The sequence below is a fragment of the Magnetovibrio sp. genome, assembly GCF_036568125.1.
Classification (GTDB): Bacteria; Pseudomonadota; Alphaproteobacteria; order Rhodospirillales; family Magnetovibrionaceae; genus Magnetovibrio.
In genome coordinates, this window is sequence record NZ_DATCTF010000014.1 from 56,554 (window position 1) to 111,384 (window position 54,831).

The following is a 54,831-nucleotide window of genomic DNA, read 5'->3' on the forward strand; positions in this document are numbered from 1 at the left end:
ACCGCCACCCGGAAAAGCGCAACCTTCCGGACAATCCCAGTCCGCGCAAACCCAAGTGGATCCGCGTCAAAGCGCCGACGTCGAAAGAATACGGCGAAACCCGCCGTCTGATGCGCGACAAGAATTTGCACACCGTGTGTGAAGAGGCCGCGTGCCCCAACATCGGCGAATGCTGGTCGGCCAAACATGCCACCGTGATGATCTTGGGCGAGATCTGCACCCGCGCGTGCGCGTTTTGCAACGTCACCACCGGCAAGCCGAACGCCGTCGACCCGATGGAGCCGGAAAACACCGGCATCGCGGCGCGCGAATTGGGCCTGCGCCACATGGTCATCACCTCGGTCGATCGCGACGATTTGGCCGATGGCGGGGCCAAGCAGTTCGCGCTGTCGATCGAAAAGGTTCACGAACTGTCGCCGGACACCACGGTCGAGGTTCTGACCCCGGATTTCCGCCACAAGGACGGCGCCCTGGAAGTGGTAATCGCAGCACGCCCCGACGTGTTCAACCACAACTTGGAAACGGTGCCGGGCCTGTACCCGCACATCCGCCCCGGTGCGCGCTATTATCACTCGCTGCGCTTGTTGGACCGCGCCAAGGAGATCGATCCATTGGTGTTCACCAAATCCGGTCTGATGGTGGGGTTGGGCGAAACCCGCGAGCAGGTGTTGCAGGTGATGGACGACATGCGTTCGGCCAACATCGACTTTCTGACCATCGGCCAGTACCTGCAACCGACCCCCAAGCACGCCGGCATCGACCGGTTCGTCACGCCCGAAGAGTTCGACGAGTACAAGCGCATCGCCTTGAGCAAGGGCTTCCTGCACGTCGCCGCGACGCCGATGACGCGCTCGAGCTATCATGCCGACAAGGACTTCGCGGCGCTGAAGTCCGCGCGCGAAGCTGCCCTCGCTAAATCGAAGAGGGATTGATGCCGTCCCATTGTGAGCAGCAAATTCTTGGCTTCAGCGCCCAGCAGATGTTCGATCTGGTGCTGGATGTCGAGAAGTATCCCGAGTTCTTGCCCTGGTGCGTAGCGCTCAGGGTGCGCAAGCGCGGCGCGGCGGAAATGTTCGCCGACATGGCGGTGGGCTTCAAGATGCTGCGCGAGAAATATTCCTCACACATCACCTGGTCTGAAAACGACGACGGCAGCCGCCACATCCACATTCAAGACGCGGGCGGCCCGTTCAAGTTCCTCGAAACGGACTGGAAGTTCCTGCCAAGGGGCGAGGGCTGCGAAGTCGACTTTCGCATCGATTTCGAGTTCAACTCGGCGCTGCTGGAAAAGGTCATGGGCGGGATCTTCACCGAAGCCGCACACAAAATGATGCAGTCGTTCGTGACCCGCGCTGAAACTATTTATGCACGCTGAATCAACCGTCTACCGCGCAGCAATTGAGAAGCAGCTTTAAGCCGCTTTCCACCGTTTGGATACGCACCCGTTCGCGATCCCCCTTGAACACATGACGTTGGTGACGGGTCTCAAAGCCTGCGCGCGCGCACGCCAGATGCACCAAGCCGACGGGCTTGTCTACTGTTCCCCCACCTGGTCCGGCTATGCCGGTGACCGACAAGCTGATTTGAGCGGCCGAGTGCTCCAACGCGCCTTCGGCCATGGCGCGGGCGCATTCTTCACTGACGGAGCCGTTCGTCATGAATATAAGGGGGGGAACGCCCAGCATTTCCCCCTTGGATTGGTTGGTGTAGGTGATGAAACCGCGTTCGAACACCGCCGACGAACCCGCGACGGACGTGATACAACCCGCGATCAGTCCGCCGGTACACGATTCCGCCAGCGCCAATTTGAGATTCTGCGCCCGACAGGTTTCCAACAGGTCTTCGGCCATCACGTAAAGGATTTCGGGAAACATCACAGCACCCCCACCAGAAAAGGTTTCGCGTACAGTATCAGCGCGTACAATACCGCCAGCCCCGCAACTCCGGCCAACACGTCATCCACCATCACGCCCATGGCGCCGCCGATGGAGCGGTCGGCCCACGAGATCGGCCACGGTTTGAGCACGTCGAACACACGAAACAGGACGAAGGCGAGGGCATAAGGCAGCAGGTCCAACGGCGCCGCCAGCAGAACGATCCATTGGCCGACCACTTCGTCGATGACGATCGCGCCGGGATCGTGTGCGCCGGTGCGCGCCATATAGTCCTTTGAGGCCCACAGACCGACGAAAAATACCACCACCGTCGCCGCGCCCAATGCGTAAAGACCGCCGATTTCAACCAAAACCCACGCAAACGGTAATGCGCCGATGGAACCCCAGGTGCCGGGCGCTTTGGGCAGATAACCCGCACCGAACCACGTCGCCAGTAGGACGCCGGGATGGCCGAGGTTGGGGCGGACGTGTTTGTGTGTGACGTCGGTCATGGTCGCGGTCCTGATTATGGTGCACGCTCGGACGAGCTTAACGCGCAAACCTTAACCCGATAGCGCCGACGAACAAAACGGTATCGACGGCCTGGGTATGGCTTACAGCCTCAGGTTTACGGCACCTCAAATATCACAACCTGCTGAATTAGCAGCTTTATTCGTGTTACCTAATGAACGGATTTAAGGTGAAAAAATGGTTAAGCATGCCGAATTCGCTTGCCACTCGCAGTCCGGGCGGATACGTTTTTGCATCGTTGTACGAAAGAGGTATGAAGGTGCGGGAAACACCGTCAAAAGAGCCTGAATTCGACCGCGACGATAAAGGGGGGAAATCCCAAAATTGCGTAAAAATACTGCCGATTGATGTCGGTTTGAACGGTTTTGACTGTGACGAAAAACGCACGATCAGCGCCGTTCTTGTGTCGAACCACCAAGTGTCGAACGCTTAAGGGAAATTGAAAGCACATGGCTGAAAAGCGCCAACCGAGCCCAAAACCGACGCCCAAGCGCAGCAAAGCGAGCTTTGCCGCGCCGTTGGCGAAATGGCTTGATGAGCGCCTGTCGATCTTTTTTTCCGATAAGCAAATCGTCTTCCGTTCCGAAGGCAAGGTTTCGTGCCTGAATTTGACCCCGCGCTTGCAGGGTGCAGCCATGAGCGTGGTCTTGATGATCGGCGGCTGGATGGCCTTTACCTCGGCCAGCATGCTTTGGCATGAAGTGGAACTGACGGCCAAGGATGCGCAAATCGCCAACGTTCGGGTGGCCTATCGGTCATTGCTGGGCGAAGTTGCAGACTATCAAAAGCGTTTCTCAGGCGTCGTGCGCAACCTGGAACAAAACCACGCCATGATGCTGGATTTGGCAGGTCAGAACTCGAAACTGCAAAAAGACCTGAAGTCGCTGAAGAGTTCGCATAAGGAGCGCGCCGAAGTCGAAGCGGCGCGGGCATCGATGACCGAACATCTCGGCAACGTCGAAAGCCAGATGCAATCGTTAGCGCAGCTGAACTTCACCCTTAAGGACGACATGTCCAGCATCGAAACCGATTTGCAGGACGCCCTGACTCAACGCAACACCGCGCTGATGCAAAGCACCCAAATGCGTCGCGACATCATGGTGTTGGAAAACAAGCTGGTGAACCTGGAAGAACAGGAAAACACCACCGTCGAACGCCTAACCCAACAGGCCGAGGTGATCATCACCAACATGGAACAGCTCATCGAAACCGCCGGCCTCGACGTCGAGGACCTGATGGCGGGCGATGAGGATCTGGTTGCCGGTCAAGGCGGCCCGTTCATCGAACTGCAAGGCGACGGCCGTCCGGCGGGGCGTTTGAAGGCCAAGCTGCAAAATCTCGAAAACCGGCTGGCCTATTCGGACAGCTTGCAGACCGTGGTCAAGAAAATGCCGTTCGCGGTGCCGCTGCAAGACTATTACATGACCTCGAAATTCGGCAAACGCCGCGATCCCTTGAACCACAAATGGTCGATGCACTACGGCCTCGATTTCGGTTCGTCACCGCGCGCGTCTGTGTTCGTCACCGCTCAAGGCACCGTAACCTACGCGGGATGGAAGGGCAGCTTCGGCAAAATGGTCGAAGTCGATCACGGTGCGGGCATCAAAACGCGCTATGGCCATCTCAGCAAGATCACAGTTAAAAAGGGACAAACGGTCAGCTTTGGCGATAAGATCGGTGTCATCGGCAGCACCGGGCGCAGTACGGGCAATCATCTTCATTATGAAATCTTGTTCCGCGACAAGGGGCTGAACCCCATGAAATTCATCAAGGCAGGTCGTTATGTTTTCAAAGAATAAAAAAAACCAACAGACGAATAACAACAACCACCAGCCGCGCGCCGTTCCATCCATCATCAGCGCGGACTTGAAGATCATCGGTGACCTGTCCAGCACCGGCGAGATTCAGGTCGACGGCGAGGTGTCCGGCGACATCCGTTCCAAGGTTCTGTTGGTCGGCGAAGGCGCGTCGATCAAGGGCGAAATCCGAGCCGAAACGGTGCGCGTGCACGGTCACGTCAACGGCCAGATCAAGGCGACGTTCGTCAATCTGGCAAAAACCGCACACGTGGTCGGCGACATCTTGCATGAAAACCTGTCCATCCAGGAAGGCGCGTTCTTGGAAGGCCACATCACCCACATGAGCGACCAGCAGGTCCGCGATGCGGCGATCGAGGCCGGGCGTGGCGACAGCAAACCGGGCGAAGACCGGGTTAACCTCGTCGTCAAACCCGCCTCATCGGCCCAGCCCGCGGCAAAACCACAAGAGACACCATCGCAAACGACATCAACTGCGACATCTCAGGTGCCGAAAGCCGTTTCCGGCAGCTAAGGACTCTCTCTTTCAATATATTTTCAAGGGCCCCTGTATTGTCAGGGGCCTTTTGTATTTTGGGGAAACGTCAGCGTGTCACCAGGTCTTGAACCTTGAACAAGTCGTCATGGGCAACCTTGCGATCTCCTAAATGCGCCCGGTAAACGCCTAGGTTTTCCAGAACCCTTTGCACGTAATTGCGGGTTTCGGAATAGGGGATCAGTTCGACCCAATCGATGGTGTCGATTTCGCCCGCGCGCGGGTCGCCGTAGGTCTTCACCCATCGTTTCACGCGATGCGGCCCGGCGTTGTAGGCGGCCAGCGCCAACGGATACGAACCGTCGAACTGCTTGATCATGTCGGCCAGATAGACCTGACCGATGATCAGGTTGTAGTTGGGGTCTTTGATCAGTTTGTCGCGTGAATACGGTAGCCGGTTGTCCTTTGCGACGCGTTTGGCGGTGGCGGGCATCACCTGCATCAAGCCGCGCGCCCCGGCGTGACTTTTGGCGTCAGGATAAAAGGCACTTTCCTGGCGGATCACCGCCAACACCAACGGCGTTTCGACTTTGGCGCCGTTTTTGGGATGCGGCGGGTCGATCGTCGGGTAGCCGAGTTCGCCCAGGGGCATGCCCGCGCGTTCAGATTCCTTGGCAATTCTGACGGCCAGATCGGGTCGGCCGTGGGTCGAAGCGAACGCCGCCGACATGCGCTTCCACCCCGGGGTGTCGCCGCTGTCGGCCAGTTGCAATACCAACGCCCGCAACCGATTGTGCAGACCGATTTCCCACAACAGGCTCGAGGCGCGTTTCAGCGGGTGTTTATTGAAACGTGCGGTTTCTTCGGCGCTTGGCACGCTCAAGGCGACGTGCGGCGCAATCGTTTGGCCCAACCGTGCGCGCGCCAATTGCCCGTAATAGGTTGTGGAATGCGCCGCCGCCATGTGCAGCATGCTGTTGGCCTTGGTCTTTTGCCCCAATTCACCAGCCGCACGGGCCGACCAATAGGCGCCACGCGCGATGCTGATGGGATAACTCACTGCACTCAGCATATTTTCGAAGTGTTTCAGGGCACGGGCGGGATCTTTGAGAAAACGCAGCGCAATCCAGCCCGAAACCCATTCGGCCTCGGAATACTCGGCGGCGTCGTCCTTGGTGAGGCCGTGGCGGCTGGTGATGTCGTAGGCTTGCTTGTGCTGACCGTCCTGCAACATGGAACGCGCCAAGATCGCACGTTCCTGCCACCACTTGTCGGCGCGTTCGTGCACGCCGTCGAAGTCTTTCAGCAGGTCCGCCGCGTCGTCGGTGCGGCCGTGACGGCGGCGCCAGCGCATGCGCTCGAATATCAAACCCGGATGATCGGTCAGTTCCGGGGCGGTCTTGGCCAAATCGGCGATGGCCTTGTCGACATTGCCTTCGCGTTTCATCAGCCACAAGCGGGCCACCGCCAGCTTGCGGGTCTTGGCGTCGACCTTCCAGATTTGGCGGCGTGCAGGCCAAAAGCGTTCCTGCCAGATCAAGCGTTCCAGCCGGTCCAGATTGTCCTGGTCGGTGATGGTTTTGCGATAGGCGCGATAAAACTGCTTTTCCTGGGTCTTGGTGAAGTTGCCGGTGATCCAAATATCGCGGATCGATTTCAACGCCACATCCTTGAGCCCGAGTTTCATCTGCGCTTCGGCCTTGCGCACCCGGCCAGAGGTCGATACCGGACCGCCCATGCGGTCGAACCAGGCCATGACCTCGGCTGGAGACATGGAACTCGGCATGGTTTCTTCGGCGCGCTTGAGCATTTGCTCGCGCTTGGGCCAACCGTTTTGGCTGTCCAAAAAGGCTTTGATGTCGGCGAATTTGGCCGGGGTGTTGGGGGCGGTCAGGTAGGTCCACACCAAGACCCGCACCAGGTCGGGATTTTTCACCCGCTGGGTGAGCCTCAAAGCATCCTTGAAACGGTTGCGGTCGATGGCCTTGAAAACCGCCTCGACGGCCTTGGCATCGGCGTTGGAGGACTGCTTGGCATGGGCCGCATGCAACGGCGCGCCCACCAACAGGCAAAGCAACGCGAACACCGCCAAAAGGGTCGGTTTGAAGGTTTTGATGGAGAACCTCACAGGTGAGTTTTCAACGTGCACTTCTTGTCGGTTCTTGGTCTAAAAGGGCGCGATGGGGCAAATGGTACGCGCAATGCCGTCCGGGCTCAAGCACAGGCGTTTCCACCATGCGCAAGTGTCGCTTGCCCGCACCGAAGAGAGGCGCTAAGTTCGCCGCCTTGTAACATGACCTCACCCAGGAGACCTCAGATGTACCAGGGATCTTTCGTTGCCCTCATCACGCCGTTCCAAAACGGAATTGTCGATGAAAAAGCCTTTCAATCGTTCGTCGATTGGCAGGTTAAACAGGGTACCGACGGTCTGGTTCCGTGCGGAACCACGGGCGAATCGCCGACGCTGACGCACGGCGAACACATGCGCGTGACCGAGTTGTGCATCGAAGTCGCCGCCGGTCGCGTGCCGGTGATGGCGGGCGCGGGGTCCAACTCGACCGCCGAGGCCATCGAATTGGCCCAGCACGCCGAACGCGCGGGCGCCGATTCCGTGCTGGTGGTGACGCCGTACTACAACAAGCCGACCCAGGCGGGCCTGTATGCGCACTACAAGGCGATCAACGATGCGGTGGGCATTCCCATCTTCATCTACAACATTCCCGGCCGTTCCGTGGTCGACATGACGCTCGACACCTTCAAGCGCCTGGCGGAACTGCCCAACATCGCCGGCGTCAAGGACGCCACCGCCGATTTGAGCCGTCCGCTGGTTTATCGCAAGGCCCTGGGCCCCGATTTCTGCCAAATGTCGGGCGAAGACGCCACCGCCATTCCGTATCTGGCGGGGGGTGGCCACGGCTGCATTTCCGTCACCGCCAACATCGCACCGGCGCTGTGCGCCGAACAGCATGCGGCCTGGAATTCCGGCAACGTGGCGCGCGCGATGGAAATTCAGCAGATGCTGATCCCGGTGCACCAAGCCATGTTCTGCGAAAGCAGCCCCGGCCCGGTCAAGCACGCGGCCCAATTGATGGGGCTGAGCTCCGCCGAAATGCGTCTGCCGATGGTTGAAATCGCCGACAGCTCTAAGATCGCGGTGGAAAGTGCCATTCGCACCCTCGGCCTGATCGACTGAACGGGTACGACGAAAGCGGGGTGTCATGGCGAAAAAGAAGAAAAAGGGCGGTCCCGACGGCGACATCGTCGCGCAAAACCGCAAGGCGCGCCACGACTACTTCATCGAGGAAACCTTCGAGGCCGGCATCATGCTGATGGGCTCTGAGGTCAAATCCTTGCGCAAGGGCTCCGCCACCATCGGTGATGCGTACGCCGTTGAAAAAGATGGTGAACTCTACCTCGTCAATGCCTATATCCCTGAGTACGCACCTGCGGCGGCCTACAACGGCCATACGCCCAAACGCGAACGCAAGCTGTTGATGCATCGCCGCGAGATCGATCGCTTGATGGCCAACATTCAGCGCGAAGGCTACACCGTTGTACCGCTCAGCATCTATTTCAATCCGCGCGGCATGGCGAAGGTTGAACTGGGGCTCGGCAAGGGCAAACACAAAGCCGACAAGCGCCAGGCCACCAAGGATCGGGACTGGAAGCGCGACAAGGCCCGTTTGCTCAGCCACAGCAACCGTTAAGATCCTGAGCGCGTAACCTTTGCCTCGGGTGCGCCGAATGGTTCCGTGGAGGCTTTCATGACAGATCACGACGACGACCAATGGCCCGGCCTGACCGGCGATCAAGACGGCACCGTGCTCGGCACGATCAAGCAAAAGCTGATCGACACCAAAGAGCAATGGGCCCGCGACGGCCGCGGCCAGAGCGGGGAGGCCGCACCGGCCAAAGGCCCCGACAAACCGCGCCTGCCGCCGGGTCAACGCCTGACCCAGGATTTCCCGGTTCTCGACCTGGGTATCCAGCCGCCCATCGCACCCGATGAATGGCGACTGACGGTGTCGGGTCTGGTCGACAATCCCATCGACTGGGGCTGGGCGGATTTTCACGACCAGCCGCACGTCGACATCGTCACCGACATTCATTGCGTCACCACCTGGTCGCGCTACGACAACCGTTGGCAGGGCATATCCGGACCGCAGTTTCTGTCCGTGGTTCAGCCCCGTGCGGACGCCAAGTACATGGTCTTTCACGCTCACGACGGCTACACCACCAACGTGCCGGTGAAGGTCTTCAATGACGACGAGGTGATTCTCGCCCACACCTGGAACGGCGAACCCATCAGCCGCGCCCACGGTGGGCCGATCCGCCCGATCATTCCCAAGCTGTATCTGTGGAAAAGCGCCAAGTGGGTCAAGCACATCACATTTTTGGACAAGGACGCGCCCGGCTTTTGGGAAGTGCGCGGCTATCACAATGACGCCGATCCGTGGAAGGAAGAACGTTATGGCTAAGGTTTTCGCCGCTTTACTGGCCTTGTTGGGCGCAACACCAGCGTTTGCGGCAGGCACGTCGGCATTCGATTTCAGCTTTACCGCCATCGAAGGCGAACCGCTGCCGCTCAGCCAGTACAAGGGCAAGGCCGTGTTGGTGGTCAACACCGCGTCGTTGTGCGGCTTCACCCCCCAGTACGAAGGCCTGCAAGCGTTGTGGGACAACTATCGCGACCGTGGCTTGGTGGTGCTGGGTGTTCCGTCCAACGATTTCGGCGGTCAGGAACCGGGCACCAGTGGTGAAATCAAGGATTTCTGCGCGACCAATTACCAAGTGACGTTTCCGCTGGCGGAAAAGGAAGTGGTCAGCGGCGCAAGCGCGCACCCGTTCTACAAATGGGCGCGCGAAGAACTGGGCGTGTTGGCCGCGCCGAAATGGAACTTCCACAAATACTTAGTGTCCCCCGACGGCCGTCTGGTCGACTGGTTTTCCACCACCACCAAGCCCGGTAGCGACAAGGTCATTAAAGCCGTCGAGACGCTGTTACCTTACAAGCCCTAGTCTTCGAACAGTTCGCACGTCACCACGCAGGCTTGGGGATCGCTGGCGCAGTCGAGCTTTTGGCCGCCTGCGGTTTTGCAGATGCCTTTAATGCGCAGGGTGAAGGCGATGTCGTGTTCGTAGCGGCACAGGGCATTGCAGCGCCCCGTCTGGGGATCGCATTTGGCTTCGACGCTGACGGCCTTGGCCGTTTTGACGCGATCGCTGGGCTGTGTGCACGACATGTAGGAGAGAAATTCCTCTTCGCCGCTGATCGCCGCCCATAGGGCTTTGTTTTTGGTCCGCGCAAAGACCTCGAACGGTTTGCATTCGCCGCGTTTTTCCATGAATTCAGGACAGGTCGTGCGGTACTGATCGCGCAACTCTTGTTCCGTGGGGCAGGTGCCCAACTGTTCGGCGCGGGTCAAGTCGGGACACGCCAAGTCGACGTCGGCAGCCGGTGCGCGCGTAGGTGCGGCGGTATAGATAGTCATGCATAACAATGCGATTGCCAGAGACTTGGTGATGCCAAGAAACTTGGATAAGAACGGAGCGTGAATTTTCATGGTGTTTTCCCCAAACACGTCGATGCCAACCGCTTTCATGCTTGCGTGCGGTACCGTGAAGCGCCTTGCGCGCGGTCAAGTACAGACAAAAATATACAGGCCACTGTAAAGCGTTGGGATGATTCTAAGTTATATTATAAAATCGTATTGATCGATAAAAGTGCTGCGAGGAGTGGGGCGACAAATGGTAAAAATTCTCGTCATCGATGACGACCAGGACATTTTGGATTTTGCCAAGGTATGCCTTGGCGATCGTCATGAGATCGCCACCGCCCTTGACGGCGAAGCGGGGCTTTATGCATGCGAAACCACCAAATTTGATCTCATCATCACCGATATCTTCATGCCGTTTCGCGACGGCTTGGACATCATCCGCGAAGCCCTCAAGCTATATCCCGACATCAAGATTATCGCCATGACCGCACGGTACGGTAAAGCCCACACGAATTACCTCAAAGCCGCCGAGGTCATCGGCGCAGCCGCGCAACTGCGCAAGCCGTTTACGGCCGAAGATCTGATCTCGGCGGTGGATCAAGTTATGGATCAAACAGTTCAGGTCTAAGGCATCAGGTTATGCCACGTCGAGCACTTCGGTGACCGGCAACACCGCGATGTCGCGGAATTTTTCGTACTTGGCGTTGTCCAAATCGACCAGATTGGCGATCCGCGAGAAGGTTTCAGGGATCAACATATCCGCGCCGTGCTCGTCCTTGCGGCGGATGCCGTAGCGGATCAAGCCGCGATCCTTGGCCGGAACTTGGCTGAGCATCGCCTTGGTCACCCAAACGGATCCATCCTGGGCGAAATCCGACAGGCGTCCGGCCTGGTTGATGGTGTCGCCCAGCACGGTGAATTCGATGTGAGTCGGCGTCTGGTAGGTGCCGAACCATTCCTGGCCTTCGACCAGACCGATGTTGAGCTGAAGATCGTTGAGCCAGTTTTTGCGCTTTTTCCACGTGCGCGAAATCTCTTTCATCACGTCCTTCATTTCCTGGGCGCAACGCACCGCATTGAGCACGTAGTTGCAGTCCGGCTGGGGAAAGAAGTAATAGACCATGCCGTCGCCCACGTGCTTGCCGTGGGTAGCGTAATATTTGCGCAGCTTGGGTTCCATCGCGCCCCAGATGTCGTTGATCAGTTCGAAATATTCTTCGGGCGGCAATTCCGCGCAAATCTTCACCGATCCCTGCAAATCCGCCACCAACACCGCCAGCGGGGTGAGGTAGGGACGCCGCTTTTTCAACAGATCCTTGATCACGATGTCGCGGCGCGCCAACAGCGCCATCAGTTCGTCTTCGTGGCTTTCCATCGGTGAATAGGCGAAGAAGATGCCCTCGCGAAAGAATGATACGTAAACGTTGTACCAATTGTCCTTGATCCCCGCTTGGCCCAGATTGACCTGGGCGTGAACCACCCGGCCGGGCGTTTGCGGCACGGCGTCGTCGTACATGGACACCAAGGTATCGAGCTTTTCATCGTCCAGATCGGCATCGAGGCTCAGCAGTTGGCGTCGCGAAACGCGGTTTTTCGCCACCGAAAGGTGAAAGCTCAATACGTCGTCCATGCCGGCAGCACCCTGGATTGCGGCGTCGCCATCCATCAGAAGACCGAACAGGTTGCGTTCTTGAATGTCGCTGGACAGGTTGGTGCCGTGGCCCAGCACCAAATCGCGGGCGGCGTCGTTGTGCCATTCGAGTTCGAACATCGGATTGACCAGATAGGCCGGGTGCTGGATCTGATCCAACGTCAGGCGCATGCCATCAGCGCCCATCTGGATCGAGGTCACGCCGCCCGGCAAAGCCGGCGAGGCATAATCGCTTTGCATGCTTTGTGTGGATTGTGGCGCATTCACGGTTTGGGCCGCAGTTGCGGCGGCGGAAGCGGTGGCCGACAGCTTGTCCGTAATCTCAGACATGGAAAATCCCTCGCGTTTGAGCGTGTTGATCTCTTCGATGATGTTGAGGACGGAGGAGGGGAAAAAGCCGATGCGCGTGGCGCGCCCACCGGAAATAGTCGGTCGAACGTCCGGTTTGGGCAACAGCCCCTGCGCGATGTAGTTGTTCAACGTCGCACGGGACAGGCCGGTCAGGTCCAACAGATCCTTGCTGGTCAGCATGGTTGGTTTCCCCCAAAACCTCTCATTGTCTAATCAGAGTCTAATTACAGAGAGAATCACTGTCAAGACAGTCATTAAGACTGTCTTAATATATTCAACTCACGCCACCCACACACCACACGCGCCCGCTGACAGTCATCACGAGAGTCTAACTAGACACCAAACACATCAGAGTCTAGGCACACCACTGACTGACTAAGACACTGATTTGAGAGTCTATTTTACATATGAAGTTGAGTTTCCCTTGCGGGGTAAACATCGCGCTCGTAGAATTGCTGCGGCGCACAATGATGTGTCGGACCACGAACAAGACATTCCTCGAAAGGGCCAAATATCTCATGAGCACTCGCGACAAGCAGCTTCTTCATCTGGTTTTCGGCGGTCACGTCAAAGACCCGCGCGGCCTGGAATTCGACGATCCGTCGAAGCTCGATATCGTCGGTATTTACCCCAACAACGCCGAAGCGCTCGATGCGTGGCGCGCCAAGTCCCATGCCAACGTCGACGACGCCAACGTCAAGTACGTCTTGGTGCATTTGCACCGTCTGTTGGAAGACCCCGAACACGAAAAGGACGATTGAGTCCGGCCGTTATCCGACCTCAGTCGGAGGTTTCATCCGTCTCGCGCAACTTCTTGGCGTCGAGGTCCTTATCGCGCAAAGCTTTCTTCGCCGCTTCAAGCTGTTTCAGCGCCTTGAGCGTGCCGTGCTTGATGCGGTTGGCTTCGGCGCGGCGTTCTTTGTCGCTGCGCGCCTTGGCCTTGCGGGCTTTGTTGAGGTTGACGATCTCGGCCATGACGCGCGCGTTCAACCCTCGCGCGGTTCGGCCGTGAGCAGGAACTTCGCCGCGGCTTCGTAATCGGTGAAGTGCGGATAATCGGGAAAATCGTCCAGCACGTTTTGCGGGCTGCGGAAAAAGGCGCTCACGTGGGCGGCTTGGATCATGCCCGTGTCGTTGTAGCTGTCGCCCATGGCGGCGGTGACGAAATTCAGCTCTTTCAATGCTTTGACAGACTTTGTTTTGTGATCGGTTGTGCGCAGACGGTAACCGGAAATGTGCCCGTCTTCGGCCACGTCGAGGTAATGGCAAAACAGCGTTGGCCGGTCGAGTTGTTCCATCAGCGGTTTGGCGAAACCGTAGAACGTGTCGGAGAGAATGATCACCTGGGCTTGGCTGCGCAACTCGGCAAGGAAGTCCTTGGCGCCGTCCATCGGCCCCATGGAGGCGATGACCTCTTGGATCAGATCGATCTTGATACCGTGCTGATCGAGGATCTTCAGGCGGTGGCGCATCAATTCGTCGTAATCGCGAATGTCGCGGGTGGTCAGGCGCAGTTCCTCAATTCCCGTTTCCGCAGCGACGCCGAGCCAAATTTCGGGAACCAGAACACCTTCCATATCCAGGCAAATAACGCGCATATCATCCTCAATGTGTGAAATAAATTAACGAAGCGGCGGCACTGTAACACTATAGCGCGGCGCGGAAAACATCGTGAAACATGGCCTCGGTCAATCGCCCGGTGTTGGTGTTGTATCGCGAACAGTGATAGCTGTCCGTCAACACCAGACCACCGCCCAAATCGTGCTGAGCGCAATGGGCGAATTTGAAAGCCGAGAGCTTGTGGCCCAAGGCTTTGAGAACCGCGCCATGTGCCACCGTGCCCAGGGCGATCAGCGCCTTGAGATTGGGCATGGCCTTGATTTCGGCGCCAAGGTAGGGGTTGCACGCGGCGATTTCACCCCCGACCACCTTGTTTTGCGGTGGCGCGCAGCGCACCGCATTGGTGATCCGGCAGCGCGTCAGCTCAAGACCGTCATGGGCCTCGGCCCCATACGTTCCGCTGCCCAGGCCAAACGCCAGCAATGTCGGATACAGCAGATCGCCGGCGTAATCGCCGGTGAACGGCCGACCGGTGCGGTTCGCGCCTTTAAGTCCGGGCGCGAGACCGACGACCAACAGTTCGGCCGTCAACGGACCGAAACTCGGCACCGGTGCGTTGTGAAAATCCGCATAACTGGCTTGATTGTCGGTGCGATAGGCGACCAGCCGCGCGCACCGCTCACATCCAGGGTGGGGCTCGATATCCGTCATGGCCGCTGGCGCGCTCAGATCAGTTCAGCGAAATCGCCGGGGGTCTTGGGCGCGGCCAAATCGTCGTCATCGGCGTCGGGCTGATCGTCGCGTTGGACGAAATCGTTACCTTGGCCATGTTCGCGAGGCGGACGGACGGGGCGATCGCCGCTGCGCCCGATGCTTTTTTGCAATTCGGCCAGTTCGATGAAATGGTCGGCCTGGCGGCGCAGTTCGTCGGCCACCATCGGCGGACACGACTTGACGGTGCTGACCACCGAACACCGCAGTCCCTTGCGCTGAATGGCTTCGATCAAGCGGCGGAAGTCGCCGTCGCCGGAAAACAGCACCACGTGATCGAGGTTGTCGGCCATTTCCATCACGTCGATGGCCAGCTCGATGTCCATGTTGCCTTTGATTTTGCGCCGACCGGCGCTGTCGGTGAATTCCTTGGTCGGTTTGGTGACCATGGTATAGCCGTTATAATCCAGCCAATCGACCAGCGGGCGTAGCGGGGAATATTCCGCATCGTCCATCAGCGCCGTGTAATACAACGCCCGGATCAAGTGCCCCTTGGCGGCAAAATGTTCCAGCAGACGTTTGTAGTCGATATCAAAATCAAGCGCCCGCGCCGCAGCGTACAGGTTGGAGCCGTCGATGAACAATCCGATCCGTTCTTGAGGGTAAAATATCATATTAATCAATCCCTTATAAAATAATGAAAACGAAATATATCTGAAATTATGCAGATGGATTATAGGTAGGCGCTGTCATGAGGGCGTGCAAGGCATTTTGCACGCATTTAAATTAGGGTGTCGTTGCTGCCAACATGTTGAAGTCCACGATCTTAATCGCTCTCGGCGCCAACCTGCCATCCGCGCGCTACGGCACCCCTGCCCAGACGATCGAGGCCGCCTTGGCGGCGCTTGACGCCCATCCGGCCGTGCGCGTGCGCCGCCGTTCGCGCTGGTTCGAAAGCGCGCCGGTTCCCATCAGCGACCAGCCTTGGTACGTCAACGGCGTGTGCTTGGTGGACACGGACTTGAGCCCGCGTGCGCTTTTGGACGTTTTGCACGCCATCGAAGCGGATTTCGGCCGGGTCCGCAGTGAAAAGAACGCCCCGCGGGTGCTCGATTTGGATCTGTTGGCCTATGACGACTTCGTCACGGCGGACGATCAGGATTTCGACGTGCCGCACCCGCGTATGCACGAACGGGCGTTCGTGCTGCTGCCGTTGCGCGACGTGGTTCCGGGGTGGATTCATCCGCGCACCGGTGCGACCTTGGACGCATTGATCGCGGACTTAAGCGACGAACAGGTGATCCGCGCCATGGAGCCCGAGCACGGCGCGCAAGAGCCCTATTTCGACGACGATCTGGATGACGACTGAAAATCCTTGAAAAAACGCGTAATTATATTTCGTTAAATGTTGCCTTCTGCCGACCAACACAATATATAATCGGCTGATTCACACCCTGGTATTGGAGAAGCTGCACCATGGCCCGCGTTACGGTCGAAGATTGCGTTACCAAAATTCCCAACCGCTTTGAGCTGGTGATGACCGCCGCGCAGCGTGCGCGCGACATTTCCGCCGGTGCGGAACTGACCATGGACCGCGACAACGATAAAAACCCCGTTGTCGCGCTTCGCGAAATCGCCGACGAAACCGTCGATTACGGCGTCTTGCAAGAAACCCTGGTCAAGAGCTTGCAGCGTTACGTGGAAAGCGACGAACCCATCGAAGAAGAGATGGACGTCCGCGCCCTGCAACAAGATGTCTCCGGCGAATATGGCGGTGAAGCCAACGAAGCCGAAGAGGTCGAGGAAGACGAATTGACGGTCCACGACGTGGCCGCCGAAGATGTTGCCGACGCCATGGCCGAAGCCGAAGCCATGATGGAAGGGGCAGAAATCGAGGGGTATTGAGGATGATCCGGCACGCAGACCGTCAACTTCAGGCGTGCCGAGCCTTCATCCCCGGGGCGTCTCTCCCCCAAATTTGCCTTGAGAACTGCCATGAAACGCCCTTTGCACACCGGTCTTCGACCGTCGTCGTGCGGAGGGCTTTTTCATGATCCGGCAGTTCGAACTGGTTGAAACCGTCAAATCCTACGATCCCGGCGCCGATGAGGACCTGATCAACCGCGCATACGTCTACGCCATGAAGGCGCACGGCTCGCAGATGCGCGCATCGGGCGATCCGTATTTTTCCCACCCGCTGGAAGTCGCCGGCATTTTGACCGGCTATCGTCTGGATGCCGCGACCATCGCCACCGCGCTGCTGCACGACGTCGTTGAAGACACCGGCGCGACCATCGAGCAGTTGGAAAAAATGTTCGGCGTCGAGGTCGCTAAACTGGTCGACGGCGTCACCAAGCTGACCCAGATCGAACTTCAGTCGGACCATTCCAAACAGGCCGAAAATTTCCGCAAGCTGCTGCTGGCGATGTCCGAAGACATCCGCGTGCTGTTGGTCAAACTGGCCGACCGCCTGCACAACATGCGTACGCTGCATTACATCAAGAAGCCTGAAAAACGCAAACGCATCGCCACCGAAACCATGGAAATCTTCTCTCCCTTGGCCGAACGCATCGGCATGCAGGAGCTGAAGAACGAACTCGACGACCTGTCGTTCGCCGAAATCAACCCGGAAGCCCGCGACAGCGTGCTCAAACGCTTGGATTACTTGCGCGACGAAGGCAAGACCTTGGTGCCGCGCATCATCGCCGAACTGTCCGAAACCCTAAAAAAATACGAGGTCGACGCCGACGTCACGGGACGGGAAAAAACCCCGTACTCGATCTGGCGCAAAATGCAGAAAAAGGACGTGCCGTTCGAAGCCATGTCCGACATCATGGCGTTTCGCATCGCGGTCGACGACACCACGGAATGCTACAAGGCATTGGGCGTAATCCACCATGCCTATCGGGTGGTTCCGGGGCGCTTCAAGGACTACATCTCGGTGCCAAAACCCAACGGCTATCAGTCGCTGCACACCGGCGTGATCGGACCGCAAAAGCACCGCATCGAAATTCAAATCCGCACCCGCTCCATGCACGAAGTGGCGGAAAACGGCGTGGCTGCACACTGGCGCTACAAATCCGATGACGGCGTCAGCGGCAAGCCCACCGACGGCAAACAATACCGCTGGCTGCGCGAACTGCTGGAAATTCTCGAAACGGCGGCGGAACCGGAAGAATTCCTCGAACACACCAAGTTGGAGATGTTCCAGGACCAAGTGTTCTGCTTCACGCCCAAGGGCGACCTGATCAATCTGCCGCAAGACGCCACACCGGTGGATTTCGCCTACGCGGTGCACACCGAAGTGGGCGATCGCTGCGTCGGCGCGAAAATCAACGGGCGCATGATGCCGTTGCGCACGCGGCTGAAAAACGGCGACCAGGTCGATATCGTCACGTCGAAAACCCACACCCCATCGCCGACGTGGGAAAACTTCGTCGTCACCGGCAAGGCTCGAGCGCGTATTCGCCGCTATGTCCGCCTGAAAGAACGCGATCAGTATATTGCGCTGGGCAACGCCATGCTGGAACGGGTGTTCGTCGAGGAGGATTATCCGCTCACCGAAAAAGGCCTCAAGGGCGTGGTGAAGATCTTCCAAAAAGACAGCGTGGACGACCTGGTCGCCGAGGTCGGCATGGGCCATACCACGGCGCGCGAGGTCTTGGAAGCGGTCTATCCCGGCACCAAAAAGGAAAGCGTCGCCCACAAACTGGGTAAAATCGTTCCGATCGGCAACGCGCGCGCCAAAAAGGCCAAGCAAAAGGGCGATTTCGCCGGCATTCCCATCCGCGGCCTGATTCCCGGCATGGCGGTCCATTACGCCGGGTGCTGCCATCCGCTGCCGGGCGATCGCATCGTCGGCATCATCACCACCGGCAAGGGCGTGACCATTCACACCATCGACTGCGACGGCCTGCACCAATACGAAGACCAGACCGAACGCTGGATCGACGTGTCGTGGGAACAATCCGAGTCTCAGAGCGACGACAATCACGTCAGCCGCATTCACCTGACGCTGCTCAACGTGCCCGGCGCCCTGGGCGCGCTTTCGAACGTGGTCGCGCGCGGCGAGGGCAACATTTCCAATCTCAAGATCATCTCTCGCTCGGTGGATTTCTACGACATGCTGGTCGATGTCGAGGTCCGTGACGTCAAGCATTTGTCCGAGATCATCGCCGCCTTGCGCGCGACCCCAGAAATCAACTCCATCGAACGCGCCCGCGGTTGAGATGTGCTCCTAAATAACTCAAGATTTCATATATTTTGACTACAGTTTGCCGACCGCTTTGACCTATAGTGCGCTCATGTTTCAACGACGCGAAAAACCATCGATTCTCAGCCGTGTGCGCCAGTTCGTGTGGCCCACGTCCGGCTGGCACCGTTCGACCCGATACGTGTTTCATCGGGTCGCGCGCATTCCCGGCTCAGCCTATTCGCTGGCAGCGGGGTTTGCGTGCGGCGCGGCGATTTCGTTCACTCCGTTCATCGGTTTGCATTTTGTGCTGTCGGCGTTGCTGGCCCTGGCGATCCGCGCCAACGTGTTGGCCAGCGCGATCGGCACGGCGGTGGGCAATCCGTGGACCTTTCCGTTCATCTGGATCGGCGTCTACAACGTCGGCACGTGGATCTTGCGCGCCGATGGCGTGGACGCCCAACAGGTCGACTTTCTCGACGTGCTGACCGAAAGCATGGAAGCCATGCACCGTTTGGATTTCGAATTCCTGGCAGAGACCTCGGGACCTGTGCTGTGGCCAATGCTGGTCGGCTGCGTGCCGGTGGCGATTGCGGTGTGGTTTATCTTCTATTTCCCGTTGCTGCCGATGATTTCCAAATATCAGGCCGCACGCCATCACCGCCGCACCCGCAAATTCCGCAACCGCCAAGAGAATTCTTGATATGACCTCCCCAAATATCAATGCCTCCAAACTGAGATTGGGCGTGAACATCGATCACGTCGCCACCATCCGCAACGCCCGGGGCGGGGATTACCCAGACCCTTTGCGCGCCGCTAAAATGGCCGCGGACGCCGGTGCGGATGGCATCACCGCGCACCTGCGTGAAGACCGCCGCCACATCACCGACACCGATATTTTGCGCCTGTGCGACGAGATCGACCTGCCGTTGAACTTGGAAATGGCCGCGACCGAGGAAATGCTCGCCATCGCTTTGCGCCACAAGCCGCACGCGGCGTGCCTAGTGCCGGAAAAACGCGAAGAACGCACCACCGAAGGCGGCCTGGACGTGGTCGGCGCGTTCGACAAGCTCAAACCCTATATCGCGCGATTGAGCGATGCGGGCACCCGTGTGTCGCTGTTCATCGAACCCGACCCGACCGCCTTGGACGCCGCCAAGGCGCTGGGCGCGCCGGTTGTCGAATTGCACACCGGGGCATATTGTGATTTTGGACCTGGCGCGCAGCGCGACGCCGAATTCGAACGCATCGTCACAGCCGCCGCGCACGCCGAACAGCTGGGCCTGGAATGCCACGCCGGGCACGGCTTGACCTACGACACCGTCAAGCCCATCGCCGCGATCTCGACCATTAAAGAACTCAACATCGGCCACTTCCTGGTCGGCGAGGCGATCTTCGTCGGTTTTGACGCCACCATCCGCGAAATGCGCCGCTTGATGGACGAAGCCCGCCAAGGGGTGAGGGCGTAATGATCCTGGGCGTCGGCACGGACCTTTGTGACATACGGCGCATCGAAAAGACGCTGGCGCGGTTCGAAAGCCGCTTTGTCGCACGTGTCTACACCGATCAGGAACGTCAAAAGGCGGAAAAACGCGGCGCCGCGCGGGCCAATCGCTACGCCATGTTTTACGCCGCCAAGGAAGCCTGCGCCAAGGCGCTGGGTACCGGATTTCGCGACGGCGTGTTCTGGCGCGACCTGAAAGTCGACAACCTCGCCAGCGGGCAACCCATCATGACCCTTTCCAACGGGGCCCTGGAAAGGCTACAAAGCCTCACACCCGAAGGATATGAAGCAAAAATCGACATTTCCCTTACGGACGAATATCCTCTGGCCCACGCCATGGTGATCATTTCGGCCACCCCACAGCGCTGAAGCGCTTGCGCAAACAGACCAAACAGGACATCGAATGACCGACAATCCCCTCGACGTTGAAGACCTGATGGATGCCGCCACCGGAAACAGTGGGGAAAGCCTGTGGGATACCGTCAAAACGATCGTTTATGCGGTGTTGATCGCTGTTTTGGTGCGCACATTCGCGTTTGAACCGTTCTCCATTCCATCTGGTTCTATGATTCCGACCTTGCTGGTGGGCGACTATCTGTTTGTGTCCAAATCGTCGTACGGCTATTCGAAACATTCGCTGCCGTTCAGCCTGCCGCTGATCCCGGGCCGGATCATGTACGATTTGCCCAAGCGCGGCGACGTGGTGGTTTTCAAACTGCCGACCGATAACAAAACCGATTACATCAAGCGCATCGTCGGTTTGCCCGGCGACACCATCCAGGTGCGCGGCGGCATTTTGCACATCAACGGCGAAGCGGTGAAGCGCGAGCGAATGGGCGAGTTCGTTTACCAAGACACCCGCGGTATTTTTCACAACACGGTGCGCTACAAAGAAACCCTGCCGAACGGGGTGAGCCACGAAATCCTCGAAGAATCCGATACCTATCCGGCCGACAACACGCCGCTCTATCGCGTGCCGGACGGGCATTTCTTCGGCATGGGCGACAACCGCGACAATTCGCGCGATTCCCGCTTTTTGATGGATGTCGGCTATATCCCCAAGGAAAATCTGGTGGGCCGGGCGGAGATGATGTTCTTCTCCAACGACGGTTCGTTCTGGGAAGTGTGGTCGTGGCCGTGGACCTTGCGGTTCGAACGCTTCTTTAAAAGCGTGGACTGAGCAAAGTGCTGAAAAAGCTGCAAGAGATTCTCGGCCATACCTTCACGGACGAAGCCCTGCTGAACCAAGCGCTGCGCCACGCCTCGACCACCGAACAGCGCACCAAATCCAACGAACGGTTGGAGTTTTTGGGCGATCGGGTGCTCGGCATCGTGATCGCGCAAACCCTGTACAGGGAATTTCCGCATGAAGACGAGGGCGAATTGGCGCGGCGTTTCGCCGGGCTGACATCACGCGAAGCCTTGACGCGAATCGCCGACGGCATCCACTTGGCCGATTTCGCGCAAACCCAGCCGGTCGATGCCAAAACCGCCGCGCGCAGCCATGCCTCGGTGGTGTCCGACACCCTGGAGGCTATTTTGGGCGCGCTGTATCTCGACGGCGGTCTGCAGGCGGCGGCGGCATTTATCGAACGCCAGTGGAGCGGCCTGATCGGCGAAGACCTGAGCCCGCCCAAAGACGCCAAAACGGCACTGCAGGAATGGGCGCAAGCGCGCTCGTTGGGATTGCCGAGCTATGAAATTCTCAGCCGCGAAGGCCCCGACCACGCCCCGATCTTCACCATACGCGTCAGCGTCAAGGATCACGGCGCTCAAGACGGGCGCGGGGCGTCGCGACGCAGCGCCGAACAAGACGCGGCAGCCGCGTTGCTGAGCAAATTGGAGAACGCGAAATGACTACTGACACCGCCAACGCCACTGAACGCTGCGGCTTCATTGCCGTTCTTGGCGCGCCCAATGCCGGAAAATCGACCCTGGTGAACCGCGTCGTCGGCACCAAGGTTTCGATCGTTTCGCCCAAGGTGCAGACGACCCGCGCGCGGGTCATGGGCATCGCCGTGCACGGCCGCGCCCAGTTGGTGTTCATCGACACGCCGGGTATTTTCGAACCGCGCCGCCGCCTGGATCGCGCCATGGTCGCCGCCGCATGGGGCGGGGCGGGGGACGCCGATGTGTCGCTGCTGTTGATCGATGCCGAACGCGGCATCGACCGCGACACCCGCGCCATCATCGAGCGCATGAAAACCGAGAGCAAGCGCGCCCACCTGGTGCTCAACAAGGTCGACAAGATCAAGAAGCCGCAACTGCTTGAACTGGCGACCCAGCTCAACGAAGAGGGCATTTTCGACGAAATCTTCATGGTTTCGGCCCTCAATGGCGACGGCGTCGACGATCTGGTGGCGTTTTTGGCCGGTCATATGCCCGAAGGGCCGTGGCATTTCCCCGAAGACCAAGTCTCGGACATGACCGAACGCCTGTTGGCGGCGGAAATTACCCGCGAAAAGCTCTATCTGCAATTGCGCCAGGAATTGCCGTACGCGACCACCGTGGAAACCGAAACCTGGGAAGAGTTCGAAAACGGCTCGGTCAAGATCGAACAGGTCATTTTCGTCGAACGCGACAGCCAAAAGTCCATCATCTTGGGCAAGGGCGGTCAGCAGATCAAAACCATCGGCGCCGAGGCGCGCAAGGACCTGGAAGAAATCTTGGACCGCCGCGTGCATCTGTTCCTGTTCGTCAAGGTGCGCGAAAAGTGGGGCGACGATCCCGACCGCTACCGCGATTGGGGCCTTGATTTCGACGCCTGATCTTTGTCCATGATTTTGCCGCATAAGTGCGCTTTTATGACGGTTCGCGTTATGGTTTACTCCGTAACCGTCGCTGCATAAAGGAGATGTGCCTGATGCGATCCGCCGTTCTACTGTCCATGGCCGCCGTCGTTTTGGTTCTGTCCGGTTGTGACGAACCCAGCCGCGATGTGCCGCCTCAGCCGCTGACGAAAAACGCGCCGACGGCAATCATGGGCATGACCGCCCCGCAACGCCTCATGAGCGCCGAAATGGCGGTCGATACCAGTCCCGGTCCGCGCATGCAGATCGGGCGCACCTATGCGATCGAGGTTGCCGAAGGCCCGGTTTCCGAGGCGATGGAGGCGGACCGCGAGTTTTGCCTCAAGCTCGGCTGTAGCGTCACGGCGGTGAACAGCGCCACCAGTTTCGCCCGACCGACCGCATCGCTGAGCGCCCTGGTGCCCCAAGACAAAGCGGCTGAATTTCACGCCCATGTGATGAACGCCAAGGGACGCGCCGTGACGGCGTTCCATGAAACCGCACAAAACCGTGATGAGCACTATCAAGATATCCAGGCACGGCTGGAACGTTTGGCCTACATGCGCACCCGGCTCTATGCGCTGGCGGACCAGAAATCGTCGAACATCGGCGAATTGCTGCAGGTCGAACGCGAACTGATGCGCGTCGAAACCGAAATCGAGCGTTTCACCCGCGACCGCAAGGGGGTGGAAAAAGTCACCGATAACGTGGCCTTCGACCTCAACTACAGCGAACGCCCGCCCAAGGCCGGGGACGTGGATTTTTCACCGTTTACCGGGCTGGTGTCGGATGTCGCCAACACCGTCATTTACGCCGTGCGCGTCACGATCTTGTGGCTGGCGCGATGGCTGCCCGCCGCCGTGCTGGTGCTGGGCGGTGCCTACCTGGTGCGCCGTCGATTGCGCCGCAAGCCTGAATGAGACAAAAAAACCGGCAATCTCAATAAGATTGCCGGTTTTTCTAATTTTATATGTGATGGAAGGTTAGGCCAACAGGACCTTTTGCGCAGCCGCTGCCGCGCCGCCTTGGCCGGTGGACACGCCCATGTCGGTGAGCACCGCTTCCAACGCCGACAACGCCAACGTGACGTGACGCGGGCTGGAACTTTGCCCCATCAGGCCGATGCGCCACACCTTACCGGCCAACGCGCCGAGGCCCGCGCCGATTTCGATGCCGTATTCCGACAGCAGACGACGGCGCACCAAGGCTTCGTCGACGCTGTCGGGAACTTGAACTGCGTTCAATTGCGGCAAGCGGTGCGCTTCGTCGACGATCAGCTTGAGGCCCAGTGCGTCCAACCCGGCTTTCAACGCCAGGTGATTGCGGCGGTGGCGCTTCCAGGCGTTTTCAATGCCTTCTTCCTTCAGCATTACCAAGCTTTCATGCAACGCGTAGAGCGTGTTGACCGGGGCGGTATGGTGGTAGGAGCGGGTGGCGCCTTCGCTGCTCCAATAGCCCATGATCAGGTTCATGTCCAAAAACCAGCTTTGAACTTTGTGATTGCGCCCGCGAATGGTGTCCAGGGCGCGATCGGAAAACGTCACGGGGGAGATACCGGGCACGCAGCTCAAGCATTTCTGGGTGCCGGAATAACACGCGTCGATCTTCCATTCGTCGACCATCACCGGGGTGCCGCCCAGCGACGTCACCGCGTCCATGATGACCAGCGCACCGTGTTCATGGGCCAGCGCGGAAATCGCCGCCGCATCCGATTGCACGCCCGTGGACGTTTCGGCATGGACAAACGCCACCGCTTTGACGCCGGGATTGGCTTTGAGGGTGTCTTCCAGCTTGTTCAAATTGACCGGCGTGCCCCAGTCGTCTTCGACCTTGATCGCGGTTGCGCCGCAGCGTTCGACGTTTTCGACCATGCGGCCGCCGAACACGCCGTTGACGCACACCACGACGCTGTCGCCCGGTTCGACCAAATTGACGAAACAGCTTTCCATGCCCGCAGAACCCGGCGCACTGATCGGCAGGGTCATCTGATTGGTGGTCTGAAAGGCGTAATGCAGCAAGCCCTTGACCTCGTCCATCATCAAGATGAATTCGGGGTCCAAATGGCCGATGACGGGACGCCCCAGCGCCTGCAACACACGGGAATCGATATCGGAAGGGCCCGGCCCCATGAGCATGCGGCGGGGCGGATGAAAGGATGAAACGGTCATAGCGGCGATGAGTTCCCAGTCCGGGGTTGGCGGGGAGGCCGCCAAATACCTAAGACACTCGGAACGGTTTTTCAACATCCGTGCTTCCCGTGGGCGACGCTGCAGGTACAATGCCGCCCATGGACTGGCAAGACGACGGCATCGTTCTTTCGGCGCGCAGGCACGGTGAAACATCGGCCATCGTGACCCTTTTGACGCGCGAACGCGGTGCCCATGCGGGCTTGGTCAAAGGCGGTTTTGCCAAGCGCACGCGCGCGCTGATCGAACCCGGCAACCGCGTGCGCGCCACCTGGCGGGCGCGGTTGAGCGAACATCTCGGCAATTTTCAGCTCGAATCGGTGCACAGCTACGCCGCCGGACTGCTCGACAGTCCAGACCGGCTGGCGGCCATGGCGGCGGCATTGGCCGTGAGCGCGGCGGCGCTGCCCGAACGCGAGGCCCATCCGGCGCTATACGAGGTGCTGGGCGCGTTTCTCGACGCGTTGGAACACGGCGACATTTCCGAACACGTCGAAGGCTGGGGCAGCCTTTACGTCAAATGGGAACTGGGTTTGTTGCAAGAACTGGGCTTTCGCCTCGATCTCGACCATTGCGCCGCCACAGGGGTCACCGAAGACCTGGTTTGGGTCTCACCCAAATCGGCGCGGGCGGTGTCGCGCGAAGCCGGTGAGCCTTACAAAGCGCAACTGTTGCCGTTGCCCGCGTTCGTGCGCGCAACGGGCGGCATCGCCGACACCCTCAATGAGGTCCTACAAGGCTTGAAGCTGACCGGATATTTCCTCGAACGCCACATCTTCGCCCCGCATCAAAAGCAGGTGCCCCAAGCCCGCGCCCGGCTTGTGGAGCGGTTAGGGGCGCAGACTTGAGCCAAACTCGGGTATAATCTCGACCACAACCGATTCTTAGAACAACGAGCCACAATCCATGTCCGAACCGGCCCTCAAAGGCGAAATCCGCGATACCCGTCTCGCCGACGCACTATCCGAGCGTTATCTGTCGTATGCCATGTCGACCATCATGTCGCGCTCGTTGCCCGATGTGCGCGACGGCCTCAAACCGGTGCACCGGCGCTTGCTCTACGCCATGCAGCAATTGAAGCTGGATCCCAAGTCGGGGTTCAAGAAATGCGCCCGCGTGGTCGGCGACGTGATGGGTAAGTATCACCCCCACGGCGACATGTCGATTTACGACGCCATGGTGCGCCTGTCGCAAGATTTCGCGGTGCGTTACCCGCTGATCGACGGCCAGGGCAATTTCGGCAACATTGACGGCGATAACGCCGCCGCCATGCGCTACACCGAAGCCCGCATGACCGCGGTGGCGATGGCCATTTTGGACGGCATCGACCAAGATACGGTCGATTTCCGCCCCACCTACGACGGCGAGGAAGACGAACCGACGGTGATGCCGTCGAACTTTCCCAACCTGCTGGCCAATGGCGCGGCGGGCATCGCGGTGGGCATGGCGACGTCGATCCCGCCGCACAACGTCGGCGAGCTGTGTGATGCGTTCAAGCACCTGATCAAGTACCCCAATGCGACCATCGACAAACTGGTGGAATTCATCCAAGGCCCCGATTTCCCCACCGGCGGCGAGGTTGCGGAAACCCGCGACGCCATCGTGCAAGCCTACAAGACCGGGCGCGGCGGGTTTCGCGTGCGCGCCAAGTGGGTAAAGGAAGACCTTGGGCGCGGCACCTATCAGATCGTCATCACCGAAATTCCCTATCAGGTTCAGAAATCCAAGCTGATCGAAAAGATCGCCGAACTGATCACCAACAAAAAGCTGCCGATCCTCACCGACATCCGCGACGAAAGCGCAGAGGACATCCGCGTGGTGCTGGAACCGCGCACCGGCAAGGTCGAGCCCGAGATGCTGATGGAACAGCTCTACCGTCTGACCGACCTGGAAAGCCGCTTTTCGCTCAACATGAACGTGCTCGACGCCGACAACACGCCGCGCGTGATGAACCTGCGCGAAGTGCTGCGGGCGTTCTTGGATCACCGCATGGTGGTTTTGCAGCGCCGTTCAAACTATCGCTTGGGCCAGATCGCGCACCGCCTGGAAGTCTTGGGCGGCATGCTTGTGGCGTATCTCAATCTCGACGAGGTGATCCGCATCATCCGCGAGGAAGACAACGCCAAAGCCGCGCTGATCGAAGCCTTCAAGCTCACCGACGTGCAGGTGGAAGCCATCTTGAACATGCGCTTGCGGCAATTGCGCAAGCTCGAAGAAATGGAAATCCGCACCGAAAACGACGCCTTGGTCGGTGAACAGGCGGAACTGACCGCGCTGCTCGGCGATGAAGACAAGCGCTGGGCCACGATCACCGCGGAAATCAACACCATCAAGGAAAACTTCGGCCCCAAGACCGAACTGGGCAAACGCCGCACCGTGATCGGCGACGCGCCAACCGCCGTGGTGGTGCCGTTGGAAGCGATGATCGAGCGCGAACCGATCACCGTGGTGAGCTCTGAAAAAGGCTGGATCCGCGCCATCAAGGGCCATCTGACCGAAGAGCAGATCAAGGATCTGAAATACAAGGAAGGCGACAAGGGCCGTTTCGCCATCACCGCGCAAACCACCGACAAGCTGTTGGTGTTCGCCACCAACGGGCGCTTTTACACCATCGGCTGCGACAAGCTGCCGGGCGGGCGCGGCCATGGCGAACCGCTGCGCCTGATGGTCGATCTGCCCAACGATGCCGACGTGACCACCATGTTGGTCCACGTGCCGGGCCGCAAGCTGATCGTGGCGTCCGATTCCGGACACGGTTTCATCGTCCCCGAAGACGAAGTGTTGGCGCAAACCAAGAACGGCAAGGTGGTTCTGAACGTCGGCGCGGGGGCGGAGGCGACGGCCTGCACCATCCTGCCCGAAGGCGCGGATTCCATTGCCGCCATCGGCTCGAACCGCAAAATCGTCATTTTCCCCATCGATGAGATGCCTGAAATGACCCGAGGCAAGGGCGTGATCTTGCAACGCTACAAAAAAGGCGGCGGCGCGGTGTTGCGCGACGTCAAGGCGTTCAAGCTCGAAGACGGGCTGTCGTTTCCGTTCGGCAGCGGCTGGCGCACTGAAACCGAGCTGATCCGATGGCAAGGTAAACGGGCCGGTGCGGGGGCGTTGGCACCGCGCGGGTTCCCGACATCGAACAAGTTTTCGTAAGATCAAGCTCGCTTGAGGTGCCGGGGCTTTTGGGCCATAATCCAAAAAGATCATTCCCAGGCTTTAAACATTTTGATGATCACCCAATTTGGGTTCTAGGGGAGTAGGGCATACATGATGCACGCATCGCAGGTTCACAACACGCTGGTTGGCACGCTGTGGCCTTCGTCGGTACAATCCAACACAATGTCCAGCGCATTCATGCGCAAAGCCGTTCTGGCCATCGCCGGAACGCTGTTTTTGGCGCTGGCGTCCAAAATCCAGGTGCCGCTGTGGCCCGTGCCGATGACCTTCGGCACCTTCGCCGTTTTGATGTTGGGCATGGCGTACGGCTGGCGACTGGCCGGCGCGACGCTGTTGCTGTACATGGCCGAAGGCGCGGTTGGATTACCGGTGTTTGCAGGCACCCCGGAAAAAGGCATCGGCCTCGCTTACATGATGAGTGGAACCGGCGGTTACCTTCTGGGCTACGTCATCGCGGCCATGGCCGTCGGTTGGCTGGCTGAAAGAGGCTGGGACCGCACCGTTTTGGGCACCGCGCTGGCGATGTTGATCGGCAACGCCCTCATTTATGTACCCGGCGTTCTGTGGTTGGGCGTATTGCTCGGTTGGGATAAGCCGATCTTGGAATGGGGCTTTACGCCGTTCATCCTCGGCGACGTGCTGAAACTGGCTTTGGCGATGTTCTTGTTGCCCATGGCCTGGCATGCCCTCGGCAAACGCAATCGTGACCTGGATGCAGGTACATGAACGGTCCTGAAGATCGTGGCATTCATTCGGGGCGGTCCTCTGCGACCGCCCCGTTTCGCGTCGAAGACCTGTTCGGCTACCTCGAAGGCACGTGGCAATTCGAACGCAAGGTCCACGATGCCCTATTGGACCAAGAGGGCGATTGCATTGGTGTGGCGCAGTTTTATGCCGACGGCGACAATCTGAACTACCGCGAAGAGGGCGAGCTCAAGATGGGCGAGATCCAAACCTCGACCGAGCGTGAGTACCTCTACACCTTTCCCGCGCCGTCGATCGCCGAGGTGCGCTTTCCCGACGGGCGTTTTTTCCACGTCCTGGATTTGACCAAGGGCATCGTGCGCGTCGAGCATAAATGCGGCGACGACATCTACCACGGCCTGTACCGGGTACTCGCACCCAACGGCTGGTTGGCGGTGTGGCGCATCATGGGGCCGCGCAAGTCCCAGGTCATCACCACACGCTATATCCGCGTCACGCCGACCTAAATCCCGAAATCACTTAGTTGAAGATCACGTGCGGCAACCACGTCGCCAGCGCCGGGAACATCGCCAGCAACATCAGGCCGATGAGCTGGATGGCGACGAACGGCATCACACCGCGATAGATGTGCCCGGTGGTGACCGATTCAGGCGCAACCCCGCGCAGATAAAACAACGCAAAACCGAACGGCGGGGTCAGGAACGAGGTCTGCAGGTTCATCGCCATCATGATGCCCAACCACACCGGATCGATGTCCATGCGCAACAGCACCGGGGCGACGATCGGCACCACCACGAAGGTGATCTCGATAAAGTCGAGGATGAAGCCCAGGAAGAACATCACCGCCATCACCACCAAGATCGCGCCCCATTTTCCGCCCGGCAGATTGGCGAGGATTTCGTGCACCAAGTCGTCGCCGCCGAGGCCGCGAAACACCAGTGAAAACACCCCCGCACCGATCAAGATGACGAACACCATGGCGCTGATTTCCATGGTCGTGCGCATGACTTCGTACAAAATCGGGTCGCGGCTGCCGTCCATGGTGGTTTCCAACACGCGTTTGAGGCTGGTGCCCAGCCCCCACAGCAGTAAGCCGACGCAGCCGAACGCGGCGACGATGGCGATCATGTCGGTGGTGGGAATTTCGTCGCGGCTCATGCGCAGATCGAAGCTGTTGGCGAGAATCAGCATGATCACCAGACCGATGCCGCCGACGATGATGGCTTGGCCACGGCCTTCGTTAAAGCGCAAACCCGCCAGCATCAACGAACCGACCGCACCGACGCCCGCGGCTTCGGTCGGCGTGGCGACACCGGCCAAAATCGAGCCGAGCACCGAGACGATCAACACGATCGGCGGAACCAACGCGTGTAAAATACGCCCCATCAAACCGTCGGCCTGGAGTTCCTCGGCCGGAATGGCGGGGGAGCTTTCGGGCTTCACAATGGCCATGAGCACTTGATAGCCGATGTACATCAACACCAACATCATGCCCGGAATCAAGGCGCCGGCAAACAGATCGCCGACCGAAATCGGTTCCGGCGACCAATTGCCAATGGCGCGCTGTGCGTCGATGTAGGCATTGGAAATCTGATCGCCCAGCAACACCAAGACGATGGACGGCGGGATGATCTGGCCCAAGGTGCCCGCCGCGCAGATCGAGCCGCACGACAGAGAAGGCGAATAGCCGCGTTTGAGCATGGTCGGCAGGCTGAGCAAGCCCATGGTCACCACGGTGGCGCCAACGATGCCGGTACTTGCGGCCAGCAACGCGCCAACCACCGCAACCGAAATACCCAAACCACCGCGCAACGAGCCGAACAGCATGCCCATGGCGTCGAGAAGCTCTTCCGCCACCTTGGAGCGTTCCAGCATCACCCCCATGAACACGAACAAAGGCACCGCGACCAACACGTCGTTGGTCATGGCGGTGCCGAATATGCGCGACGGCATGGCGCCGAACATCGAGAAATTGAAGACATCGAGCGACCAGCCAATGACCGCGAACACCAACGCCGTGCCGGCCAGCGAAAAGGCCACCGGAAAACCGCCCAACAGGGCCACGCACACGGTAACGAACATGATGACGGCGAGAATTTCATTGAGCGGCATCAGACGTGGGCTCCATCTTCACGGGCATGTTCGGTTATGTGCCCGGTGAGGGTCAGCATCGATCTCAACATCATCGACACGCCTTGTACCGCGATCAGCGCGGCAAACATCAAAATCAGGGTTTTGAGTATGTACACGGCTTGAATGCCGCTGGTTTCGCGCGACCCTTCACCGATCGCCCAAGATTGCGCCACATACGGCCACGACCACCACCACAACAACACGCACACCGGCAGCAAAAACACGATCGAACCGATGAAGTCGACCACCGCTTTGCCGCGTTCGCCATGTTCGCGGTAGAAGATGTCAACCCGCACGTGACCTTCGTGCAGCAAAGTGTAGCCCGCACCGAGCATGAACAGGATCGAATGCAGATAGAGCACCGATTCCTGCATCCAGATGAATCCGAGACTGAAGATATAGCGCATCACCACAACCAGGAACTGGACCAAGACCATAATGATCGCAGTCCACGAAATAATCCGTCCAATGCGATTGTTGAAGGAATCGATGGCTAAATACAGCTTCTCAAGAAACCCCATGCCCGCCTGCTTTTGTTGACTGTTTGTGTGAGCGCATGAATTACACAAAAACGGGACGGGGGAGAGTTCCCACCGTCCCGATCATGTCGTGGCCACCCCGATCAGGCGCCGTATTTGTAGTCGAGGGCGCGCGCCGCGGTGTACGCGGTTTCAGACAACGAGGTCCAGCCCATGGCCTTTTTACGGAACGACAGGAAGTTGTCGTAAATTTTCTGCGACAACGGATCCGAGGCCGCAACCGCCGCCATGACGTCGCCAGACGCATCGCCGATGGCTTTGAGGATGTCGTCGGACTGGCGGCGCAACTGAACGCCGTGTTCGTTGATCAAAGTGTCAAGCGAGTCGCCGTTCTTGGCGTTGAATTCGCCGAACATACGGTTGTTTTCCGCAGCGCAGGCGAACTGAACGACGGCCTTGTCTTCCGCGCTCAGGCTGTTCCACACACCGGCGTTGACGCCGCAACTCAGCGTCGAGCCGGGCTCGTGGAAGCCCGGATAGTAGTAGTACTTGGTAACTTTATAGAAGCCCATGGCGAGATCGTTCCAAGGACCGACCCATTCGGTCGCGTCGATGGCGCCCGACTGCAACGACGGGAAGATTTCGCCGCCCGGAAGGGTGATCGACTGACCGCCGATCTGGCGCAGAACTTCGCCGCCCAGGCCGGGCATACGCATCTTCAGGCCTTTGTAATCCTCGACAGTGTTCATTTCCTTGTTGAACCAGCCGCCCATCTGCACGCCGGTGTTGCCCGCGGCGAACGGTTTGACGTTGAAACCGGCCGACAGTTCGTCCCACAGCTCTTGACCACCGCCGTAATAGAGCCAGGCGTCCATTTCGTTGGCCGTCAGACCAAACGGAACTGCGGTGAAGAAGTTGAACGCCTTGGACTTGCCTTGCCAGTAGTAATCGGCGCCGTGGTACATGTCTGCGGTGCCGTTGGACACTGCGTCGAACGATTCCAGAGCCGGAACCAACTCGCCGCCGCCGAACAATTTCACGGTGATGCGGCCATCGGTCATTGCGGTGATGGAATCGGCCAATCGCTGTGCACCGGTGCCCAGGCCCGGGAAGCCCTTTGGCCAAGTCGTGACCATTTTCAATTCGCGCATTTGTTTGGAGATGGCCGGCGCAGGCGGCATCGCGGGCGCTGGCGCAGCATCCTTGGGTGCGGCGGCTTGTTCTTCTTTTTGCCCGCACGCGGCGAGGGCGACTGCACCGGCGGCCAGGGCCGCGCCTTTAACAAAATCACGACGTTTCATATTGGAATGATCCTCCCGAATTTTTGTCCACATCGTCCTCAACGAGACGCTGCATTCAAATGCCGATCCCCCAGGACTGGCTTGATTTCATTGCGAAGACTATCTTGGAAAGAGATCCCTTCGCAATGCATTATTGAACAGATGTATCAATTTCACGCGTGATGCGTCCATTTGTATTATGTGTTTGAAGGCTTTCGATTTTGCGCCGCTGGCAAGCGCTTCCATCCATTTGGCGTGTAGGCTTCCAACGGACGGAAGTTGCGTTTGTAATCCATCTTCGGGCTGCCTTGCACCCAATAGCCGAGATAGACGAAGTCCAACCCCAGATCGCGGGCGCGTTGGATCAACCACATGACGACATAGGTGCCCAAGCTGCGCTTGGCGTCGGACGTGTCGAAAAAGCTGTAAACCGCGCTCAACCCGTCACCGAGGCGGTCCGTCAGGCAACCCGCAAGCAATTGACCGTCGGCATCGCGGAATTCCACCAAATTCGAGCGCACAGGCGTCTCTTCGACCAAGGCACGGTAATCGGAATGGCCCATCAAGGCCATGTCGCCGTCGCCGTGACGGGTGTCAATGTAGCGTTTGAACAGCTCATATTGTTCGCGCGTGGCGATGGCCGCGCGTTCACCCACCACCAAATCGGCGTTGCGCGACCAAATGCGGCGCTGGGTGCGGTTGGCGGCGAAATCGCGCACGGGGACACGCACGGATACGCATGCCGAACAGCCGTCACAGACGGGGGCGTAGGCAATGGTGTGACTGCGGCGAAATCCGGCCAGGGACAGCTTGTCGTTCAACACCGTGGCGTCGGGGCCCATCAATTCGGTGACCATGCGACGTTCAAGGCGGTCTTCAAGATACGGACAAGGCAAAGGGGTGGTGGTGAAAAAGAAATGCGTGTTGGACGTAAGATTATGGCGCATCAATCACCTCACATCATTCATCGGGCCTGATGATGCTTGGCGGTGGGGTGCGGGGTGCTGGCGTGGGCTGCTCACCGGTGCCGCGCATCAACACGATGGACAAACGGCGGTTCTTGGCATCCGTGGGGGCGTCGGGCAACAGTGGTTCCGTCGCGGCCTTGCCGACCACGCGGGCAATGCGCTTTTCCGGAACGCCCAAACGCAACAATGCGCGGCGCGCCGAATTGGCGCGATCCGACGACAGTTCCCAGTTGGTGTAAGTGCCGTCGCCGCCCATGGGAACAGCGTCGGTATGACCGCTGATGGCGATGTCTTGCGGCATCTTCTTGATGATTTCGGTCACTAGCCCCAGAACCCGTTCGGTGTGCTCGTACATGGACGCGCTGCCGGACGGAAACATCGACAAGCCGTCTTGATCGACGATTTGAATGCGCATGCCTTCGGGCGTGTTGTCGATCATCAGGCTTTGCGCCATTTGCTGGAATTCCGGCAAGGTTTCGAGCGCTTCCTTGAGGTCTTTTTCCGCTTTGTCGAACTGGTCCTGTTCGGCCTTTTTCTTGGCTTCTTCGGCATCGACTTCGGCTTGAACAGGCTCGTCCTGCATGGCTTCACCGCCCGAACCGGCCGAAGGCGGGGGCAGGTCCATGGTTACCGTCGGGCGGCTGACGGTGTCTTCCAGGGCGCCGTCGACGGCCACCGTGGTGCCGCCGAGAATTTCACCGGAACCGCTTTGCGACGTCGATGACACCGTCGGCGCGAAGTAATCCGCAATACCTTCAAGCTGTTCTTGCGACACCGCATTGAGCAACCACAAAAGCAAGAAGAACGCCATCATCGCGGTGACGAAGTCGGCATACGCGATCTTCCACGCGCCGCCATGATGGCCGCCGCCGCTTTTTTTGATCTTCTTAATGATGATCGGTTGCTGATCCATTGCCATCAGGCGTCTCCGGATGCGTGGCGCTGATTACGTCGCGGCGGGGCGCCTATTCGACTTTACCAACGTTTTGCAAGGCCTCTTCAAGGTCTTTAAAAGTTGGACGCAGATGAGCGGGCACCGTCTTGCGCGAGAATTCAACCGACACCTGAGGTGCATAACCTTGCATATGGGCAATGATGCCGGCCTTGATGCAGGTGAAATAGCTGGATTCTTCGTTCATGGTCGCGCCCATGGATGCCGCCATTGGGCCGACGAAACCGTACGAAAACAAAATACCGCTGAAGGTACCGACCAGCGCCGCGCCGATCAGGTGACCGAGGATTTCCGGCGGTTCCGTGATCGAGCCCATGGTGTGAATGATACCCAACACGGCCGCGACGATACCCAGGGCGGGCAGGCCGTCGGCCAAAGTGTTCATGGCGCTGTGAATGGCATGGTCGGCTTCGTGGTGGCTTTCCAACTCGATATCCATGATGTTTTCGACTTCATGGGGATTGGACGTGCCCAATGTCAACAAGCGCAGATAATCACACATGAATTCCAACGCATGATGATCTGATGCAAAACCCGGATATTGATTGAAAAGACTGCTTTCATGCGGATTTTCAATATGGCTTTCCAAAGCCAGATCGCCCTTGCTCTTGGCCAGCTTAAAAATCGCGTACAGAACGCTGAGAAGTTCCAGGTAACTGTTTTGATTGTATTTCGATCCCTTGATCAATTTTCCCAGGGTGCCGAGCACGCCCTTGATCACCGAACCAGGGTTCGAAATGATGAACGCACCGATACCGGCGCCGAAGATGATCAAGAATTCAAGAGGTTGCCATAGAACTTCCAAATGCCCATCGGCCAACACATAGCCACCGATGACAGAGCCAATAACAACCACAAAGCCAATTATAAACTTCATTCAGGAATGTGCCTCAAAGGATCGAATTCTTATGTCTGGGCGCAATTCGCAGGGTATCTTCTGGGTAACGTCTTGATCAAGCGAATTCCGGATAAAGATATGATTTTTCATACCATATGAGTACATATAGCGGGTCATATGGCGGATATGTTGAAATAATCACAATCTTGCTTGTATGGTCATGATATAGACAGCCAAATAAAATGTAATATTGCTTTTGGCGCAAGACACCACAATTCCCACATGAAAATCAACGGCCACCTTAAAGAGCCTGAAATCAAGCCCCCACATTATGGAGACGAAGCCCCCGTGACTTCACAAGCGACTTCCCCTAATCCCTTCACAGACCGCGCGTTTCGCGACGCCATGGGCCGGTTCCCCACCGGCGTGTGCGTGGTCACCGCCAAGAACGCCTATGGCGAATCCATCGGCATGACCGTGAATTCGTTTTCGTCCGTATCCTTAAACCCGCCTTTGGTGTTGGTGTGCCTGGGCGAAGAATCACCGCGTGCGCGCGCCATCATCAACGCCGGACAATTCAACGTCTCGATCTTGAACCAAGAACAGGTCGACGTGTCGAACCACTTTGCCCAACCCGGTCAAGGCTTGGCGGGCGAGGGTATGGTCGTTGCCGGGCGCAATGCCAGCCCGGTGGTGCCCGGCGCCAGCGCGATCGTGGAATGCAATGTGCAAGCCCAATATCCTGGCGGCGATCATGTAATTTTGATCGGTGCGGTAACCCATCTCAGCACCGACATGAGCGTCGAACCGCTGTTGTATTATGCCGGCGGGTACAAAAAACTGGGCGGCGAAGCCTGAATGACGAGGGCGGCGTGATGGTGCAAAGTCCACGCCGTGAACGTTTGCGCGCCACAGGTCCTTTGGTTCGCGTTTTGTCCGCGCAAATTCTGGCTTTTGGTGTGAGCCTTGCTGCAGGTTTTGCCGCAAGCTTGATTTTCGGCACAAGGCCGCCGCTGGTGGCGATGATCGGTACGCAGTGCATCGGCGCCAGTGTCTTGAGCTATCTGTTCGGTCTGCGTGGATGGTGGCTGGGCGTTCAGTTCGTCCTGCCGATCGTGGCCTGGGCGTTTCTCGCCTTGTCGCTGCCGTCATGGCCGTTTTTGTTGGCGTTCACGGGGTTGTGGCTGGTCTACAGCAACGTGTCCAGCGAACGGGTTCCTCTGTATCTCAGCAACCGCACCACCTGGGCGGCTTTGTCGCAGATGATCGCAAGCGAAGCACAACAAGCTGACGCGCCTGGCGACACGAAACCGAATTTCATCGATTTGGGCTGCGGCGTGGGGGGAACCCTTGCGTATTTGTCCAAGGCGCATCCCGATTGGCGGTTCGTCGGCGTGGAAAACGCCCCAGGACCGTTTCTAGTGAGTTGGCTGCGGTTGCATGGGCGGAACAATGCGCGGGTCGAATTCAAAAGCCTCTGGGATGTCAGCCTCGGCGATTACGATATCGCGTACGCTTTTTTGTCACCGGCGCCCATGCCGCGCCTGATCGCACGCGCGCAAGCCGACATGAAGCCCGGCGCGTTGCTGGTCAGCAATTCCTTTTGGGCCCCCGATTTGCCTTACGATGGGATTGCCGAAGTCAACGACGAGCGGGCTACCGCATTGTTTTTCAAGCGCATATGACAGCGTGCGATATTTTTTATAAAAATTTGAATGAAAAGTGCCGGTTAAGGCGTTGTCGTGTTGAAGCCCAATCAACGACCTGGATGACGATAAGGATCTCGCCATGAGCCTGTGGAAATATCATCACAACATGGATCACCTGCGCCGCCGTGCGGAATACCTCATCGGTAAGGGAACCAAGCGCGCGCGGCCAAGTGCTGCTTCCAGCGGCCACAAGAGGATCATGGCGGATGCGCGCTCGACGGACATTCGTGACGGCTTGAACGCGACCCCATCGCTCAGCGATATGAGCGGTTCGCTCGGGCTGAAAAAATAGACGCCCACCAGAATTTGCAACCGATTGTTGATTTCGTTAAGATCCGACGGAAATCACGACCATTCGATCACGTATATGAGCAGTCAAATGAAAGTATGGGGCGACCACACCAAAGACATGGATCACTTGCAGCGCCGGGCCGCACGCCACCTTGCGGCCGCACGGCCGCAAAAATCTTCCGAGGTGTCGAAAATGTCACCTCTGTCGGCGGTCGAGCAGCGTAAGGTCGCGTACGAACAGCGCGCCAAACGTAAATTTCACACCAACACCAATCCATACAAAGTCGAACGCTAAAGCCGACTCTGTTCCGTCACGGGGCATTTCAGGACAGGATTTATTCCGACGTGCCGCTCAGCACCCGCGTTTCGAAGCCGGCCTTGCACAAAATCTCGACCAAGTGTTTCACGTGCTTTTGATCCAGCGTTTCGACCGCCACATCCATTTCCGTCTGTTTCAAAGGAACGTCTGAAAACAGCCGCTGGTGATGCACTTCGATGATGTTCGCCCCGGTGTTGCCGATGATTTCCGACACTTTCGACAGTACCCCCGGCATATCCATGATTTTGATGCGCAGGCTGACCAAGCGGCCTTCGCGCGCCAGACCGCGCATCAAGATCGTCGACAGCATGCGCGAATCGATGTTGCCGCCCGAAACCACCAATCCGACCGTGCGTCCCTTGAAGTGCTCGCGGTTACGCAGCAAAGCCGCCAGCGGGGCCGCGCCCGCGCCCTCGGTCACAATCCGTTTCAGCTCAAGATAAGCTTGCAGCGCTTTTTCAATCTCGATTTCGTTGACCAGGAAGATATCATCGACCACTTTTTCAATGATCGCCTGGGTGTTGGGCGAGGGGGTTTTGACCGCGATGCCGTCGGCGATGGTTTGTCCGTACAGCGCATCGGTGGTGCAGTGGTGATAGGCGTCGTACATAGACGGGAAGGTGTCCGCCTGCACGCCGAAAATCTCGATCTCGGGGTTGAGGTGTTTGGCGGCGATCGCCACGCCGGAAACCAGCCCGCCACCGCCGATGGCGACGATGATGGAATCAAGTTGCGGCTGATCTTGAACCATTTCCAAGCCGATCGTGCCTTGCCCGGCGATAACCTTTTCGTCGTCATAGGGGTGAACGAACGTATAGCCTTCGCGATCGGCCAATTCATAGGCATGATCGCGTGCCTGGATGAAACCTTCGCCATGCAGCACCACATGCGCACCGAGTGCCTCGGTGCGGGCGATTTTGGTGAACGGGGTGTTGGTCGGCATCACGATGGTGGCCGGGATATTCAGCTGGCGGGCGAAATAGCCGACCCCCTGGGCGTGGTTGCCCGCAGACGCGGCGATCACACCGGCTTTGCGCTCGTCGTCGCTGAGCGACAAGAGCTTGACCAAAGCGCCCCGGACCTTGAAAGCCCCAGTATGTTGCAGATTTTCCAGCTTCAACACCACGTTCGCACCGGTCAGTTCCGACAACCGCGCAGCGGGAAAACAGGGCGTGCGCAAAACGCGGTCTTCGATCAATGCGGCGGCGGTCTGGATGTCTTCAAACGAAACGTTCATGGTGTGACGACCGCATGTGCACTGCGAAGCGCAAACGGCCTGTGCCCCTTTATGGTTATGGTTTGGGACGAAAACAAAGACGTTTTGCCCAGGGTGTTGGCGTTGTGGTCGGCGAGTTTACAGCACCCGCGCGGCCAAACAACTGCTTTAAAGTGTAGGTTGGGGGATGCGAAAAGAACACCGCAACGGTGATTGCCGCTTGTGAGTCAATCGATTACACTATTCGTAATCGATACAGGGCATTTTTTTTCAGTTGCGCTTGGGGCCGTTGGCCCCCCATATGTGATTGATCGTATTTTAGAGCACCGCCAGTCAGCATGGCGGGAAAACGAGAGGGAGTTGGGCTTCAATGGCAGGACAGGCACTCGTGAAAGCCGGATCCACCGATGTCGACGCAGTCGGGCGCGAAAATCTGGAAGAATTCGTCACGTTCAACATCGCGGGACAACTGTTCGGCATTCCGGTTTTGATCGTTCAAGACATCTTGGTTCCCGAAAACATCGCTTCGATCCCGCTGGCCCCGCCCGAAGTTCGCGGCTCCATCAACCTGCGTGGACGCATCGTCACCGTGGTTGATGTGCGCGTGCGTTTGGGCCTGGAACGACGTGAAATCAATGATGAAACCGCCTTGGCCGACAAAAAGACGGATCTCGAACTGATCGAAGGCGGCGAAGACGAAGGCGCGGACGAAAAGGCTGAAAGCGCGGTCGAAAACGTCAAGCGTCAAAAGCGCCAGCACATGATGGGCGTCACCGTCGAACAGCAGAACGAGCTCTACACCCTGTTGGTCGACAGTGTCGGCGACGTCATCAGCCTCAGCAAAAGCAGCTACGAAGGCAACCCCAGCACCTTGGACCCGCTGTGGCGCGAATTCGCCAGCGGCGTCTATCGCCTCGATCACCAGTTGATGGTGGTTCTCGACGTCGAACGGCTGCTGGACTTCAAAGCCAAGATCTAAGTTCCCCATTTCATAAAAAAACGGCGCTTCATCCCAAGCGCCGTTTTTTTGTGTTTATCGCAAACGTCTCAGGTGTCGTTTAGCAATCTTGCCGCACGCGGGGCATAATAGCTCAATACCCCGTCCGCCCCGGCGCGTTTGAACGCCATCAGGCTTTCCATCATGGCCGCCTCGCCGTTCAGCCAGCCGTTTTGGGCGGCGGCTTCGATCATCGCGTATTCGCCGCTGACCTGATAGGCGTAGGTCGGCATCGCGAACGCATCTTTGACGCGCCGCAAAATATCGAGATACGGCATGCCCGGTTTGACGATCAACATGTCCGCGCCCTCGGCGATGTCCAAGGCGACTTCGCGCAGTGCCTCGTCGGAATTGGCCGGATCCATCTGATAGGTCTTCTTGTCACCCGTCAACACGCCGCCGGAGCCCACTGCATCGCGGAACGGGCCGTAAAACCCGGATGCGTACTTGGCTGCATAAGACATCAGTTGAACGTTTTGAAATCCTTCCGCATCAAGGGCTTCGCGGATACTTTTAATGCGACCGTCCATCATGTCCGACGGTGCCAAAACGTCGCAACCAGCACGCGCCTGAACGATTGCTTGCTGGCACAGCACGTCGACCGTTTCGTCGTTGAGGATCTTGCCGTCACGCACCAGACCGTCGTGACCGTCGGAATTGTAGGGATCGAGCGCCACGTCGCAAATCACGCCGATGTCGTCACCGTGGGCGTCCTTGATGGCGCGCACCGCGCGACACACCATGTTGTCGGCGTTCAGGGCTTCTTTGGCGTCCGGGGTCTTGTCGGCGGGGGCGGTGTTGGGAAACACTGCAATGGCCGGAATGCCGAGCGCTTTGGCGTCACCCGCCGCCTTGACGATCAGGTCGATGGACAAGCGCTCGACACCGGGCATCGATGACACGGCTTGACGCTGGCTTTCGCCGTCGATGATGAACAACGGCCAGATTAAATCGTTGGGGCTGAGCGCATTTTCGCGCACCAAGCGCCGAGACCAGCTGTGTGCCCGGTTGCGGCGCATGCGAACGTTGGGGAAAGCCCCCAGACCGGAAGACGAAGTGCTCAAAAGACCAAACCTTTAGTGAAGCGTGAATAAAAAGCGTGCGCCTAAGATATCGCCAGCTTAACAGAAACCAACAGAAATCTTTTCTAAACGCTGAAGAAGGGATATTTAATGCCAATGGTCACGAAGCGCGCAGGTGGCGGTCAACCGCCGTTGTTGGGTGAGGTGTTGTTTGAATTTCAACGCCACGGCAACATTTTGCGCGTGGTCGCCATCGACCCGAAGTCAGGCACCGAAGTCATTATGGTCGCCGACCCACGCCAAAGCAAAACCGTGATTCAACGCTTGGCGGCACGAAAACTTGCGTACGTGTTGGCGAAAAACCAAGCCAAAACCCAGCGCTGAAGCGCTCTCCACCTCTATCTTGTGTGCATTGCAAAATGATGAAGGTTTCGGTTTGCATGCCTTTGCGAATTGGCTACCATCGCGCCCCTAGAGGGTTTCATTGCGAATTGACGGTGCACAACCGCATTCAATCAAGGGGAAAGCATAATGTTTGCAAAACGCATGGGTTTCGCAGCACTGGCGGCAGCGGTTTCGTTAGGGTTTTCGTCGCTGTCGGTGGCTGCCGACGCGCACGTCGCGATCACCCAGATCGTCGAGCATCCGGCACTGGACGCCGTCCGCAAGGGCGTCAAGGACGTCCTCGCGGAATCCGGCTATGAAGAAGGCAAAGGTCTGAAATGGTCGTTCGAAAGCGCCCAAGGCAATGCCGCAACGGCGGCCCAGATCGCCAAGAAGTTCGCCGGCGACGCGCCGGACGTGATCGTCGCCATTGCGACGCCGTCGGCGCAAACGGTTTCGGCCAGCACCAAAACCATTCCCGTGGTGTTCAGTGCGGTGACCGACCCGGTGGGTGCGAAGCTGGTCGATAACATGACCCAGCCTGGCGCCAACATCACCGGCGTGACCGACATGACCCCGATCGCTGCGCATATGGCATTGGTCAAGCGGGTGGTGCCGAACGCAAAGCGCTTGGGGATCATCTCCAACCCTGGCGAGGCCAATTCGGTATCCTTGGTCACCTTGATCGAAGCCGAAGCCCCTAAGGCGGGTATGAGCGTAACCGTCGCCTCGGCGACCAAATCGGGCGAAGTCCTGGCGGCGGCCCGTTCTTTGGTGGGCAAAGTCGATGCAATCTACATCCCCACCGACAACACCGTCGTTTCGGCGTTCGAAGCGGTGGTCAAGGTCGGCAACGAAGCGCGCATTCCGGTGCTCGCAGGCGACACCGATTCGGTCAAGCGCGGCGCGGTCGCGGCAGCGGGCTTCAACTACTACGACATCGGCCGTCAAACCGGACACATGGTGGTGAAGATCTTGAAAGGCGCCAAGCCCGGTGATATGGCCGTCGAGGGCGTCGCCAAAACGGATCTGTACCTGAACATGAAATCGGCGGAAACACAGGGCGTGACGCTGTCTCAAGACCTCATCGGCGAAGCCAAAGAGGTCATCCGCTAAGCTTGGACTAAAATATGAGCCAAATTGCCTTTCTCGGCGCGATCGAGGTCGGACTGCTGTTCGCCTTGGTCGCGCTCGGGGTTTATTTATCCTTTCGCGTACTGCAATTCCCCGATTTGACGGTGGACGGCAGTTTTCCGCTTGGTGCTGCCGTGTGCGCCAGCCTGATCGTCGCCGGATCGGATCCGTATCTGGCGACGTTTGCCGCAGCGCTGGCCGGGGCGGTCGCTGGCATGGTCACGGCGTGGCTCAATGTCCGCTTGAAGATTTTGCACCTGTTGGCTTCGATCCTCACCATGATCGCGCTGTATTCCATCAACCTGCGCATTATGGGGCGTCCCAACATCGCGCTTTTGGGTGAAACCACCGTGTTCACGCCGTTGGATGGTCTGGGCCTGCCAACCTATGTTGCGCTGCCTATTGCTTTGTTCGTGTTGGTAATTGTGGTCAAGCTGGCTCTGGATTGGTTTTTGAACTCCGAAGTCGGGCTGGCGATGCGCGCCACAGGCGTCAATCCGCGCATGGCGCGCGCCCAGGGCATCCACACCAACCGTTATATCTTGGGCGGCATGGCGCTAAGCAACGCGCTGGTGGCGTTGGCGGGCGCACTATTCGCGCAAAGCCAGGGCGCAGCGGACGTAACGCTGGGTGTCGGCGTGATCGTGGTCGGTTTGGCTGCGGTGATCGGCGGCGAGGCCGTGATCAGCACCGCGACCGTGTTTCGCGCCACGTTGGCGTGCGTGATCGGTTCAATTATCTACCGCTTGGCCGTGGCGGGCGCGCTCAATGCCGATTTGCTGGGCCTTAAAGCACAAGACTTGAACTTGATCACCGCCGTTTTGGTGACGCTGGCGATGGTTTTGCCAGGTGTGCGCATGCCGTTTCGCGCCAAACGCAAAGGAGGGCAGGAGACATGATCGAAGCCCGTCAACTGGCCGTCACCTTCAATGCCGGCACACCGATGGAAACCCCCGCCATGCGCGGCATCGACCTGACGATCCCCGAAGGCGACTTCGTCACCGTGATCGGTTCCAACGGCGCGGGTAAAAGTACGTTCCTCAATGCCTTGGCCGGGGAACTGCGTCCCGACAGCGGGCAAATCCTGATCAACGACCTCGACGTCACCGCCTGGCCGACCGCCAAGCGCGCCGGGTTGGTGGCACGGGTCTTTCAAGACCCGCTGGGCGGCAGTTGCGCCAATCTGACCATCGAAGAAAACCTCGCCCTGGCCAACGCGCGCGGCAAACGGCGCGGTTTCGGCGCGTCGGTCGGCGCGCATCTGCGCGATGATTTCCGCACCCAGATCGCACGGCTCAACCTCGGTTTGGAAAATCGCCTCGGCGACCGCATGGAACTGCTTTCGGGCGGCCAGCGCCAAGCCGTGAGCTTGCTGATGGCGGCGATGCAACCGATGAAGATCTTGCTGCTCGACGAACACACCGCCGCCCTGGACCCCAAGACGGCGGCGTTCGTGCTGGAATTGACCCGCGAGATCGTCGCCGAGCGCAACCTCACCACCTTGATGGTCACCCATTCCATGCGCCAAGCCCTGTCGATCGGCAATCGTACCGTGATGTTGCACGAAGGTCGCGTGGTGCTGGACGTGCGCGATAAGGAACGCGAAGGCCTCAAGGTCGAAGACTTGCTGCATATGTTCGAAAAGGTGCGCGGCTCGGAATTGGACGATGACGCGCTGTTGCTCAGTTGAGATTATGGCCACGAGCGCTTGTGCCCGCTTGGCAGGGGGGGGCGACATATGGTAACTAGGCGCACGTTTGGACCTTCCCCAGGTAATAGCTCAAAATCTGGAAATGGATGACACACACATGTCGAATGACACCATCGCCATTGCTAGCGACCATGGGGCAGTTACGCTCAAGCAACACCTTGTCGCGTTCCTTGAAGCCAAAGGGTTGAAAGTTCTCGATCTCGGCACGAACGGTACGGAATCTGTGGACTATCCCGAATACGGCTATGCCATGGCTCAAGCCATCAAAGACGGCAAGGCATCGCGCGGCATCTTGATGTGCGGCAGCGGCATCGGCATTTCCATCGCCGCAAACCGCTTTCCTGAAATCCGCGCCGCATTGGTGACTGACGTGACATGCGCGCGTTTAGCGCGGGAACACAATAACGCCAACGTGCTCTGCATGGGCGGCCGCATGATCGGCCCCGACCTTGCCGAAGAGTGCGTCGATACATTCTTGAACACGGCCTTCGACCAAGGTGAACGTCATCTGCGCCGCGTCGCGATGCTGTCCAACCCACCAGGCTGACAACTTACATCTCAACTAGGACAAAGTGCTGAACCCATGACCAGCTATCCCAACGACGAACTCGCCCAGTTCTTTTCCAAGACCTTGGCCGAAACCGATCCGGCGCTCAAAGCCTCCATCGACGACGAGCTGGGCCGCCAGCAAAATCAGATCGAGTTGATCGCGTCGGAAAACATCGTCTCCAAGGCGGTTTTGGAAGCCCAAGGCAGCGTGCTGACCAACAAGTACGCCGAAGGCTACCCCGGTCGTCGTTACTATGGCGGTTGCGAATACGTCGACGTCTCGGAAAAGCTGGCTCAGGACCGCGCGAAAGAGCTGTTCGGTTGCCAGTTCGTCAACGTTCAGCCCCATTCCGGCGCACAAGCCAACGGCGGTGTGTTCATGGCGCTGCTGCAGCCCGGCGATACCATTTTGGGCATGAGCCTGGCCGCTGGTGGTCACCTGACCCACGGCGCCCCGCCGGCGCAATCGGGCAAATGGTTCAACGCGGTTCAGTACGGCGTCAATGAAAGCGATCTGCGCATCAACTTCGATGAAGTCGAGGCCCTGGCCCGTGAACACAAGCCGAAACTGATCATCGCCGGCGGTTCGGCCTATCCGCGTCACATCGATTTCGCGCGTTTCCGCGCCATTGCCGATGAAGTGGGCGCCTACATGATGGTCGACATGGCGCATTTCGCCGGTTTGGTCGCGGCAGGCGTGCACCCGAGCCCGGTGGGCATCGCCGACGTCACCACCACCACCACCCACAAGACCCTGCGCGGCCCGCGCGGCGGCATGATCCTGACCAATTCCGAGGAAATCTCGAAAAAGGTCAACTCGGCCATTTTCCCGGGTCTGCAAGGCGGTCCGCTGATGCACGTCATCGCCGCCAAGGCTGTAGCCTTCGGCGAAGCCTTGCAGCCGAGCTTCAAAGCCTATGCCCAGCGCGTCATCGACAATGCCCAGGCCCTGGCCCAGACCATGGTCGACGGGGGTTACGCCATTTCCACCGGCGGCACCGACACGCACCTGATGCTGGTCGACCTGCGCCCCAAGGGTGTCAAAGGCAACGCCGCCGAACACGCACTGGACCGAGCCGGCATCACCTGCAACAAAAACGGCATTCCGTTCGATACCGAAAAGCCGATGGTCACGTCGGGCGTGCGGTTCGGCACCCCGGCAGGCACCACGCGCGGCTTCGGCACCGAGGAATTCAAGCAAATTGGCTTGATGGCGTGCGAAGTGCTCGATGGCTTGGCCGCCAACGGCGAAGAGGGCAACGGCGCTGTCGAAGCGTCTGTGCGCACCAAAGTCGAAGCGCTGTGCGCACGCTTCCCGATTTACGGATAATCGAGAAGCCTTAAGGGGAGGGATCACATGCGCTGTCCGTTTTGCGGCAACAACGACACCCAGGTTAAAGATTCGCGTCCCAGCGAAGACAATGCCACCATTCGCCGACGGCGCTATTGCCCGTCGTGCGGGTCGCGCTTCACCACCTTTGAACGGGTGCACCTGCGTGAGCTGACGGTGATCAAGACCGATGGCGAGAAGGTGCCGTTCGACCGTGAAAAAGTGAAGCGGTCGATGGAAATCGCCTTGCGCAAACGTCCCGCAACCGACGATCAGATCGAACGCATCGTCAACGGTATCCAGCGTCGCCTGGAAACCTCGGGCGAGACGGAAATTCCGTCCAAGGCCATTGGCGAACTGATCATGGAACGGCTCATGGAGTTCGACAAAGTGGCCTATGTGCGGTTCGCTTCCGTCTACAAAGATTTCCACGAAATCAAAGACTTCGATGATTTTATTGGAAACTTGGGTGAGCAAGACTAACCCCCCAGCCTTAAACCGGGATGAAGACTTCCTGCGCGCCGCGCTGAGACTGGCGCGGCGCGGCCTGGGCAACACCGCACCAAACCCCGCGGTCGGTTGCATTCTTGTCAAAGACGCCATCGTCGTCGGCCGCGGCTGGACCCAGCCGGGCGGGCGCCCGCATGCCGAGGCCATGGCGCTGGCGCAAGCCGGCGACGCGGCGCGTGGCGCAACCGCCTATGTGACGCTTGAACCCTGTGCCCATCACGGCCAAACGCCGCCGTGCGCCAACGCTTTGGTGGATGCCGGCGTGGCGCGGGTGGTTGTGGCGATTTCCGATCCTGACGAACGGGTCGCGGGTAAAGGTCTGAAAATCTTGAAAGACGCCGGGATCGAGGTTGTCGAAGGGATACTGCGCGACGAAGCTTGGCGCGCCAATCTGGGCTTTTTCAAACGCATCACCGAAAACCGCCCGGCCTTCACCCTGAAGCTCGCCACCAGCCATGACGGACGTATCCCGCCGCGCGGCGCCCAAGGGGATGCCAAATGGATCACGTCACCCGAAGCGCGCGCGCGCGGCCATCTGCTGCGCGCCCAGCACGATGCGGTGTTGTTCGGCATCGGCACGGTGCTCGACGACGACCCGACCTATACCTGTCGCCTTCAGGGGCTCGAAGACCAAAGCCCGGTTCGCATCCTGTTGGACAGCAAGCTGGCGCTGCCCGACGACGCCAAGTTGTTAAGCAGCCTAAATGACGCACCGTTGTGGATCGTTTGCGGCGCAGAGGCGGATTCGGCGCGTATGTCAGCCCTTGAACACAAGGGCGCAACCGTCATCCAATCCCCCGATGCGCGCCCCGATCCGGTGTGGGTTGCGCATGAACTGGCGCAGCGCGGCCTGAACCGCGTTTTGATCGAAGCCGGGCCGGGGGTGGTTTCGTCGTTTCTGAAAGCCGGATTGGTCGATGAAATCGACTGGTTTCGCGCCGAAAAGGTCCTGGGTGCACATGGCGTGCCCGCATTTCACGATTTTGAACTGGAAAAACTGGCCTTGGCACCGCAAGCCGTGCTACAGGCAGGGCCGGACAAATTGGAAATCTACGCATTGGGGGACTGATCTGTGTTCACGGGCATCGTAACCGACATCGGCCGCATCCGCGCCCTAAAGAAAACAGGCACCGAAAACGGCGCAACCGAAGGGGAGGGCCGTCGTTTCGAAGTTGAAACGCGTTTCGACGTGAACGACATCGACATCGGCGCGTCCATCGCCCATGCGGGGGCGTGCATGACGGTGGTGGACAAAGGTGACACTTGGTACGCCATCGAAGTTTCCGCCGAAAGCCTGTCCAAAACCACGCTGGGCTCTTGGGACGTCGGCACCAAAGTGAACCTGGAACGCGCCATGCGCCTGGGCGATGAGTTGGGCGGTCACATGGTGTCCGGCCATGTCGACGGCGTGGGCGAGGTGACACGCCGCGAAAACGACGGCGACAGCGTGCGCTTTACCTTTCGCGCGCCCGGCGATCTGGCCAAATACCTGGCGCCCAAAGGTTCCATCACCATCGACGGCGTATCGTTGACGGTCAACGAGGTCGACGGCGACCAATTCGGCATCAACGTCATTCCCCACACGCAAGAGGTCACCACCATCGGCGCGTTGCAGGTGGGCGATAAGGTGAACCTGGAAATCGATATGCTGGCGCGCTATGTTGCGCGACTGATTGGCAAAGAATAACAACACACACACGCGGGTAGGATTAGAGACGTGCCGTTCAAAGACAAATTATCACCCATCGAAGACATCATCGAAGACGCGCGCAATGGCCGCATGTTCATCCTGGTCGACGATGAAGACCGCGAAAACGAAGGCGATCTGGTGATCCCGGCGCAAATGGCGACTCCCGAAGCGATCAATTTCATGGCCACATACGGCCGCGGCCTAATTTGCCTGACTCTGACCCGCGCGCGCGTCGAACAGCTGGAAATTCCGCACATGGTGCAGTCCAACGTGTCGCGCCACTCGACCGCGTTCACGGTGTCGATCGAAGCGCGCGAAGGGGTCACGACGGGCATTTCCGCATCCGATCGCGCCCGTACCATCGCGGTCGCCATCGACCAGACCAAAGGCAAAGCCGACATCACCACGCCGGGGCACATTTTCCCACTGGAAGCGCGTGACGGCGGCGTTTTGGTGCGCGCCGGCCACACCGAAGCGGCGGTGGACATTTCCCGCCTCGCGGGCCTCAACCCCTCGGGCGTGATCTGCGAGATCATGAACGAAGACGGCACCATGGCGCGTCTGGGCGATTTGATTCCCTACGCCGAAAAGCACAAGCTGAAAATCGCCACCATCGCCGATCTGATCGCCTACCGCTTGAAAAACGATCATGTGGTCGAACGGGTCCTTAGCCAGCCGTTTACCTCCATCTACGGCGGCGCTTTCGACATGACCATTTACCGCAGCGAACTGGACGGCACCGAACACGTGGCGCTGACGTGCGGCGACGTCGCTTCCGGCGGGCCGGTTTTGGTGCGCATGCACGCCATGGACATCCTCACCGACGCCTTGGGCGACAACGGCGCGGGCAAAGCGGATGTGTTGCAGCGCTCGCTCAAAGCCATTTCCGATGAAGGGCGCGGCGCAGTGGTGGTGATCCGCAATCCGCGCCTCAATGCGCTGTCCGAACGCAAGGCCGTGCCCGTCGAGGCCGAGCCCGGCGACGCCGGCGGAGTCAGCGCACAACTGCGCAATTACGGTGTCGGCGCGCAAATTCTGCTCGATCTGGGCATCAAGGAAATGACCTTGCTGTCCAACACATCGCGCACCATCGTCGGACTCGAAGGCTACGGCCTGACGGTCGCCGGTCAAAAACCGATCCCCAACTAAGGAAACAACAAGATGGCCTCCAAGGTTCTCATCATCGAAGCTCCGTTTTACCAGCACATCACCGACCAACTGGTCGCGGGCGCCATCGCCACGTTGGAAGAGGCGGGCGTCGATTATGACCGCATCACGGTTCCCGGTGCGTTCGAAATTCCCGGCGTCATCACCTTTGCCGAATTGGCCCAGGAAGACCATCCGGTCGCGGCCAAGCACTACGAAGGCTATATCGCTCTGGGCTGCGTCATTCGCGGCGAAACCAGCCACTACGACTATGTCGCGGGCGAAAGCTGCCGCGCCTTGATGGACCTGTCGCTGGAAGGCGTGGCCATCGGCAACGGCATCTTGACGGTCGAAAACGAAGCGCAAGCCTTGGTGCGCGCCGGCGTCGATCAGAAAAACAAAGGCGGCGACGCGGCCGAAGCCTGCTTGCGCATGATCGAAGTGCGCTCCGCCCTGATGCACGGAAAAACCCAATGAGCGACGGCGCGGCCGATAAATTCAACGCCAAAAACCGTAGCGCCGCACGCATGGCTGCGGTCCAATCCCTGTACGAGTTGGACATGGTCGACGGCGACGCCGATCCGGTGTTGCGCACCTTCATCGAAAAACGCTGGACCGTTCCGGTGGAAGACGAAGACGGCGACGAAGTGGGGGAGGCCGAATTCCTCGACCCCGATAAAACCTTTCTGATCGAGCTTGTGCGCGGCGTGATCGCGCGCCAAGGCGAAATCGACGAAATTCTCAACGGCGCGTTGGGCGACAAGTGGACGGTCGAGCGCTTGGAAGTGCTGTTGCGCGCCATTTTGCGCGTCGGCGTGTTCGAGCTTCTGGCCCGCACCGACATCCCCGCCAAGGTCATCATCAACGAATACATGGATGTCGCCAACGCGTTCTTCAGCGAAGGCGAACCGAAAATGGTCAACGGGGTGCTGGATAAGCTGGCCCACGTTCTGCGTGATGGCACGATGAGCTAACCGCTTCAACTGGTAAAAGACGGCCCCATGGCTGATCATCCCTCCGGCAGCGAATTCGATATCATTTCCAAGTACTTTCGTCCCTTAAGCGAGGGATCGGATGAAGCTTTGGGGCTGACCGACGACGCAGCGCTGCTAAGCGTTCCCGAAGGACATCAGTTGGTCGTCACCACCGACGCGATCGTCGCGGGGGTGCATTTCCTCGAAACCCTTAGTCCCGAAGACATCGCCTACAAAGTCGTCGGCGTAAACCTATCCGACCTCGCCGCAATGGGGGCAAGGCCGCACGCGGTGTTTCTTGCTGCGCAGTTTTCACCGGGTGTCGCCGAAGACTGGATCGCATCCTTCGCCGCCGGGCTTAAATCCGCATTGGCGCCGTCGGGCGCAAAGCTATTGGGCGGTGACACGGTCTCCACCCCCGGTCCTATGGCTTTCACCATCACCGCTTTGGGCTTTGTCCGCGCCGGGCGGGCATTGACCCGCGCCGGAGCCCGGGAAGGCGACTTGGTACTGGCAACCGGTACCATCGGCGACGGGGCTTTGGGCTTGGCGGTATTGCAAGGCGACTTCGATGGCCTGGACGCCGCGGCACGCGATCATCTGGCTCGGCGCTATGCACGCCCGGAACCGCGCTGGGAATTCGCCCAAGAACTGGTCAAGCGTGGTCTGGCCCACGCCGCCGTGGACGTTTCCGACGGTTTGGTCGCCGATTTGGGCCACATATGCGAAGCATCCGGCGTGAGCGCCATCATCGAAGCCGAACAGGTTCAACTGTCCGCCGCCGCCCGCGCCGTTTTGATGCAAGCGCCAGAACGCCTGGGTGACGTGCTCACCGGCGGGGACGACTACGAACTGGTGTTCACCGCCGCCGAGAGCGCATTGAGCGAATTGGAGGACTTGGCCGCGACGATGTCTCTACCGCTCAGCGTGATCGGTCGCATAGAGCCCATGAATCCGTGCAACGGTCCACGCGTTCAGGTGCTCGACACCAACGGCCTACCTATGCGCTTGAGAGCCAGCGGATATCGCCATCTCTGAGTTTTGAGGCTTTTTCACATACTGACGCATGTCTATAATCGGCACCGCCCAGACAAATCAATCGCTTCGACACGAGACTTGAACACATGAAAAAACTGATCCTCGCCTTTGCCTTTTTGATCATGCTTGCGGGCGGCACCGTCAGCCTGCTGAAATACATGTCTCTGGGACCGTTTGAGATAACCCCTGAAGAACTCGCCGCACAGCAAGCGGAAGAGGCAACAAAGGAAAAAACCAAAGCCCTGTTCGAGTCGCGGCCACGCTACATCGAAATGGATCCGATCCAGGTGCCGGTTTTCCAGGACAACGATGTCGCGGCGACCATCATGATTCACTACAAGTTGGAAGTTCTCAACGTCGACAACGAGCGTCTCGTCGCGAAATCCCAACGCCGCCTGGGCGACGCCTTGCTCAAGGATTTCTCGTTTTATATCCCGCGCACGCTACGCAACAACAAGACCCTCGATGTCACTTTGGTCAAATACCGTATCTTGATGACGGCCAATAAGATGCTCGGCAAGGACGTCGTCAACGACGCGCTGATTCAGGCGATGACCAGCACAGCCGACAATTAAGCGGTATTTTGGGCGGTTTCAGAAGCAACCGGCCTGGAACCGTTCCGAGCTATCGACGAACCAATTCATATATAAGATAAGAATAATATACGCCCACTGGTTGCCATCAACCGTTTGATCTGGCAACATTTGCCCCGGGGTTGGGTAAGGTGACGGGAGTCGCTTCCTCAGACCCTGATGACAGGGAATATTCTGGGAAACCCAGTGGGGAGACGTTATTCATGTCGACTACATACTATCTAGTGCTTGCCTGTGGCCTGCTTGCCGTTCTGTACGGCGCTTACGCCATCCGCGCGGTTCTCGCCAAACCCGCCGGCAACGAAAAAATGCAAGAAATAGCCGCTGCGATCCAAGAGGGTGCAGCGGCTTATTTGAATCGACAATACACCACAGTGGCTGTCGTCGGTGTCGTCATCGGCGTTCTGCTGGGCATGCGTCTGGGGTTGTCCGTGGCCATCGGCTACTTCCTCGGTGCAATTTTGTCCGGCTTGGCTGGATATATCGGCATGAACGTTTCCGTCCGCGCCAATGTGCGCACGGCTGAAGCAGCGCGCTCCGAAGGACTGGCCGGCGGTCTCAACGTCGCGTTCACCTCCGGCGCCATCACAGGCATGCTGGTGGTTGGTTTGGCGCTGTTGGGCGTGGCGGGCTACTACATTGTGCTGCGCAACCTGTTCGATCCGTCGAGCACCGAGGGCATGCGCAGCATTCTCGAAGCGTTGGTGGCCTTGGGCTTCGGTGCATCTTTGATCTCCATCTTCGCCCGTTTGGGCGGTGGCATCTTCACCAAGGGCGCCGACGTCGGCGCCGATTTGGTGGGCAAGATCGAAGCGGGCATTCCCGAAGACGATCCCCGCAACCCCGGCGTGATCGCCGACAACGTCGGCGACAACGTCGGCGACTGCGCGGGCATGGCCGCGGATTTGTTCGAAACCTATGCGGTGACCGTGGTGGCGACGATGTTGCTGGCCGCGATCTTCTTCACCAAAGCGGATCAAGAACTGATGATGCTGTTCCCGCTGGCCGTCGGCGGGGCGTGTATCATCGCATCCGTGATTGCAACGTTCTTCGTCAAGCTGGGCTCGAACCAGTCGGTGATGGGGGCCTTGTATAAAGGCTTCATCGCTTCGGCCATCATCTCGGCGGGTCTGATCGCGGTGCTGATGTATGTCATGCTCGGCGGTTTCGACAACATGTACTCGATGAACGACGCCAAAGTCGTTTCGGTTGGACAGCTGTATATCGCCTCTCTGACCGGCCTGGTCGTCACCGGCCTGATCGTGTGGATCACCGAATATTACACCGGCACCGAACATCGCCCGGTGAAATCGGTGGCCTTGGCCTCGACCACCGGCCATGGCACCAACGTGATCCAAGGTCTGGCGGTATCGATGGAATCGACCGCTATGCCGGTGTTGGTGATTTGCGGTGGCATCATCGTCAGCTACACCGTCGCGGGCCTGTTCGGCCTAGCGATTTCGGCCACCACCATGTTGGCGCTGGCCGGTATCGTGGTGGCGCTGGACGCATTCGGTCCGGTCACCGACAACGCCGGCGGCATCGCCGAAATGGCGGACCTGCCCGCCGACGTGCGCAACACCACCGACACCTTGGATGCGGTCGGCAACACCACCAAGGCCGTGACCAAGGGTTACGCCATCGGTTCGGCCGGTCTGGCCGCATTGGTGCTGTTCGCAGCGTACACCGAGGATTTGGTGCACTATTTCCCGACCGTCTACGAACAGGTCAACTTCAGCCTACAGAACCCGTTTGTGGTGATCGGCCTGTTCGTCGGCGGTTTGCTGCCGTTCCTGTTCGGTTCCATGGGCATGATGGCCGTGGGGCGTGCGGGCGGTCAGGTTGTGATCGAAGTGCGGCGCCAGTTCAAGGAGATGCCGGGCATCATGGAAGGCACGCAAAAGCCTGACTACGCGCGTTGCGTGGACATGCTGACCAAGACCGCCATCAAGGAAATGGTGGTGCCGTCGTTGCTGCCGGTTCTGGCGCCGATCATGATGTATTTCATCATCCTCGGCCTCGCGGACCAAGCGGCGGCGTTCTCGGCGCTCGGCGCGATGCTGATGGGCACCATCGTCACCGGCCTGTTCGTCGCCATTTCGATGACGTCGGGCGGCGGCGCGTGGGACAATGCCAAAAAGTACATCGAAGACGGCCACTATGGCGGCAAGGGCTCTGACGCCCACCACGCCGCGGTCACCGGCGACACCGTTGGCGATCCTTACAAGGACACCGCGGGACCGGCGATCAACCCGATGATCAAGATCATCAACATCGTGGCGATTTTGCTGTTGGCGGTTTTGGCCGGATAAACGCAACACAACGCTCAATGAAAACCCCCGAAGGCGCGGCCTTCGGGGGTTTTCATTGTCTGACGGACACGGGATCTGGTGAGCACCGAGCCGAACGGAAAGTCGAGCAGGGGGCTATTTCTTCTTGTTGAAACGGCCCAGGTTGCTCAGGAACTGCTCGATCATACCCAAGGAGTTGCCCGCCGTGGGCGTCACCCGGTCCACCGGCTCGACCAGTTCCGCGCTGTTTTTGTCGAAT

64 protein-coding genes (2 of these 64 cut by a window edge) are annotated in these 54,831 nt (G+C 58.9%); 45 read left to right on the forward strand and 19 right to left on the reverse strand.

Annotation, left to right across the window (positions count from 1 at the left end; all coding sequences use genetic code 11):
• Both lipA and VIN96_RS11945 read left to right on the forward strand, forming a co-directional pair.
• Positions 1–932 carry the 3' portion of a lipoyl synthase gene (lipA, locus tag VIN96_RS11940; RefSeq protein ID WP_331896452.1) on the forward strand. Its footprint begins 37 nt before the window's first position, so 932 of the gene's 969 nt are visible here — the last part of the coding sequence; its start codon lies off the left edge, out of view; its stop codon occupies positions 930–932.
• Positions 932–1,375, forward strand: a complete 444-nt coding sequence (locus tag VIN96_RS11945) for a type II toxin-antitoxin system RatA family toxin (RefSeq protein ID WP_331896453.1) — start codon at positions 932–934, stop codon at positions 1,373–1,375. Before lipA ends, VIN96_RS11945 begins: the two co-directional genes overlap by 1 nt.
• A 1-nt stretch (position 1,376) precedes the next feature.
• Here the strand turns inward: VIN96_RS11945 and VIN96_RS11950 are convergent, their stop codons facing one another.
• Together VIN96_RS11950 and VIN96_RS11955 are read right to left on the reverse strand one after the other, a co-directional pair.
• A complete protein-coding gene (locus VIN96_RS11950) occupies positions 1,377–1,874 on the reverse strand; it encodes a CinA family protein (RefSeq protein WP_331896454.1) in 498 nt (165 codons plus the stop codon).
• Positions 1,874–2,386, reverse strand: coding sequence for a phosphatidylglycerophosphatase A (locus VIN96_RS11955; protein WP_331896455.1), 513 nt, complete (start codon positions 2,384–2,386; stop codon positions 1,874–1,876). Before VIN96_RS11955 ends, VIN96_RS11950 begins: the two co-directional genes overlap by 1 nt.
• 188 nt (positions 2,387–2,574) lie before the next feature.
• On the opposite strand from VIN96_RS11955, the gene VIN96_RS11960 reads away from it, so the two are divergent.
• The 3 genes from VIN96_RS11960 to VIN96_RS11970 are packed head-to-tail and all read left to right on the forward strand — an operon-like array spanning position 2,575 to position 4,736.
• On the forward strand, positions 2,575–2,838 hold the full coding sequence (locus VIN96_RS11960; protein WP_331896456.1) for a hypothetical protein: 264 nt from the start codon (positions 2,575–2,577) through the stop codon (positions 2,836–2,838).
• A gap of 16 nt (positions 2,839–2,854) precedes the next feature.
• On the forward strand, positions 2,855–4,204 hold the full coding sequence (locus VIN96_RS11965; protein ID WP_331896457.1) for a M23 family metallopeptidase: 1,350 nt from the start codon (positions 2,855–2,857) through the stop codon (positions 4,202–4,204).
• Positions 4,188–4,736: a bactofilin family protein gene (locus VIN96_RS11970; RefSeq protein ID WP_331896458.1), complete on the forward strand. Its 549-nt coding sequence runs from the start codon at positions 4,188–4,190 to the stop codon at positions 4,734–4,736. Before VIN96_RS11965 ends, VIN96_RS11970 begins: the two co-directional genes overlap by 17 nt.
• Before the next feature lie 70 nt (positions 4,737–4,806).
• Here VIN96_RS11970 and VIN96_RS11975 read toward each other — a convergent pair whose 3' ends face one another.
• Positions 4,807–6,825 (reverse strand): lytic transglycosylase domain-containing protein, encoded by a 2,019-nt coding sequence (locus tag VIN96_RS11975; RefSeq protein ID WP_331896459.1) that lies wholly within the window; start codon positions 6,823–6,825, stop codon positions 4,807–4,809.
• 189 nt (positions 6,826–7,014) lie between these two features.
• Between VIN96_RS11975 and dapA the strand changes: the two genes are divergently transcribed.
• The 4 genes from dapA to VIN96_RS11995 are packed head-to-tail and all read left to right on the forward strand — an operon-like array spanning position 7,015 to position 9,716.
• Entirely contained in the window at positions 7,015–7,890 is an 876-nt protein-coding gene (dapA, locus tag VIN96_RS11980) for a 4-hydroxy-tetrahydrodipicolinate synthase (RefSeq protein ID WP_331896460.1), read from the forward strand.
• 25 nt (positions 7,891–7,915) lie between these two features.
• Positions 7,916–8,404 carry an SsrA-binding protein SmpB gene (smpB, locus tag VIN96_RS11985; protein WP_331896461.1) on the forward strand — a complete coding sequence of 163 codons (489 nt, stop codon included), beginning with the start codon at positions 7,916–7,918 and terminating at the stop codon, positions 8,402–8,404.
• A 57-nt stretch (positions 8,405–8,461) separates the two neighbouring features.
• The gene (locus VIN96_RS11990) at positions 8,462–9,175 is read left to right on the forward strand and encodes a sulfite oxidase-like oxidoreductase (RefSeq protein ID WP_331896462.1); all 714 of its coding nucleotides are present in this window, start codon (positions 8,462–8,464) and stop codon (positions 9,173–9,175) included.
• Positions 9,168–9,716, forward strand: coding sequence for a glutathione peroxidase (locus tag VIN96_RS11995; protein WP_331896463.1), 549 nt, complete (start codon positions 9,168–9,170; stop codon positions 9,714–9,716). The genes VIN96_RS11990 and VIN96_RS11995 overlap by 8 nt, the downstream gene beginning before the upstream one ends.
• Here VIN96_RS11995 and VIN96_RS12000 read toward each other — a convergent pair.
• Positions 9,713–10,261: a hypothetical protein gene (locus VIN96_RS12000; protein ID WP_331896464.1), complete on the reverse strand. Its 549-nt coding sequence runs from the start codon at positions 10,259–10,261 to the stop codon at positions 9,713–9,715. The two genes, VIN96_RS11995 and VIN96_RS12000, sit on opposite strands and share 4 nt — an antisense overlap.
• A gap of 184 nt (positions 10,262–10,445) precedes the next feature.
• Between VIN96_RS12000 and VIN96_RS12005 the strand changes: the two genes are divergently transcribed.
• Positions 10,446–10,823: a response regulator gene (locus VIN96_RS12005; RefSeq protein ID WP_331896465.1), complete on the forward strand. Its 378-nt coding sequence runs from the start codon at positions 10,446–10,448 to the stop codon at positions 10,821–10,823.
• Between the two features lie 9 nt (positions 10,824–10,832).
• Here VIN96_RS12005 and VIN96_RS12010 read toward each other — a convergent pair whose 3' ends face one another.
• The gene (locus VIN96_RS12010) at positions 10,833–12,377 is read right to left on the reverse strand and encodes an adenylate/guanylate cyclase domain-containing protein (protein ID WP_331896466.1); all 1,545 of its coding nucleotides are present in this window, start codon (positions 12,375–12,377) and stop codon (positions 10,833–10,835) included.
• Positions 12,378–12,715: 338 nt separating this feature from the next.
• Between VIN96_RS12010 and VIN96_RS12015 the strand changes: the two genes are divergently transcribed.
• The gene (locus tag VIN96_RS12015) at positions 12,716–12,958 is read left to right on the forward strand and encodes a DUF4170 domain-containing protein (protein ID WP_331896467.1); all 243 of its coding nucleotides are present in this window, start codon (positions 12,716–12,718) and stop codon (positions 12,956–12,958) included.
• A 19-nt stretch (positions 12,959–12,977) separates the two neighbouring features.
• On the opposite strand, the gene VIN96_RS12020 is transcribed toward VIN96_RS12015, so the two are convergent.
• Genes VIN96_RS12020 through VIN96_RS12035 form a run of 4 tightly spaced genes read right to left on the reverse strand, consistent with a single transcriptional unit; the run spans position 12,978 to position 15,142 of the window.
• The gene (locus VIN96_RS12020; protein ID WP_331896468.1) at positions 12,978–13,172 is read right to left on the reverse strand and encodes a DUF4169 family protein; all 195 of its coding nucleotides are present in this window, start codon (positions 13,170–13,172) and stop codon (positions 12,978–12,980) included.
• A gap of 11 nt (positions 13,173–13,183) precedes the next feature.
• Positions 13,184–13,795 carry a bifunctional phosphoserine phosphatase/homoserine phosphotransferase ThrH gene (gene thrH, locus VIN96_RS12025; protein ID WP_331896469.1) on the reverse strand — a complete coding sequence of 204 codons (612 nt, stop codon included), beginning with the start codon at positions 13,793–13,795 and terminating at the stop codon, positions 13,184–13,186.
• A 49-nt stretch (positions 13,796–13,844) separates the two neighbouring features.
• Complete coding sequence (locus VIN96_RS12030; protein WP_331896470.1) at positions 13,845–14,468, reverse strand: uracil-DNA glycosylase; 624 nt, start codon at positions 14,466–14,468, stop codon at positions 13,845–13,847.
• A gap of 14 nt (positions 14,469–14,482) precedes the next feature.
• On the reverse strand, positions 14,483–15,142 hold the full coding sequence (locus tag VIN96_RS12035) for an NYN domain-containing protein (RefSeq protein WP_331896471.1): 660 nt from the start codon (positions 15,140–15,142) through the stop codon (positions 14,483–14,485).
• A gap of 134 nt (positions 15,143–15,276) precedes the next feature.
• Here VIN96_RS12035 and folK point away from each other — a divergent pair, with 134 nt between their 5' ends.
• The 10 genes from folK to VIN96_RS12085 all read left to right on the forward strand — a co-directional run bounded on the left by folK (position 15,277) and on the right by VIN96_RS12085 (position 23,873).
• Positions 15,277–15,837, forward strand: coding sequence for a 2-amino-4-hydroxy-6-hydroxymethyldihydropteridine diphosphokinase (folK, locus tag VIN96_RS12040; RefSeq protein WP_331896472.1), 561 nt, complete (start codon positions 15,277–15,279; stop codon positions 15,835–15,837).
• Positions 15,838–15,944: 107 nt separating this feature from the next.
• Positions 15,945–16,373: a DNA-directed RNA polymerase subunit omega gene (gene rpoZ / locus VIN96_RS12045; protein WP_331896473.1), complete on the forward strand. Its 429-nt coding sequence runs from the start codon at positions 15,945–15,947 to the stop codon at positions 16,371–16,373.
• Positions 16,374–16,518: 145 nt separating this feature from the next.
• Entirely contained in the window at positions 16,519–18,696 is a 2,178-nt protein-coding gene (locus tag VIN96_RS12050; protein ID WP_331896474.1) for a bifunctional (p)ppGpp synthetase/guanosine-3',5'-bis(diphosphate) 3'-pyrophosphohydrolase, read from the forward strand.
• Between the two features lie 76 nt (positions 18,697–18,772).
• Positions 18,773–19,363, forward strand: a complete 591-nt coding sequence (locus VIN96_RS12055) for a DUF2062 domain-containing protein (RefSeq protein WP_331896475.1) — start codon at positions 18,773–18,775, stop codon at positions 19,361–19,363.
• A 1-nt stretch (position 19,364) separates the two neighbouring features.
• A complete protein-coding gene (locus tag VIN96_RS12060) occupies positions 19,365–20,129 on the forward strand; it encodes a pyridoxine 5'-phosphate synthase (RefSeq protein WP_331896476.1) in 765 nt (254 codons plus the stop codon).
• A complete protein-coding gene (gene acpS, locus VIN96_RS12065) occupies positions 20,129–20,533 on the forward strand; it encodes a holo-ACP synthase (protein ID WP_331896477.1) in 405 nt (134 codons plus the stop codon). The genes VIN96_RS12060 and acpS overlap by 1 nt, the downstream gene beginning before the upstream one ends.
• 34 nt (positions 20,534–20,567) lie before the next feature.
• Complete coding sequence (gene lepB, locus VIN96_RS12070; protein WP_414675609.1) at positions 20,568–21,344, forward strand: signal peptidase I; 777 nt, start codon at positions 20,568–20,570, stop codon at positions 21,342–21,344.
• Positions 21,345–21,349: 5 nt separating this feature from the next.
• Positions 21,350–22,021, forward strand: a complete 672-nt coding sequence (rnc, locus tag VIN96_RS12075; RefSeq protein WP_331896478.1) for a ribonuclease III — start codon at positions 21,350–21,352, stop codon at positions 22,019–22,021.
• Complete coding sequence (gene era / locus VIN96_RS12080; protein ID WP_331896479.1) at positions 22,018–22,932, forward strand: GTPase Era; 915 nt, start codon at positions 22,018–22,020, stop codon at positions 22,930–22,932. Before rnc ends, era begins: the two co-directional genes overlap by 4 nt.
• A gap of 95 nt (positions 22,933–23,027) precedes the next feature.
• Complete coding sequence (locus VIN96_RS12085) at positions 23,028–23,873, forward strand: DUF4349 domain-containing protein (RefSeq protein ID WP_331896480.1); 846 nt, start codon at positions 23,028–23,030, stop codon at positions 23,871–23,873.
• Between the two features lie 63 nt (positions 23,874–23,936).
• On the opposite strand, the gene VIN96_RS12090 is transcribed toward VIN96_RS12085, so the two are convergent.
• Positions 23,937–25,121: an alanine--glyoxylate aminotransferase family protein gene (locus tag VIN96_RS12090; protein ID WP_331896481.1), complete on the reverse strand. Its 1,185-nt coding sequence runs from the start codon at positions 25,119–25,121 to the stop codon at positions 23,937–23,939.
• A gap of 119 nt (positions 25,122–25,240) precedes the next feature.
• Here VIN96_RS12090 and recO point away from each other — a divergent pair, with 119 nt between their 5' ends.
• The 4 genes from recO to VIN96_RS12110 all read left to right on the forward strand — a co-directional run bounded on the left by recO (position 25,241) and on the right by VIN96_RS12110 (position 29,524).
• Positions 25,241–25,987, forward strand: coding sequence for a DNA repair protein RecO (gene recO, locus VIN96_RS12095; protein ID WP_331896482.1), 747 nt, complete (start codon positions 25,241–25,243; stop codon positions 25,985–25,987).
• Positions 25,988–26,045: 58 nt separating this feature from the next.
• A complete protein-coding gene (gene parC / locus VIN96_RS12100; protein WP_331896483.1) occupies positions 26,046–28,289 on the forward strand; it encodes a DNA topoisomerase IV subunit A in 2,244 nt (747 codons plus the stop codon).
• A gap of 114 nt (positions 28,290–28,403) precedes the next feature.
• Positions 28,404–29,039: a biotin transporter BioY gene (locus tag VIN96_RS12105; RefSeq protein WP_331896484.1), complete on the forward strand. Its 636-nt coding sequence runs from the start codon at positions 28,404–28,406 to the stop codon at positions 29,037–29,039.
• Complete coding sequence (locus VIN96_RS12110; RefSeq protein WP_331896485.1) at positions 29,036–29,524, forward strand: DUF6314 family protein; 489 nt, start codon at positions 29,036–29,038, stop codon at positions 29,522–29,524. The genes VIN96_RS12105 and VIN96_RS12110 overlap by 4 nt, the downstream gene beginning before the upstream one ends.
• 13 nt (positions 29,525–29,537) lie before the next feature.
• Here VIN96_RS12110 and VIN96_RS12115 read toward each other — a convergent pair whose 3' ends face one another.
• The 6 genes from VIN96_RS12115 to motA form a co-directional block, all read right to left on the reverse strand.
• Complete coding sequence (locus tag VIN96_RS12115; protein ID WP_331896486.1) at positions 29,538–31,130, reverse strand: TRAP transporter large permease; 1,593 nt, start codon at positions 31,128–31,130, stop codon at positions 29,538–29,540.
• The gene (locus tag VIN96_RS12120) at positions 31,130–31,672 is read right to left on the reverse strand and encodes a TRAP transporter small permease subunit (protein WP_331896487.1); all 543 of its coding nucleotides are present in this window, start codon (positions 31,670–31,672) and stop codon (positions 31,130–31,132) included. Before VIN96_RS12120 ends, VIN96_RS12115 begins: the two co-directional genes overlap by 1 nt.
• A 101-nt stretch (positions 31,673–31,773) precedes the next feature.
• Positions 31,774–32,931, reverse strand: a complete 1,158-nt coding sequence (locus tag VIN96_RS12125) for a TRAP transporter substrate-binding protein (RefSeq protein WP_331896488.1) — start codon at positions 32,929–32,931, stop codon at positions 31,774–31,776.
• A gap of 176 nt (positions 32,932–33,107) precedes the next feature.
• On the reverse strand, positions 33,108–33,857 hold the full coding sequence (locus VIN96_RS12130; RefSeq protein ID WP_331896489.1) for an arginyltransferase: 750 nt from the start codon (positions 33,855–33,857) through the stop codon (positions 33,108–33,110).
• Positions 33,858–33,870: 13 nt separating this feature from the next.
• Complete coding sequence (locus VIN96_RS12135) at positions 33,871–34,797, reverse strand: flagellar motor protein MotB (RefSeq protein ID WP_331896490.1); 927 nt, start codon at positions 34,795–34,797, stop codon at positions 33,871–33,873.
• 46 nt (positions 34,798–34,843) lie between these two features.
• Positions 34,844–35,707, reverse strand: coding sequence for a flagellar motor stator protein MotA (gene motA, locus VIN96_RS12140; RefSeq protein WP_331896491.1), 864 nt, complete (start codon positions 35,705–35,707; stop codon positions 34,844–34,846).
• A 309-nt stretch (positions 35,708–36,016) separates the two neighbouring features.
• Between motA and VIN96_RS12145 the strand changes: the two genes are divergently transcribed.
• From VIN96_RS12145 to VIN96_RS12160, 4 genes are all read left to right on the forward strand, one after another.
• The gene (locus VIN96_RS12145; RefSeq protein ID WP_331896492.1) at positions 36,017–36,526 is read left to right on the forward strand and encodes a flavin reductase family protein; all 510 of its coding nucleotides are present in this window, start codon (positions 36,017–36,019) and stop codon (positions 36,524–36,526) included.
• Positions 36,527–36,543: 17 nt separating this feature from the next.
• Complete coding sequence (locus VIN96_RS12150) at positions 36,544–37,353, forward strand: class I SAM-dependent methyltransferase (RefSeq protein WP_331896493.1); 810 nt, start codon at positions 36,544–36,546, stop codon at positions 37,351–37,353.
• Between the two features lie 103 nt (positions 37,354–37,456).
• Positions 37,457–37,669: a hypothetical protein gene (locus tag VIN96_RS12155; protein ID WP_331896494.1), complete on the forward strand. Its 213-nt coding sequence runs from the start codon at positions 37,457–37,459 to the stop codon at positions 37,667–37,669.
• A gap of 87 nt (positions 37,670–37,756) precedes the next feature.
• The gene (locus VIN96_RS12160) at positions 37,757–37,963 is read left to right on the forward strand and encodes a hypothetical protein (RefSeq protein WP_331896495.1); all 207 of its coding nucleotides are present in this window, start codon (positions 37,757–37,759) and stop codon (positions 37,961–37,963) included.
• Between the two features lie 40 nt (positions 37,964–38,003).
• Here VIN96_RS12160 and VIN96_RS12165 read toward each other — a convergent pair whose 3' ends face one another.
• Positions 38,004–39,224, reverse strand: coding sequence for a threonine ammonia-lyase (locus VIN96_RS12165; protein ID WP_331896496.1), 1,221 nt, complete (start codon positions 39,222–39,224; stop codon positions 38,004–38,006).
• Positions 39,225–39,573: 349 nt separating this feature from the next.
• Here VIN96_RS12165 and VIN96_RS12170 point away from each other — a divergent pair, with 349 nt between their 5' ends.
• On the forward strand, positions 39,574–40,182 hold the full coding sequence (locus VIN96_RS12170) for a chemotaxis protein CheW (protein WP_331896497.1): 609 nt from the start codon (positions 39,574–39,576) through the stop codon (positions 40,180–40,182).
• A gap of 68 nt (positions 40,183–40,250) precedes the next feature.
• On the opposite strand, the gene hemB is transcribed toward VIN96_RS12170, so the two are convergent.
• Positions 40,251–41,264, reverse strand: coding sequence for a porphobilinogen synthase (hemB, locus tag VIN96_RS12175; RefSeq protein WP_331896498.1), 1,014 nt, complete (start codon positions 41,262–41,264; stop codon positions 40,251–40,253).
• A gap of 114 nt (positions 41,265–41,378) precedes the next feature.
• On the opposite strand from hemB, the gene VIN96_RS12180 reads away from it, so the two are divergent.
• From VIN96_RS12180 to VIN96_RS12250, 15 genes are all read left to right on the forward strand, one after another.
• Positions 41,379–41,606: a DUF6898 family protein gene (locus tag VIN96_RS12180; RefSeq protein WP_331896499.1), complete on the forward strand. Its 228-nt coding sequence runs from the start codon at positions 41,379–41,381 to the stop codon at positions 41,604–41,606.
• Between the two features lie 147 nt (positions 41,607–41,753).
• Positions 41,754–42,722: an ABC transporter substrate-binding protein gene (locus tag VIN96_RS12185; RefSeq protein ID WP_331896500.1), complete on the forward strand. Its 969-nt coding sequence runs from the start codon at positions 41,754–41,756 to the stop codon at positions 42,720–42,722.
• Positions 42,723–42,736: 14 nt separating this feature from the next.
• A complete protein-coding gene (locus tag VIN96_RS12190; protein ID WP_331896501.1) occupies positions 42,737–43,639 on the forward strand; it encodes an ABC transporter permease in 903 nt (300 codons plus the stop codon).
• Entirely contained in the window at positions 43,636–44,430 is a 795-nt protein-coding gene (locus VIN96_RS12195) for an ABC transporter ATP-binding protein (protein WP_331896502.1), read from the forward strand. The genes VIN96_RS12190 and VIN96_RS12195 overlap by 4 nt, the downstream gene beginning before the upstream one ends.
• Before the next feature lie 118 nt (positions 44,431–44,548).
• Positions 44,549–44,998, forward strand: coding sequence for a ribose 5-phosphate isomerase B (gene rpiB, locus VIN96_RS12200; protein ID WP_331896503.1), 450 nt, complete (start codon positions 44,549–44,551; stop codon positions 44,996–44,998).
• Positions 44,999–45,034: 36 nt separating this feature from the next.
• Positions 45,035–46,330, forward strand: a complete 1,296-nt coding sequence (gene glyA, locus VIN96_RS12205) for a serine hydroxymethyltransferase (protein ID WP_331896504.1) — start codon at positions 45,035–45,037, stop codon at positions 46,328–46,330.
• 27 nt (positions 46,331–46,357) lie between these two features.
• Complete coding sequence (nrdR, locus tag VIN96_RS12210; RefSeq protein WP_331896505.1) at positions 46,358–46,813, forward strand: transcriptional regulator NrdR; 456 nt, start codon at positions 46,358–46,360, stop codon at positions 46,811–46,813.
• Positions 46,800–47,909, forward strand: coding sequence for a bifunctional diaminohydroxyphosphoribosylaminopyrimidine deaminase/5-amino-6-(5-phosphoribosylamino)uracil reductase RibD (ribD, locus tag VIN96_RS12215; RefSeq protein WP_331896506.1), 1,110 nt, complete (start codon positions 46,800–46,802; stop codon positions 47,907–47,909). The genes nrdR and ribD overlap by 14 nt, the downstream gene beginning before the upstream one ends.
• Positions 47,910–47,912: 3 nt before the next feature.
• Positions 47,913–48,527, forward strand: coding sequence for a riboflavin synthase (locus VIN96_RS12220; protein ID WP_331896507.1), 615 nt, complete (start codon positions 47,913–47,915; stop codon positions 48,525–48,527).
• A gap of 30 nt (positions 48,528–48,557) precedes the next feature.
• Entirely contained in the window at positions 48,558–49,679 is a 1,122-nt protein-coding gene (gene ribB, locus VIN96_RS12225; RefSeq protein ID WP_331896508.1) for a 3,4-dihydroxy-2-butanone-4-phosphate synthase, read from the forward strand.
• A 12-nt stretch (positions 49,680–49,691) separates the two neighbouring features.
• Complete coding sequence (gene ribH / locus VIN96_RS12230) at positions 49,692–50,153, forward strand: 6,7-dimethyl-8-ribityllumazine synthase (RefSeq protein WP_331896509.1); 462 nt, start codon at positions 49,692–49,694, stop codon at positions 50,151–50,153.
• Positions 50,150–50,650 carry a transcription antitermination factor NusB gene (gene nusB / locus VIN96_RS12235; protein ID WP_331896510.1) on the forward strand — a complete coding sequence of 167 codons (501 nt, stop codon included), beginning with the start codon at positions 50,150–50,152 and terminating at the stop codon, positions 50,648–50,650. The genes ribH and nusB overlap by 4 nt, the downstream gene beginning before the upstream one ends.
• A gap of 27 nt (positions 50,651–50,677) precedes the next feature.
• Positions 50,678–51,688 carry a thiamine-phosphate kinase gene (gene thiL / locus VIN96_RS12240; protein ID WP_331896511.1) on the forward strand — a complete coding sequence of 337 codons (1,011 nt, stop codon included), beginning with the start codon at positions 50,678–50,680 and terminating at the stop codon, positions 51,686–51,688.
• A gap of 86 nt (positions 51,689–51,774) precedes the next feature.
• Positions 51,775–52,263 (forward strand): hypothetical protein, encoded by a 489-nt coding sequence (locus tag VIN96_RS12245; protein WP_331896512.1) that lies wholly within the window; start codon positions 51,775–51,777, stop codon positions 52,261–52,263.
• Between the two features lie 221 nt (positions 52,264–52,484).
• Complete coding sequence (locus tag VIN96_RS12250; protein WP_331896513.1) at positions 52,485–54,593, forward strand: sodium-translocating pyrophosphatase; 2,109 nt, start codon at positions 52,485–52,487, stop codon at positions 54,591–54,593.
• 114 nt (positions 54,594–54,707) lie between these two features.
• On the opposite strand, the gene VIN96_RS12255 is transcribed toward VIN96_RS12250, so the two are convergent.
• Positions 54,708–54,831: the final stretch of an outer membrane protein assembly factor BamE gene (locus VIN96_RS12255; protein WP_331896514.1), read on the reverse strand. Its footprint extends 293 nt past the window's final position; only the last 124 of its 417 coding nucleotides appear in the window; its start codon lies off the right edge, out of view; its stop codon occupies positions 54,708–54,710.

Coding starts and splice junctions, on each gene's coding strand:
- VIN96_RS11945 (WP_331896453.1), top strand. CDS start 932: ATGCCGTCCCATTGTGAGCAGCAAATTCTTGGCTTCAGCGCCCAGCAG.
- VIN96_RS11950 (WP_331896454.1), bottom strand. CDS start 1,874: ATGTTTCCCGAAATCCTTTACGTGATGGCCGAAGACCTGTTGGAAACC.
- VIN96_RS11955 (WP_331896455.1), bottom strand. CDS start 2,386: ATGACCGACGTCACACACAAACACGTCCGCCCCAACCTCGGCCATCCC.
- VIN96_RS11965 (WP_331896457.1), top strand. CDS start 2,855: ATGGCTGAAAAGCGCCAACCGAGCCCAAAACCGACGCCCAAGCGCAGC.
- VIN96_RS11970 (WP_331896458.1), top strand. CDS start 4,188: ATGTTTTCAAAGAATAAAAAAAACCAACAGACGAATAACAACAACCAC.
- dapA (WP_331896460.1), top strand. CDS start 7,015: ATGTACCAGGGATCTTTCGTTGCCCTCATCACGCCGTTCCAAAACGGA.
- smpB (WP_331896461.1), top strand. CDS start 7,916: ATGGCGAAAAAGAAGAAAAAGGGCGGTCCCGACGGCGACATCGTCGCG.
- VIN96_RS11990 (WP_331896462.1), top strand. CDS start 8,462: ATGACAGATCACGACGACGACCAATGGCCCGGCCTGACCGGCGATCAA.
- VIN96_RS11995 (WP_331896463.1), top strand. CDS start 9,168: ATGGCTAAGGTTTTCGCCGCTTTACTGGCCTTGTTGGGCGCAACACCA.
- VIN96_RS12000 (WP_331896464.1), bottom strand. CDS start 10,261: ATGAAAATTCACGCTCCGTTCTTATCCAAGTTTCTTGGCATCACCAAG.
- VIN96_RS12005 (WP_331896465.1), top strand. CDS start 10,446: ATGGTAAAAATTCTCGTCATCGATGACGACCAGGACATTTTGGATTTT.
- VIN96_RS12010 (WP_331896466.1), bottom strand. CDS start 12,377: ATGCTGACCAGCAAGGATCTGTTGGACCTGACCGGCCTGTCCCGTGCG.
- VIN96_RS12015 (WP_331896467.1), top strand. CDS start 12,716: ATGAGCACTCGCGACAAGCAGCTTCTTCATCTGGTTTTCGGCGGTCAC.
- VIN96_RS12020 (WP_331896468.1), bottom strand. CDS start 13,172: ATGGCCGAGATCGTCAACCTCAACAAAGCCCGCAAGGCCAAGGCGCGC.
- thrH (WP_331896469.1), bottom strand. CDS start 13,795: ATGCGCGTTATTTGCCTGGATATGGAAGGTGTTCTGGTTCCCGAAATT.
- VIN96_RS12030 (WP_331896470.1), bottom strand. CDS start 14,468: ATGACGGATATCGAGCCCCACCCTGGATGTGAGCGGTGCGCGCGGCTG.
- VIN96_RS12035 (WP_331896471.1), bottom strand. CDS start 15,142: ATGATATTTTACCCTCAAGAACGGATCGGATTGTTCATCGACGGCTCC.
- folK (WP_331896472.1), top strand. CDS start 15,277: ATGTTGAAGTCCACGATCTTAATCGCTCTCGGCGCCAACCTGCCATCC.
- rpoZ (WP_331896473.1), top strand. CDS start 15,945: ATGGCCCGCGTTACGGTCGAAGATTGCGTTACCAAAATTCCCAACCGC.
- VIN96_RS12050 (WP_331896474.1), top strand. CDS start 16,519: ATGATCCGGCAGTTCGAACTGGTTGAAACCGTCAAATCCTACGATCCC.
- VIN96_RS12055 (WP_331896475.1), top strand. CDS start 18,773: ATGTTTCAACGACGCGAAAAACCATCGATTCTCAGCCGTGTGCGCCAG.
- VIN96_RS12060 (WP_331896476.1), top strand. CDS start 19,365: ATGACCTCCCCAAATATCAATGCCTCCAAACTGAGATTGGGCGTGAAC.
- acpS (WP_331896477.1), top strand. CDS start 20,129: ATGATCCTGGGCGTCGGCACGGACCTTTGTGACATACGGCGCATCGAA.
- lepB (WP_414675609.1), top strand. CDS start 20,568: ATGACCGACAATCCCCTCGACGTTGAAGACCTGATGGATGCCGCCACC.
- era (WP_331896479.1), top strand. CDS start 22,018: ATGACTACTGACACCGCCAACGCCACTGAACGCTGCGGCTTCATTGCC.
- VIN96_RS12085 (WP_331896480.1), top strand. CDS start 23,028: ATGCGATCCGCCGTTCTACTGTCCATGGCCGCCGTCGTTTTGGTTCTG.
- VIN96_RS12090 (WP_331896481.1), bottom strand. CDS start 25,121: ATGACCGTTTCATCCTTTCATCCGCCCCGCCGCATGCTCATGGGGCCG.
- recO (WP_331896482.1), top strand. CDS start 25,241: ATGGACTGGCAAGACGACGGCATCGTTCTTTCGGCGCGCAGGCACGGT.
- parC (WP_331896483.1), top strand. CDS start 26,046: ATGTCCGAACCGGCCCTCAAAGGCGAAATCCGCGATACCCGTCTCGCC.
- VIN96_RS12105 (WP_331896484.1), top strand. CDS start 28,404: ATGATGCACGCATCGCAGGTTCACAACACGCTGGTTGGCACGCTGTGG.
- VIN96_RS12110 (WP_331896485.1), top strand. CDS start 29,036: ATGAACGGTCCTGAAGATCGTGGCATTCATTCGGGGCGGTCCTCTGCG.
- VIN96_RS12115 (WP_331896486.1), bottom strand. CDS start 31,130: ATGCCGCTCAATGAAATTCTCGCCGTCATCATGTTCGTTACCGTGTGC.
- VIN96_RS12120 (WP_331896487.1), bottom strand. CDS start 31,672: ATGGGGTTTCTTGAGAAGCTGTATTTAGCCATCGATTCCTTCAACAAT.
- VIN96_RS12125 (WP_331896488.1), bottom strand. CDS start 32,931: ATGAAACGTCGTGATTTTGTTAAAGGCGCGGCCCTGGCCGCCGGTGCA.
- VIN96_RS12130 (WP_331896489.1), bottom strand. CDS start 33,857: ATGCGCCATAATCTTACGTCCAACACGCATTTCTTTTTCACCACCACC.
- VIN96_RS12135 (WP_331896490.1), bottom strand. CDS start 34,797: ATGGCAATGGATCAGCAACCGATCATCATTAAGAAGATCAAAAAAAGC.
- motA (WP_331896491.1), bottom strand. CDS start 35,707: ATGAAGTTTATAATTGGCTTTGTGGTTGTTATTGGCTCTGTCATCGGT.
- VIN96_RS12150 (WP_331896493.1), top strand. CDS start 36,544: ATGGTGCAAAGTCCACGCCGTGAACGTTTGCGCGCCACAGGTCCTTTG.
- VIN96_RS12155 (WP_331896494.1), top strand. CDS start 37,457: ATGAGCCTGTGGAAATATCATCACAACATGGATCACCTGCGCCGCCGT.
- VIN96_RS12160 (WP_331896495.1), top strand. CDS start 37,757: ATGAAAGTATGGGGCGACCACACCAAAGACATGGATCACTTGCAGCGC.
- VIN96_RS12165 (WP_331896496.1), bottom strand. CDS start 39,224: ATGAACGTTTCGTTTGAAGACATCCAGACCGCCGCCGCATTGATCGAA.
- VIN96_RS12170 (WP_331896497.1), top strand. CDS start 39,574: ATGGCAGGACAGGCACTCGTGAAAGCCGGATCCACCGATGTCGACGCA.
- VIN96_RS12180 (WP_331896499.1), top strand. CDS start 41,379: ATGGTCACGAAGCGCGCAGGTGGCGGTCAACCGCCGTTGTTGGGTGAG.
- VIN96_RS12185 (WP_331896500.1), top strand. CDS start 41,754: ATGTTTGCAAAACGCATGGGTTTCGCAGCACTGGCGGCAGCGGTTTCG.
- VIN96_RS12190 (WP_331896501.1), top strand. CDS start 42,737: ATGAGCCAAATTGCCTTTCTCGGCGCGATCGAGGTCGGACTGCTGTTC.
- VIN96_RS12195 (WP_331896502.1), top strand. CDS start 43,636: ATGATCGAAGCCCGTCAACTGGCCGTCACCTTCAATGCCGGCACACCG.
- rpiB (WP_331896503.1), top strand. CDS start 44,549: ATGTCGAATGACACCATCGCCATTGCTAGCGACCATGGGGCAGTTACG.
- glyA (WP_331896504.1), top strand. CDS start 45,035: ATGACCAGCTATCCCAACGACGAACTCGCCCAGTTCTTTTCCAAGACC.
- nrdR (WP_331896505.1), top strand. CDS start 46,358: ATGCGCTGTCCGTTTTGCGGCAACAACGACACCCAGGTTAAAGATTCG.
- ribH (WP_331896509.1), top strand. CDS start 49,692: ATGGCCTCCAAGGTTCTCATCATCGAAGCTCCGTTTTACCAGCACATC.
- nusB (WP_331896510.1), top strand. CDS start 50,150: ATGAGCGACGGCGCGGCCGATAAATTCAACGCCAAAAACCGTAGCGCC.
- thiL (WP_331896511.1), top strand. CDS start 50,678: ATGGCTGATCATCCCTCCGGCAGCGAATTCGATATCATTTCCAAGTAC.
- VIN96_RS12245 (WP_331896512.1), top strand. CDS start 51,775: ATGAAAAAACTGATCCTCGCCTTTGCCTTTTTGATCATGCTTGCGGGC.
- VIN96_RS12250 (WP_331896513.1), top strand. CDS start 52,485: ATGTCGACTACATACTATCTAGTGCTTGCCTGTGGCCTGCTTGCCGTT.